57 protein-coding genes and 1 tRNA gene are annotated in these 55,765 nt (G+C 63.4%); 25 read left to right on the forward strand and 33 right to left on the reverse strand.

The window, feature by feature from the left end; translation table 11 throughout:
* Positions 1-114: 114 nt before the first annotated feature.
* Complete coding sequence (locus AC0L3P_RS32135) at positions 115-624, reverse strand: MarR family winged helix-turn-helix transcriptional regulator (protein WP_275172791.1); 510 nt, start codon at positions 622-624, stop codon at positions 115-117.
* Entirely contained in the window at positions 614-1,246 is a 633-nt protein-coding gene (gene maiA / locus AC0L3P_RS32140) for a maleylacetoacetate isomerase (protein WP_354207536.1), read from the reverse strand. Before maiA ends, AC0L3P_RS32135 begins: the two co-directional genes overlap by 11 nt.
* Positions 1,247-1,425: 179 nt before the next feature.
* Here maiA and gtdA point away from each other — a divergent pair, with 179 nt between their 5' ends.
* Complete coding sequence (gtdA, locus tag AC0L3P_RS32145; RefSeq protein ID WP_473308230.1) at positions 1,426-2,466, forward strand: gentisate 1,2-dioxygenase; 1,041 nt, start codon at positions 1,426-1,428, stop codon at positions 2,464-2,466.
* 199 nt (positions 2,467-2,665) lie between these two features.
* On the opposite strand, the gene AC0L3P_RS32150 is transcribed toward gtdA, so the two are convergent.
* The 4 genes from AC0L3P_RS32150 to AC0L3P_RS32165 form a co-directional block, all read right to left on the reverse strand.
* The gene (locus AC0L3P_RS32150; protein WP_473308232.1) at positions 2,666-3,490 is read right to left on the reverse strand and encodes an ABC transporter permease; all 825 of its coding nucleotides are present in this window, start codon (positions 3,488-3,490) and stop codon (positions 2,666-2,668) included.
* A complete protein-coding gene (locus AC0L3P_RS32155; protein WP_473308234.1) occupies positions 3,483-4,256 on the reverse strand; it encodes an ABC transporter ATP-binding protein in 774 nt (257 codons plus the stop codon). Before AC0L3P_RS32155 ends, AC0L3P_RS32150 begins: the two co-directional genes overlap by 8 nt.
* A gap of 129 nt (positions 4,257-4,385) precedes the next feature.
* On the reverse strand, positions 4,386-5,390 hold the full coding sequence (locus AC0L3P_RS32160; RefSeq protein WP_473308236.1) for an ABC transporter substrate-binding protein: 1,005 nt from the start codon (positions 5,388-5,390) through the stop codon (positions 4,386-4,388).
* A 33-nt stretch (positions 5,391-5,423) separates the two neighbouring features.
* Positions 5,424-6,788 (reverse strand): FAD-dependent oxidoreductase, encoded by a 1,365-nt coding sequence (locus AC0L3P_RS32165; protein WP_473308238.1) that lies wholly within the window; start codon positions 6,786-6,788, stop codon positions 5,424-5,426.
* 111 nt (positions 6,789-6,899) lie between these two features.
* Here AC0L3P_RS32165 and AC0L3P_RS32170 point away from each other — a divergent pair, with 111 nt between their 5' ends.
* A complete protein-coding gene (locus AC0L3P_RS32170) occupies positions 6,900-7,784 on the forward strand; it encodes a LysR family transcriptional regulator (RefSeq protein ID WP_473308240.1) in 885 nt (294 codons plus the stop codon).
* A gap of 117 nt (positions 7,785-7,901) precedes the next feature.
* On the opposite strand, the gene AC0L3P_RS32175 is transcribed toward AC0L3P_RS32170, so the two are convergent.
* Positions 7,902-8,705 (reverse strand): enoyl-CoA hydratase-related protein, encoded by an 804-nt coding sequence (locus AC0L3P_RS32175; RefSeq protein ID WP_473308242.1) that lies wholly within the window; start codon positions 8,703-8,705, stop codon positions 7,902-7,904.
* A gap of 154 nt (positions 8,706-8,859) precedes the next feature.
* Between AC0L3P_RS32175 and AC0L3P_RS32180 the strand changes: the two genes are divergently transcribed.
* A complete protein-coding gene (locus tag AC0L3P_RS32180; RefSeq protein WP_354207523.1) occupies positions 8,860-9,834 on the forward strand; it encodes a ketopantoate reductase family protein in 975 nt (324 codons plus the stop codon).
* Between the two features lie 4 nt (positions 9,835-9,838).
* Here AC0L3P_RS32180 and AC0L3P_RS32185 read toward each other — a convergent pair whose 3' ends face one another.
* Positions 9,839-10,516 carry an alpha/beta hydrolase family protein gene (locus tag AC0L3P_RS32185; RefSeq protein WP_275172781.1) on the reverse strand — a complete coding sequence of 226 codons (678 nt, stop codon included), beginning with the start codon at positions 10,514-10,516 and terminating at the stop codon, positions 9,839-9,841.
* A gap of 126 nt (positions 10,517-10,642) precedes the next feature.
* Here AC0L3P_RS32185 and AC0L3P_RS32190 point away from each other — a divergent pair, with 126 nt between their 5' ends.
* Positions 10,643-11,788 carry an acyl-CoA dehydrogenase family protein gene (locus tag AC0L3P_RS32190; RefSeq protein WP_354207520.1) on the forward strand — a complete coding sequence of 382 codons (1,146 nt, stop codon included), beginning with the start codon at positions 10,643-10,645 and terminating at the stop codon, positions 11,786-11,788.
* Positions 11,789-11,828: 40 nt separating this feature from the next.
* Here AC0L3P_RS32190 and AC0L3P_RS32195 read toward each other — a convergent pair whose 3' ends face one another.
* The 9 genes from AC0L3P_RS32195 to AC0L3P_RS32235 all read right to left on the reverse strand — a co-directional run bounded on the left by AC0L3P_RS32195 (position 11,829) and on the right by AC0L3P_RS32235 (position 18,882).
* On the reverse strand, positions 11,829-12,968 hold the full coding sequence (locus AC0L3P_RS32195; protein ID WP_473308246.1) for an amidohydrolase/deacetylase family metallohydrolase: 1,140 nt from the start codon (positions 12,966-12,968) through the stop codon (positions 11,829-11,831).
* 108 nt (positions 12,969-13,076) lie between these two features.
* Complete coding sequence (locus AC0L3P_RS32200) at positions 13,077-13,208, reverse strand: hypothetical protein (protein ID WP_473308248.1); 132 nt, start codon at positions 13,206-13,208, stop codon at positions 13,077-13,079.
* Between the two features lie 9 nt (positions 13,209-13,217).
* Positions 13,218-13,940: a DUF2569 family protein gene (locus tag AC0L3P_RS32205; protein ID WP_473308250.1), complete on the reverse strand. Its 723-nt coding sequence runs from the start codon at positions 13,938-13,940 to the stop codon at positions 13,218-13,220.
* A 118-nt stretch (positions 13,941-14,058) separates the two neighbouring features.
* Positions 14,059-14,135 (reverse strand) — tRNA-Arg (locus AC0L3P_RS32210).
* A gap of 97 nt (positions 14,136-14,232) precedes the next feature.
* Positions 14,233-15,189, reverse strand: a complete 957-nt coding sequence (locus AC0L3P_RS32215) for a tripartite tricarboxylate transporter substrate-binding protein (protein WP_275172778.1) — start codon at positions 15,187-15,189, stop codon at positions 14,233-14,235.
* Between the two features lie 46 nt (positions 15,190-15,235).
* Positions 15,236-15,607: a cupin domain-containing protein gene (locus AC0L3P_RS32220; RefSeq protein WP_473308253.1), complete on the reverse strand. Its 372-nt coding sequence runs from the start codon at positions 15,605-15,607 to the stop codon at positions 15,236-15,238.
* A gap of 19 nt (positions 15,608-15,626) precedes the next feature.
* Positions 15,627-16,544: a hypothetical protein gene (locus AC0L3P_RS32225; protein ID WP_473308255.1), complete on the reverse strand. Its 918-nt coding sequence runs from the start codon at positions 16,542-16,544 to the stop codon at positions 15,627-15,629.
* Between the two features lie 137 nt (positions 16,545-16,681).
* Positions 16,682-17,320 (reverse strand): RraA family protein, encoded by a 639-nt coding sequence (locus tag AC0L3P_RS32230; RefSeq protein WP_473308257.1) that lies wholly within the window; start codon positions 17,318-17,320, stop codon positions 16,682-16,684.
* 44 nt (positions 17,321-17,364) lie between these two features.
* A complete protein-coding gene (locus tag AC0L3P_RS32235) occupies positions 17,365-18,882 on the reverse strand; it encodes an AMP-binding protein (protein WP_473308259.1) in 1,518 nt (505 codons plus the stop codon).
* A gap of 208 nt (positions 18,883-19,090) precedes the next feature.
* On the opposite strand from AC0L3P_RS32235, the gene AC0L3P_RS32240 reads away from it, so the two are divergent.
* The gene (locus tag AC0L3P_RS32240) at positions 19,091-19,723 is read left to right on the forward strand and encodes a hypothetical protein (RefSeq protein ID WP_473308262.1); all 633 of its coding nucleotides are present in this window, start codon (positions 19,091-19,093) and stop codon (positions 19,721-19,723) included.
* A 209-nt stretch (positions 19,724-19,932) separates the two neighbouring features.
* Here the strand turns inward: AC0L3P_RS32240 and AC0L3P_RS32245 are convergent, their stop codons facing one another.
* Together AC0L3P_RS32245 and AC0L3P_RS32250 are read right to left on the reverse strand one after the other, a co-directional pair.
* Positions 19,933-20,148 (reverse strand): hypothetical protein, encoded by a 216-nt coding sequence (locus AC0L3P_RS32245; RefSeq protein WP_354063486.1) that lies wholly within the window; start codon positions 20,146-20,148, stop codon positions 19,933-19,935.
* Between the two features lie 36 nt (positions 20,149-20,184).
* Positions 20,185-21,186, reverse strand: a complete 1,002-nt coding sequence (locus tag AC0L3P_RS32250) for a 2-dehydropantoate 2-reductase (protein ID WP_354063484.1) — start codon at positions 21,184-21,186, stop codon at positions 20,185-20,187.
* A 157-nt stretch (positions 21,187-21,343) separates the two neighbouring features.
* Between AC0L3P_RS32250 and AC0L3P_RS32255 the strand changes: the two genes are divergently transcribed.
* Entirely contained in the window at positions 21,344-21,925 is a 582-nt protein-coding gene (locus AC0L3P_RS32255; RefSeq protein WP_354063482.1) for a YidB family protein, read from the forward strand.
* A gap of 31 nt (positions 21,926-21,956) precedes the next feature.
* Positions 21,957-22,229 carry a GlsB/YeaQ/YmgE family stress response membrane protein gene (locus AC0L3P_RS32260; RefSeq protein WP_196236584.1) on the forward strand — a complete coding sequence of 91 codons (273 nt, stop codon included), beginning with the start codon at positions 21,957-21,959 and terminating at the stop codon, positions 22,227-22,229.
* 56 nt (positions 22,230-22,285) lie between these two features.
* On the opposite strand, the gene AC0L3P_RS32265 is transcribed toward AC0L3P_RS32260, so the two are convergent.
* A complete protein-coding gene (locus tag AC0L3P_RS32265) occupies positions 22,286-23,071 on the reverse strand; it encodes an SDR family NAD(P)-dependent oxidoreductase (protein WP_473308266.1) in 786 nt (261 codons plus the stop codon).
* Between the two features lie 236 nt (positions 23,072-23,307).
* Here AC0L3P_RS32265 and AC0L3P_RS32270 point away from each other — a divergent pair, with 236 nt between their 5' ends.
* The 3 genes from AC0L3P_RS32270 to AC0L3P_RS32280 are packed head-to-tail and all read left to right on the forward strand — an operon-like array spanning position 23,308 to position 26,384.
* A complete protein-coding gene (locus AC0L3P_RS32270; protein ID WP_275172767.1) occupies positions 23,308-24,372 on the forward strand; it encodes an acyl-CoA dehydrogenase family protein in 1,065 nt (354 codons plus the stop codon).
* Between the two features lie 17 nt (positions 24,373-24,389).
* Entirely contained in the window at positions 24,390-25,550 is a 1,161-nt protein-coding gene (locus tag AC0L3P_RS32275; protein WP_008133127.1) for an acyl-CoA dehydrogenase family protein, read from the forward strand.
* Between the two features lie 15 nt (positions 25,551-25,565).
* Positions 25,566-26,384, forward strand: coding sequence for an enoyl-CoA hydratase/isomerase family protein (locus AC0L3P_RS32280; protein ID WP_018452966.1), 819 nt, complete (start codon positions 25,566-25,568; stop codon positions 26,382-26,384).
* Between the two features lie 174 nt (positions 26,385-26,558).
* On the opposite strand, the gene AC0L3P_RS32285 is transcribed toward AC0L3P_RS32280, so the two are convergent.
* The 3 genes from AC0L3P_RS32285 to AC0L3P_RS32295 all read right to left on the reverse strand — a co-directional run bounded on the left by AC0L3P_RS32285 (position 26,559) and on the right by AC0L3P_RS32295 (position 29,437).
* Positions 26,559-27,311: a VOC family protein gene (locus AC0L3P_RS32285; protein WP_275172764.1), complete on the reverse strand. Its 753-nt coding sequence runs from the start codon at positions 27,309-27,311 to the stop codon at positions 26,559-26,561.
* Positions 27,312-27,313: 2 nt separating this feature from the next.
* Positions 27,314-28,105, reverse strand: a complete 792-nt coding sequence (locus tag AC0L3P_RS32290; protein WP_354063474.1) for an enoyl-CoA hydratase — start codon at positions 28,103-28,105, stop codon at positions 27,314-27,316.
* A 126-nt stretch (positions 28,106-28,231) separates the two neighbouring features.
* Positions 28,232-29,437 (reverse strand): ABC transporter substrate-binding protein, encoded by a 1,206-nt coding sequence (locus AC0L3P_RS32295; protein ID WP_275172762.1) that lies wholly within the window; start codon positions 29,435-29,437, stop codon positions 28,232-28,234.
* A 207-nt stretch (positions 29,438-29,644) separates the two neighbouring features.
* Here AC0L3P_RS32295 and AC0L3P_RS32300 point away from each other — a divergent pair, with 207 nt between their 5' ends.
* Both AC0L3P_RS32300 and AC0L3P_RS32305 read left to right on the forward strand, forming a co-directional pair.
* Positions 29,645-30,490: a thermonuclease family protein gene (locus tag AC0L3P_RS32300; protein WP_473308297.1), complete on the forward strand. Its 846-nt coding sequence runs from the start codon at positions 29,645-29,647 to the stop codon at positions 30,488-30,490.
* A gap of 134 nt (positions 30,491-30,624) precedes the next feature.
* Entirely contained in the window at positions 30,625-32,016 is a 1,392-nt protein-coding gene (locus AC0L3P_RS32305; protein WP_354207923.1) for a M48 family metalloprotease, read from the forward strand.
* Between the two features lie 122 nt (positions 32,017-32,138).
* On the opposite strand, the gene AC0L3P_RS32310 is transcribed toward AC0L3P_RS32305, so the two are convergent.
* On the reverse strand, positions 32,139-33,464 hold the full coding sequence (locus AC0L3P_RS32310; RefSeq protein WP_275172760.1) for an MFS transporter: 1,326 nt from the start codon (positions 33,462-33,464) through the stop codon (positions 32,139-32,141).
* Between the two features lie 182 nt (positions 33,465-33,646).
* Between AC0L3P_RS32310 and cyoA the strand changes: the two genes are divergently transcribed.
* Genes cyoA through AC0L3P_RS32345 form a run of 7 tightly spaced genes read left to right on the forward strand, consistent with a single transcriptional unit; the run spans position 33,647 to position 40,554 of the window.
* On the forward strand, positions 33,647-34,807 hold the full coding sequence (gene cyoA, locus AC0L3P_RS32315) for a ubiquinol oxidase subunit II (RefSeq protein ID WP_473308270.1): 1,161 nt from the start codon (positions 33,647-33,649) through the stop codon (positions 34,805-34,807).
* An 11-nt stretch (positions 34,808-34,818) separates the two neighbouring features.
* On the forward strand, positions 34,819-36,816 hold the full coding sequence (gene cyoB, locus AC0L3P_RS32320; RefSeq protein ID WP_473308273.1) for a cytochrome o ubiquinol oxidase subunit I: 1,998 nt from the start codon (positions 34,819-34,821) through the stop codon (positions 36,814-36,816).
* A complete protein-coding gene (cyoC, locus tag AC0L3P_RS32325; RefSeq protein ID WP_007604612.1) occupies positions 36,817-37,446 on the forward strand; it encodes a cytochrome o ubiquinol oxidase subunit III in 630 nt (209 codons plus the stop codon).
* Positions 37,443-37,823, forward strand: coding sequence for a cytochrome o ubiquinol oxidase subunit IV (gene cyoD, locus AC0L3P_RS32330; protein ID WP_275172757.1), 381 nt, complete (start codon positions 37,443-37,445; stop codon positions 37,821-37,823). Before cyoC ends, cyoD begins: the two co-directional genes overlap by 4 nt.
* Positions 37,820-38,680, forward strand: coding sequence for an SURF1 family protein (locus AC0L3P_RS32335; RefSeq protein ID WP_354063460.1), 861 nt, complete (start codon positions 37,820-37,822; stop codon positions 38,678-38,680). The genes cyoD and AC0L3P_RS32335 overlap by 4 nt, the downstream gene beginning before the upstream one ends.
* Positions 38,652-40,031, forward strand: coding sequence for an ATP-binding protein (locus tag AC0L3P_RS32340; protein ID WP_354063458.1), 1,380 nt, complete (start codon positions 38,652-38,654; stop codon positions 40,029-40,031). Before AC0L3P_RS32335 ends, AC0L3P_RS32340 begins: the two co-directional genes overlap by 29 nt.
* On the forward strand, positions 40,021-40,554 hold the full coding sequence (locus tag AC0L3P_RS32345; RefSeq protein ID WP_007599266.1) for a response regulator transcription factor: 534 nt from the start codon (positions 40,021-40,023) through the stop codon (positions 40,552-40,554). Before AC0L3P_RS32340 ends, AC0L3P_RS32345 begins: the two co-directional genes overlap by 11 nt.
* A gap of 182 nt (positions 40,555-40,736) precedes the next feature.
* Here the strand turns inward: AC0L3P_RS32345 and AC0L3P_RS32350 are convergent, their stop codons facing one another.
* The 5 genes from AC0L3P_RS32350 to AC0L3P_RS32370 form a co-directional block, all read right to left on the reverse strand.
* The gene (locus AC0L3P_RS32350; RefSeq protein ID WP_354063456.1) at positions 40,737-41,579 is read right to left on the reverse strand and encodes a CarD family transcriptional regulator; all 843 of its coding nucleotides are present in this window, start codon (positions 41,577-41,579) and stop codon (positions 40,737-40,739) included.
* Positions 41,580-41,923: 344 nt separating this feature from the next.
* Positions 41,924-42,262, reverse strand: coding sequence for a ferredoxin FdxA (gene fdxA / locus AC0L3P_RS32355; RefSeq protein WP_275172752.1), 339 nt, complete (start codon positions 42,260-42,262; stop codon positions 41,924-41,926).
* A gap of 132 nt (positions 42,263-42,394) precedes the next feature.
* Entirely contained in the window at positions 42,395-42,664 is a 270-nt protein-coding gene (locus AC0L3P_RS32360; RefSeq protein WP_081747864.1) for an RNA-binding S4 domain-containing protein, read from the reverse strand.
* A 22-nt stretch (positions 42,665-42,686) separates the two neighbouring features.
* Positions 42,687-46,097: a helicase-related protein gene (locus tag AC0L3P_RS32365; RefSeq protein WP_473308278.1), complete on the reverse strand. Its 3,411-nt coding sequence runs from the start codon at positions 46,095-46,097 to the stop codon at positions 42,687-42,689.
* 675 nt (positions 46,098-46,772) lie between these two features.
* A complete protein-coding gene (locus tag AC0L3P_RS32370; protein WP_473308280.1) occupies positions 46,773-47,582 on the reverse strand; it encodes a DUF3108 domain-containing protein in 810 nt (269 codons plus the stop codon).
* A gap of 606 nt (positions 47,583-48,188) precedes the next feature.
* On the opposite strand from AC0L3P_RS32370, the gene rpmB reads away from it, so the two are divergent.
* Positions 48,189-48,500 carry a 50S ribosomal protein L28 gene (rpmB, locus tag AC0L3P_RS32375; RefSeq protein ID WP_026232426.1) on the forward strand — a complete coding sequence of 104 codons (312 nt, stop codon included), beginning with the start codon at positions 48,189-48,191 and terminating at the stop codon, positions 48,498-48,500.
* Positions 48,501-48,559: 59 nt separating this feature from the next.
* Here rpmB and AC0L3P_RS32380 read toward each other — a convergent pair whose 3' ends face one another.
* Positions 48,560-49,018, reverse strand: a complete 459-nt coding sequence (locus AC0L3P_RS32380) for a very short patch repair endonuclease (protein WP_473308282.1) — start codon at positions 49,016-49,018, stop codon at positions 48,560-48,562.
* A 161-nt stretch (positions 49,019-49,179) separates the two neighbouring features.
* On the opposite strand from AC0L3P_RS32380, the gene AC0L3P_RS32385 reads away from it, so the two are divergent.
* From AC0L3P_RS32385 to AC0L3P_RS32400, 4 genes are all read left to right on the forward strand, one after another.
* Positions 49,180-50,211: a DNA cytosine methyltransferase gene (locus tag AC0L3P_RS32385; RefSeq protein WP_473308284.1), complete on the forward strand. Its 1,032-nt coding sequence runs from the start codon at positions 49,180-49,182 to the stop codon at positions 50,209-50,211.
* 1 nt (position 50,212) lies between these two features.
* Complete coding sequence (locus AC0L3P_RS32390; protein WP_473308286.1) at positions 50,213-52,066, forward strand: ATP-binding protein; 1,854 nt, start codon at positions 50,213-50,215, stop codon at positions 52,064-52,066.
* Positions 52,067-52,175: 109 nt separating this feature from the next.
* A complete protein-coding gene (locus tag AC0L3P_RS32395) occupies positions 52,176-53,345 on the forward strand; it encodes a PP_RS20740 family protein (protein ID WP_473308288.1) in 1,170 nt (389 codons plus the stop codon).
* Positions 53,346-53,370: 25 nt separating this feature from the next.
* On the forward strand, positions 53,371-53,925 hold the full coding sequence (locus AC0L3P_RS32400) for a hypothetical protein (protein WP_473308290.1): 555 nt from the start codon (positions 53,371-53,373) through the stop codon (positions 53,923-53,925).
* A gap of 185 nt (positions 53,926-54,110) precedes the next feature.
* On the opposite strand, the gene AC0L3P_RS32405 is transcribed toward AC0L3P_RS32400, so the two are convergent.
* From AC0L3P_RS32405 to AC0L3P_RS32415, 3 genes are all read right to left on the reverse strand, one after another.
* A complete protein-coding gene (locus tag AC0L3P_RS32405) occupies positions 54,111-54,389 on the reverse strand; it encodes a DUF1488 family protein (RefSeq protein ID WP_007604598.1) in 279 nt (92 codons plus the stop codon).
* A 197-nt stretch (positions 54,390-54,586) separates the two neighbouring features.
* The gene (locus AC0L3P_RS32410) at positions 54,587-54,883 is read right to left on the reverse strand and encodes a hypothetical protein (protein WP_018452940.1); all 297 of its coding nucleotides are present in this window, start codon (positions 54,881-54,883) and stop codon (positions 54,587-54,589) included.
* Between the two features lies 1 nt (position 54,884).
* Positions 54,885-55,142 carry a hypothetical protein gene (locus AC0L3P_RS32415; protein ID WP_007604597.1) on the reverse strand — a complete coding sequence of 86 codons (258 nt, stop codon included), beginning with the start codon at positions 55,140-55,142 and terminating at the stop codon, positions 54,885-54,887.
* Between the two features lie 358 nt (positions 55,143-55,500).
* Here AC0L3P_RS32415 and AC0L3P_RS32420 point away from each other — a divergent pair, with 358 nt between their 5' ends.
* Positions 55,501-55,632 carry a hypothetical protein gene (locus tag AC0L3P_RS32420; RefSeq protein ID WP_007599247.1) on the forward strand — a complete coding sequence of 44 codons (132 nt, stop codon included), beginning with the start codon at positions 55,501-55,503 and terminating at the stop codon, positions 55,630-55,632.
* Positions 55,633-55,765 lie beyond the last annotated feature (133 nt).

Genomic DNA, 55,765 nt, shown 5'->3' on the forward strand with positions numbered 1-55,765 from the left:
TAGCGCGAGAAGGTCATTGCCTATCTTCGCCAAACCAAACTCGGTGGTTATGGGTCCCGGCCTTCGCCGGGACGACACCGAGGATGAGGCGCCGCTATCGTCACAAACTCGCGCTCACCCCGCCTTCCCCATATGCTCCAGCGCGTCCTCCGCCCGGAGCGGCACCCGCGACGCCTCGTTGTTGAGATCGACGAGCTGCACCAGGAGCCCCATCAGCGCCTTGCGATCCGCCGGCTTGAGCGGCTCCAGCATCCGCGCCTGGGCGCGTTCGACGGCGGGAATGATGTCACGCAGGATCGCCGCGCCTGATTTTGTCAAATAGAGCAGCTTGATCCGCTTGTCTTCCGGCGCCGGCCTGCGCTCGACGAAATCCTTGGCCTGAAGCCGCTCGATTACGCTGCCGAGCGTGGAGCGGTCGAAGGCGATCACCGCGGACAGCCGCGTCGCGTCGATGCCGGGATGGGTGTGGATCGCGATCAGAGCCGCGTATTGCACCGGCGTGAGGTCGAACGCCTTGCATTCCTCCATGAAGATCGAGACCGCGATCTGCTGCATGCGCCGGAACAGATAGCCCGGCGCGGCATAGACCGCGTTGATCGTGATCGGAGGCGGCTTACTCGGCATCGGGCTGCTTCTCCGGCGCGGCGTCGACGAACCCCGGCAACGCCTTGGCCGCAGCTTCCGCCCCGAGCAGACGCGGATAGGCGGAGACATCGACGCCGAAGCGGCGGGCATTGGCGAGTTGCGGCACCAGGCAGAGATCGGCAAGCGTCGGTGCTTCACCGAAGCAGAACGGGCCCGGCTCGTCCCTGATCAGCGTCTCGCAGGCCGCGAGCCCCTCGCGGTTGACCCAGGCCGCCCAGTCCTGAACCTTGTCCTCGGCAAGGCCAAGCTCGCGCAGCCGCGCCAGCACCTTCAGATTCTGCACGGGGTGAGTGTCGCAGGCGATCGCCAGCGCGAACGCCCTCACCTTGGCGCGCTGCAAACTATCCTTCGGCAGCAGCGGCGGGTTGGGATGGGTTTCGTCGAGCCATTCGATGATGGCGACCGATTGGGTCAGCACTGCGCCCGCATCGTCCTCCAGCGCGGGCACCAGGCCCTGCGGATTGATGGCAAGATAGGCGGGCGCGCATTGCTCGCCTTTGCGAAGGTGATGCGGCAGGTGCTCGGCACCGAGGCCCTTGAGGTTCAGCGCGATCCGTACCCGGTAGGCGGCGCTGGAGCGGAAATAACCGTGCAGCTTCATCGGAACCCTCCCTTTTGTCTGTCATTCCGGGGCGCGCGAAGGGCGAACCGGAATCTCGAGATTCCGGGTTCGATGCTAACGCATCGCCCCGGAAAGACGACCTGGACTGTCATTCGCCACGTTGACGCTACCTAGATCGTAAGTATACTGTCAATCAACAAAACGACGGGAGCCGCACCATGGAAGCCGTGACCAAGACGCCGGAACGCGAGGCGTTCTACAAGAAGATCGACGGCGAGAATCTCACCGCGCTGTGGACGGTCATGAGCGATTTGATCACGCCGGAGCCGAAGAGCGCCTGCCGGCCGCATCTGTGGAAGTTCGACATCATCCGCGACTACATGACCGAAGCCGGCAAGCTGATCACGGCGAAAGAGGCCGAGCGGCGCGTGCTGGTGCTGGAAAATCCCGGCCTGCGCGGGCAGTCGAAAATCACCACGTCGCTCTATGCCGGCGTGCAGATGGTGGTGCCCGGCGACGTCGCGCCCGCCCACCGGCACAGCCAATCGGCGCTGCGCTTCGTGCTCGAAGGCAAGGGCGCCCACACCGCGGTCGACGGCGAGCGCACCGCGATGGAGCCCGGCGACTTCATCATCACGCCGTCGATGACCTGGCACGATCATTCCAACGAGACCGACCAGCCGATGTTCTGGCTCGACGGTCTCGACATTCCGCTGGTGCAGTTCTTCGACTGCTCCTTCGCGGAAGGCTCCAACGAGGACCAGCAGAAGATTACAAGGCCCGCCGGCGACAGCTTCGCGCGCTACGGCCACAATCTGCTACCGGTCGACGTGAAGCGGAGCTCGAAGACGTCGCCGATCTTCAGCTACCCCTATGCCTACACGCGCGAGGCACTGGAGAAAGCCCGCGCGAGCCAGGAGTGGGACGCCTGTCACGGGCTGAAGCTGAAATTCAGCAACCCCGAGACCGGCGACTTTGCGATGCCGACCATCGGCACGTTCATCCAGTTGCTGCCGAAGGGCTTCAAGACCGCACGCTATCGCGCGACGGACGCGACGGTGTTCTGCCCGATCGAAGGCCACGGCCGTACCCGCATCGGGGAAGCGACCTTCGAATGGGGCCCGCGCGATTTGTTCGTGGTGCCGAGCTGGCAATGGGTCACGCACGAGGCTGACATGGATGCGGTGCTGTTCAGCTTCTCGGATCGCCCCGTGCAGCAGAAGCTGGATCTGTTCCGGGAAGATCGTGGGAATGCGTGAGGCCAGACTATTGGCGCACTCTCCGCCGTCGTCCCGGCGAAGGCCGGGACCCATACCGCGTGATCTATCGAGACGAACGGGATTCGTACCGGCGAAGGAATAACGACGAGTCTCCGCCAAACTACTGCCTGGGGTTATGGATCCCGGCCTTCGCCGGGATGACGACGGAGGTGGTGGCGCGCACCTACACCCACAGCCCTCACCGCCAGTGCAACAGCCGTATCTCCAGCCAGTTGATCACCTTCCCCACGATCAACCCGAACACCGACAGAATTACCACGCCCGCGAGCAGTTGATCCGTCTGCATCAAATTGCCGGCCTGCAACACGAACGCGCCGATACCGTACTGCGCACCGATCATCTCGGCGCTGACGACGAGCAACAGCGCCACCGACGACGTGATGCGGAAGCCGGCGAGGATCGCGGGCAGCGCGCCCGGCCACACCACCTTGCGGACGATGGTCGCGAACGGCACATTGAAGCTCTGCGCCATGCGGATGAGATTGCGCGGCACCGCGTCGACGCCGCTATAGACCGAGATCGCGGTCGAGAAGAACACGCCGAGCGCGATGGTCGCGATCTTCGGCTCTTCACCGATGCCGAGCCAGAGGATCAACAGCGGCAGCAGCGCGATCTTCGGAATCGGGAACAGCGCCGAGATGAAGGTGATGCCGACGCTGCGCGCCAGCCGCGACAGGCCGATGGCAAAGCCAACCGCGACACCGGCCGCCGTGCCGAGCAGCCAGCCGACACCGATGCGCAGGAGCGACGCGGAAAGGTGCTGCCACAGCGCGCCCGAGATCGCGAGCTGGTAGATCGCCCGTGCGATCGCCGAGGGCGGCGGCAGGAACAGCGGATTGACCAGGCCGGTGCTGCCGGCCGCCTGCCAGATCGCAATGACCAGCGCGAGTGCGATCCAGCCGCCGAAACGGCTGCTCGCCGGCACGAAGCCGGCGCCACGAAAGCGGACGCGCCGGACCGCTTCATCCTTCGCAGATGCTCCCGCCGGAGCGCGATCAAGCATGCTGAACCTCGCGCTCGGCATCGATCGCCTCGTTGCGGATCAGCGACCAGATCTGGTTCTGGAGCGCGAGCAGCTTTTCACGGGCTGCAATGTCACCGCGCTCAGCGCGCGTCATCGGCACGCTCACGACTTCGCGAATGCGGCCCGGACGCCGCGACAGCACCACGATGCGATCGGCAAGCCGCGCCGCCTCTTCGAGATTATGCGTGACATAGACCGCGCCCATGCCGCCATCGGCGAGCAGCCGGACGAAATCTTCCATCAGCAGTTCACGGGTCTGCGAATCCAGCGCCGACAATGGCTCGTCCATCAGGAGAATGGCTGGCCTGACCGCGAGCGCGCGCGAAATGCCAACGCGCTGGCGCATGCCGCCGGAAAGCTGCTTTGGATAGGTCTTGCGAAAATCGGTCAGGCCGGTGCGGCGCAAGGCATCGTCGACCAGCGCGCGGCGCTGCACGGCCGAGAGCTGGGTGTGCAGCAGCGGGAATTCGACGTTCTCCTCCACATTGGCCCAGGGCAGCAGCGCGAAGTCTTGGAACACGAAGGTGAGCGGATTGAGACTGTCCGCCGGCGGCGATCCACGCAGCTCGGGCGCGCCGGAGGTCGGCAGCAACAGCCCACCGAGGATCGACAGCAGCGTGCTCTTGCCGCATCCCGAAGGCCCCACGATCGCCACCACCTCGCCGGCGCCGACGGTGAACGAGACATCGTCGAGCACGGCGAGTTCGCCGAAGCGATGGGTAATGTGGTTGGCGATCAGGTCCATTCTGTCTCGTCTATCCTGTTCTCCGTCGTTCCGGGATGGTCCGAAGGACCAGACCCGGAACCTCGAGATTCTCAGGTGCACAAGTGCGCACCGTAGTTCTCGCTTCGCGAGCCCCGGAATGACGAAGGATCAATCCGCCTTCACAAATTCCTTTGCGATGATCGCGTTCGCGTCAAATCCCTTGTCGGCAAAACCCTGCTCCTGGAGCCATTTGATCTGGTTGTCGACGTTCTTCACATCCAGCTTGCCGTCGGGATCGATATAGGCGCAATTGCCCACCACCTGCTCGACCGGGAGGTTCGTATATTTTGCGATGATCTCCAGCAGCGGCTTTGTCTTGTCGTTGATCGGCGCGACGCCGTCCTTCATCGCGGCAAGGATGATGTCGTGATATTCGCGGTCGGCCTTTGCCAAAGCGCCGAGCAGTTTCGTCACCAGCACCTTGTTGGTCAGCGTCTTCGGCGAGGCGAACACCGCGCCCAGTTGCCAGGGTGTCTCGTCGCCGACCCAGCCGAGAAACTTCGCACCGCCGTCGTCCATCAGCTTTCGCGCGGTGGAGATCGGCAGCAGCGCCGCATCCACGGTTTCACCCTTCAGCGCGGCCGCCGCATTCGACAGCGATTGCAGCGGCACGATCTTCGCGTCGGCGAGCTTGAAGCCGTATTTGTCGGCAAGCAGGCCGAGCGAATAGTGAAAGGAGGAGCCGACCTGCGTCATCGCCACGCGCTTGCCCGCGAGATCCTTCGGCGTCTTCAGACCGCTTGCATAGGCGTTGTTGCTGGCGAAATAGCCGATCAGGGGATAGCCGGCCTTCTCGCGGCTCATGCCGCCGATCACCTTGAGCACCCCCTTGCCGGCAAGATTGTAAAGACCGGCGGTGAAGGCGGTGACGCCGAAATCGACGTCGCCGGAGGTGGTGGCCACCGCGATCGGCTGCGCTGCATCGAAGAATTTCAGCTCGACATCGAGACCGGCTTCGCGGAAATAGCCCTTGTCCTGCGCGATGAAGACGGGCGCGGAGGAGGATAGCCTGAGCACGCCGATCCTGGCCTTCAGCGCGTCCTCGGCTCGGGCCGAGCCCATCGCTGTGATCGTCATCAGGCCAGCTAGCGCGAGCCGCACAATCCCGATCATTTCGTTTCCTCCGCCGTCGTTATCATGCAGTCGTTACAGGCCCTCGGGCACGGGCTGGTCCCGGCCGATGAAGGCGCCCTGTTGTTTCAACGTTTCCTGCAATTTTTCAATGGGGATGTCGCGTGGAATGCGGTTTCCGGAGAGCGCCAGCGCGGCGGCGGAACCTGCCGCCTCCCCCATCACGAAACAGGCACCGGAGACCCGCGCCGCCGACTGGCCCTCATGGGTCATCGAGGCGCAGCGGCCGGCGACCAGCAGATTGTCGACGCCTTCGGGCACCAGCATGCGGTAAGGCAGCTCGTTATAGCCGCGCGATTCCGGGATCGGCGGGAAGGTGAAGACGACGTCGCCGGGGACATGGGCCTCGATCGGCCAGCCATTGACCCCGATGGAATCCTCGAACGAGGCGCAGCCGAGCACGTCCTCGCCGCTGAGCTGGTAGCCGCCCGTGATGCGGCGGGTCTCGCGGATGCCGAGCTGCGGCGGCAGGTCGACGATGTAGGATTTTTCAAAGCCCGGCACGGTGCGCAGGAATTCGAACGCGGCGAGCGCCTGCTTGCGGCCCTCGATCTCGCCCCGGGTGAGATCATCAGGCTCGATGCCGTTGATGGCATGTCCGTCCGCGCGTGCCACCTGCGTAAAGTTCACCCGCCATTCGATGCCGGATTTTTGCGGCCGTACGATCGCGCTCTTGCGTGGGAATGTGTGGGTGCCGGCGGCGATGGCCTGCTCCATCAATTGCGGGATGGTGCGCCAGGCCTCGCCGGCCTTCGCGGGATCGATGCCGTTGAGACGGAGCATCATCGAGGGATACATCGGATGGCCGTGCTCGTCGCCGAATTCGAACGGCGCGCCGGCCCAGACCGCGAGATCGCCGTCGCCGGAGCAATCGATGAAAATCTCCGCTCGCACCGCCTGCCGGCCGGCCTTGGTTTCGACCATCAGCGCATCGATGCGCCGATCGTTGCCCATCGCGACGCCGGCGCCGAGCGCGTGGAAAAGGATGTGCACCTTGTGACTGGCGAGCAGTTGGTCGGCCGCGATCTTGTAGGCGGCGGTGTCGTAGGCCTGGGCAAAGACCTTGCCGAGAATGAGATGCGGCGCGTTGAGGCCGTTCAAATGATCGATCCGAGCCAGCAGCTCGGACGCCATGCCCTGCACCAGCCGGTGGGCCTCGCCGTACACATTCCCGTGCAGGCCGCAGAAATTGGTGACGCCGGCAGCGGTCCCCATGCCGCCGAGGAAACCGTAGCGCTCGATCAGCAGCGTCTTCCGCCCAGTGCGTGCGCTTGAGGCCGCCGCGACGATGCCGGCCGGACCGCCGCCGAGCACGACGACTTCATATTCGCCGTAGAGCGGCACTTGGCGCGCCGGTTCTTCGATCGTGGTGGCCTGCATGGCGCGTCCTGCTCCCAAATCTCTTGCTTGGACCGGACTATGAATTAACGCGCGCCGAGCTACAATCCACCAAAATATGCGATCAGCTTTCACGAATCGAGAAAGGTCGACATGGACGTCCTCGTGAACCTCCAGGCCTTCCTCGCCACCGCGGATGCGGCGGGCTTCTCCGCCGCTGCGCGAAAACTCAATGTCTCGACCTCGGTCGTGGCCAAGCGCGTGACGCAATTGGAGGCACGCATCGGCACGCCGCTGTTTCACCGCTCGACGCGGCAATTGCGGCTGACGGAAGCCGGCCAGCGCTACGTGCATCGCGCCCGCGGCGTCGTCACCGATGCCACCGACCTGCTCTCGCGCATGGGCGAGAAAGGCCATGATCTCGTCGATCACCTGCGCATCAAGGCACCGACCTCGCTGACGGTGGCGCGGCTGGCCGACGCGTTCAGCGCATTCCAGACCCAGAACCCGCGGCTCAAGCTCGAGATCGTGCTGATCGACCGCCCCGTCGATCCGGTGACCGAAGGCTTTGACATCGCCATCGGCGCCTTCCCGCATTCCTTCGGCGGCGTGGTCGACGAGCCGCTCTGCGCGTTGAAGCGATTGCTCTGCGCTTCACCCGCTTATCTGAGGAAGCACGGCACGCCAAAACATCCGCGCGACCTCGTCGAGCATCGCTGCCTCAGCTTCCTGCCGACGGGACCGGAATGGATCTTTGACGGCCCGCGCGGCCGCATCAGCATCCAGGTCAGCCCGCTGCTCTCGTCCAACGAGGGACATGTGCTGGCGCGCAGCGCCATCGCGGGCAACGGCATTGCGCTGATCTCGCATTATCTCGTCGCGGACGCGTTGCGCGACGGCTCGCTCAAGCCGGTGCTGCGCGACTTTCCGATTCCGGAATTGTGGGTGAAGGCCGCGATCCCCGAGCGGCGACGCAATGCGGCCGCGGTGCAGGCGCTGCTCACACTGCTGAAAACGTCGCTCGCGACGTCGCTGTAAAGGCCCGTAGCCCGGATGGAGCGCAAGCGTCATCCGGGTTCGTGCCACGCGGCGCAATCGGGAGGTTCGGTTGGTCCGTTCCCGGATTGCGCTTCGCTCCATCCGGGCTACTCGCGTTCAGCTTTTAGCACCTGCCCAAATGGCCCCGCGCTTCTCCGCGAACGACGCCAGCCCCTCCGCGGCTTCCGCGCTTTGGCGCTTGACCGAATGCAGGCGGACGAGCCGCGTGTAGGCAGCGTCATCGACGCCCATTCCGCCGAACGAGCTCTCCAGCGCCAGTCGCTTGGTCTCGGCCATCGCTTCAGGTCCGTTGGCGAGCAACTGCTCGACCACCCTGCTGCCTGCGACGTCGAGATCGGCGAACGGCACCACCTCGTGGACGAGGCCGATGCGACGGGCGTCCTCGGCGCCGAAACGTTCACCTGTCAGCGCGTAGCGGCGGACTTGCCGTACACCGATGGCATCGCAGAGCTGCGGGATGATGATCGCCGCCGTCAGGCCCCAGCGCACTTCGGTAATCGAGAACAGGGCATTGTCAGCCGCGATCACGACGTCGCAGGCCGCGATCACGCCGGTGCCGCCGCCAAAGCAGCCGCCCTGCACCAGCGCGACCGTCGGGATCGGCAGCGTGTTGAGCCGCTGCACGGCCTCGAACGTCGCACGCGACGCCGCCTCGTTCGCCTCGGTCGATTGCGGCCGCACGCCATTAATCCATTTGAGATCGGCGCCGGCCTGGAAATGCTTGCCGTTGCCCTTGAGCACGACGACGCGAAGGTTGGGCTTGCTGCCGAGATCGTCCATGGCCGCGAGCACGCCCGCGATCAATGCGCCGTCATAGGCGTTGTTGACCTCCGGCCGGTTCAACGTGACGGTCGCAACCCCACGCGCATCCAGGGTCCACAGGACGGGGCTGTCGGTCATCGGTGTTCCTCCGCTCGCTTGTTTGGCGCGCACTATGACCGAGGCTCCGCGCCTTGATCCATATCTTTCGAGCGTAGGGCGGCCGCGTCCATCGCATGGCGGCTTGTGTCATGCTGTCGCGGGGCGGCATCAAGGGATCAGGGACGGACATCACATGCGCATCTGCATTTTCGGCGCGGGCGCCGTCGGCAGCCATCTTGCGGTTCGGCTGGCGCGCGCCGGCCATGAGGTCTCGTGCGTGATGCGCGGCGCGCATCTGGAGGCGGTCCGCGCCAACGGCCTCAAGCTGCGCGTCGGCGATTCCGAGGTCTCCGCCAAGGTGAACGCCTCCGGCGATCCGGCCCAGCTCGGCCCCCAGGACGTCGTGATCTCCACGCTCAAGGCCACCGCGCTCCAGGGGCTGGTCTCCAGCATCAAGCCGCTACTGCAAGATGGCACCGCGATCGTCTTTGCGCAGAACGGCATTCCCTGGTGGTACGGGATCGGCCTGCCGCCGCGACACCCGACCCCGCCCGACATCTCCTTCCTCGACCCGGGTGGCCGCTTGCGCGCCTGCATCCCGAAGGAGCGGATCGTCGGCGGCGTGGTCTTCTCCTCCAACGAGGTGATCGCGCCCGGCGTGGTGCAGAACCTGACGCCCGACCGCAACCGCCTGCTGATCGGCGAATGCGACGATCGCAATTGCGAGCGCATCACGACGCTGCGCGGTGTTTTCACCGACGCGCGGCTGGAATCGCCGCCGGTCGCCGAGATCCGCGAGGCGATCTGGTCAAAGCTGCTGACCAACATGTCATTGTCGGTGCTGTGCCTGCTCACCGGCCAGACCGCGCGCGGCGTGCGCGATGACCCCGCCTTTGCGGACGTCATTCCGCGGATGCTGAACGAGGCCAACGAGATCGCCCAGCATTTCATCCCCGAGGTCAAACGCGTGAGCCGCAGTGGTCCCGCCCCCAATCACAAGCCGTCGCTGCTGCAGGATTACGAGCTCGGCCGCGCCATGGAGATCGACGTCCTGGTGAAGGCGCCCCAAGCCTTCGCGCGCACCGCCGGCCTGTCGACGCCGACCCTCGATCTCATTGCCGCCCTCGCGATCCAGAAGGCGCGCGACAAAGGGCTATATTCGGCGTGAGGTTTCAGGCGAGTTTGTCGATCCAGGCCGCGAGCACATCAAGTACCTCCGCAAGCGCCTCTTCATTGCTGCGACCGGACTTCTTCAGCACCGCGAAGGAGTGATCGCCGCCTTCGACCTCGTGCAGCGTCGCCTTCGGGCCAAGAGCGGCGATGACCGGCTTGAGGAGGCCGAGATCGGCGAGCCCGTCGCGGGTACCTTGCAGGAACAGCATCGGGATCTCGACATGGGCCAGGTGCTCGGCGCGCTCCGTCGACGGCTTCTTGTCGGCGTGCAGGGGAAAACCGAGGAACGCGAGCCCTTTGACATCAGGCAGCGGAGTCTTCGACTGCGCCTGCGACGTCATGCGCCCGCCGAAGGATTTTCCGCCCGCAACGAGCATCACACCGGGGCAGAGCCGCGCGGCTTCCTCGACTGCCGCGCGGATCGTGGCGTGGGCGACCGCCGGCGGGTCGGGACGGCCCTGCTTGTTTTCCATGTAGGGAAAATTGAAGCGGAAGGTGGCGATGCCGCGAGCAGCGAGCCCCTCCGCAATCTTGTCCATCGATGCGTGCCGCATCCCTGCACCGGCACCATGGGCCAGAACGTAGCAGGCGCGCGCATTGCCCGGCTGCGTCAGGATCGCCGAGACCGTGCCGATGCGCGCGATGTCGAGCTTGAGCTCTTGAGTTTTGACAGCCACAATCAACGATCCCGATAGACGCTGCTCCGGCCGCCTTGGTAGCGTCACCGGCGCAGCCTGAAAACACAATAATTGCCGCCAAACCCTGGCCTACCAAGCCGGAACGCCGCATTGACCGAGGTGACCATGTCCTACCGTTCCTCCTGGATGACCGAAGAGCTCGAAATCTTCCGCGACCAGTTCCGGAAGTATCTTGCCAAGGATCTGGCCCCGCATGCCGAAAAATGGCGCGAGCAGAAGATGGTCGACCGCTTTGCCTGGCGCGGGCTCGGCGAGATGGGCGCGCTGCTGGCAAGCGTGCCGGAGGAATATGGCGGGCTGGGCGCGACCTTCGCCTATGATGCCGCCGTGCTCGACGACCTCGAAAGCACGGTGCCGGAGCTGACGACCGGCGTCTCCGTGCACAGCGCCATCGTCGCGCACTACATCCTCAATTACGGCTCGGAGGAGCAGAAGAAGCGCTGGCTGCCGAAGATGGCCTCGGGCGAGATGGTCGGCGCCATCGCCATGACCGAGCCCGGCACCGGCTCGGATTTGCAGGCCGTCAAGACCACCGCCAGGAAGCAGGGTAATTCCTACGTCATCAACGGACAGAAGACCTTCATCACCAACGGCCAGGCCGCCGATCTCGTCATCGTGGTCGCGCGCACCGGAGATGTCGGCGCCAAGGGCATTTCGCTGATCGTGGTCGAAACCGCAGGCGCGGATGGATACAAGCGCGGGCGCAACCTCGACAAGATCGGCCTGCATGCCTCCGACACGTCCGAGCTGTTCTTCGACAACGTCACGGTTCCGCCGGACAATTTGCTCGGCGGCGAGGAAGGCCAGGGCTTCGTGCAGCTGATGCAGCAACTGCCGCAGGAGCGCCTCGCGCTCGCGGTCGGCGCGGTCGCCGCGATGGAGCGCGCGATAAAGCTCACCACCGACTACACCAAGGAGCGGAAAGCGTTCGGCAAGCCGCTGATGGATTTTCAGAACACCGCCTTCAAGCTCGCCGAGCGCAAGACCGAAGCGATGATCGCGCGCGTGTTCGTCGACTGGTGCATCGAGCGGCTGGTCGCCAAGGACCTCGACACCGTCACGGCATCGATGGCGAAATACTGGTGCTCGGAGAAGCAGGTCGAGACCGCCGACGAATGCCTTCAGCTGTTCGGCGGCTACGGCTACATGCAGGAATATCCGATCTCGCGCATCTTCATCGATTCCCGCATCCAGAAGATCTATGGCGGGACGAACGAGATCATGAAGCTGTTGATCGCCAGGTCGTTATAATCAAGTCGCTGTAATCAGGTCGGCGTGAGCGGCCTGCCGCTCAATTCGGATGCCACCAGCGGCCGCCGATGACGACACCCTCGGAGATGATCTTGCGGTCACCGATCAGGTGCTCGCCGACGACGTCCTCATAGTCGAACTGGCCTTCCCTCACCGAGATCAGCGTGGCGTCGCCGACGCTGCCCGGCTTGAGGCTGCCGAGCTCGGGCCGGCGCAGCGCCATCGCGGCGTTGACGGTCGAAGTTGCGATGACGTCGGACAGCGGCATGCCCATGCACAGGAATTTCGACAGGGTCGTCACCTGGTCGAAGGCCGGGCCGTCGATGCAGAGCTGATGAATGTCGGACGAGATGGTGTCCGGATAGAAGCCGTTGGCGAGCATGGCACGTGCGGTCTTGAACGCGAACGAGCCCTTGCCGTGGCCGATGTCGAACAGCACGCCGCGCTCGCGGGCGTCGAGCACCGCCCGCTTCACCGTGCCCTGCGCGGTCGCGGGCGTGTTGGGGAAGGGCCGGAACGCATGGGTGAGCACGTCGCCGGGGCGCAGGCGCGCCAGCACCTCCTCGTAGCTCGGCGGCGGATGGTCGATATGCGCCATCAGGGGCATGCCGACCTCGTTCGCGACTTCGAGCGCGATGTCGAGCGGCACGACGCCTGACGTGCCCGACGAGTGCAGCCCCACGCGTACCTTGATGCCAACGATAAGATCGCGGTTGGCGTCGGCCACCTTGGCCGCCTCGATCGGGTTCATCAGCCGCAGCTCCTCGCTCTCGCCGACCATGATCCGGTGCGAGAAGCCGAAGATGCCGGCATGCGAGACGTGCAGATAAGCGAGAATGCGGACCTGGCTCGGCTCGATCACATGCTTGCGGAAGCCCGCGAAATTGCCCGGCCCCGCGCTGCCGGTATCGACCGCGGTGGTGACGCCGGAGAGACGACAGAATTCCTCGGCATCGATGCCGAGAGAAGTGCCGCCCCAATAGGCATGGGTGTGGAGATCGATCAATCCCGGCGTCACGATGAAATGCGAGACGTCGCGCACGTCAGTGCCCGGATCAGCCTTGAGCCCGGCGCCGATCGCAGCGACCTTGCCGCCCGCAAAGGCGACATCGGTCACGGCATCGAGCTTCTGGGCCGGGTCGACCACACGGCCGCCGCGCAGGATCAAGTCGAAAGGCATTGTCGTCTCCGGATGGGATAGTGGGGCGTGGCCGCCATGTGGACCGGGCCAGGAAGGAAGCTTCACGCTTCTAGCAATTTTCGCGCCGCCGAAGCAAATCGGCCGCGGTCAGTGCCCGTTGGACTTGCGATCCGCGCGCGGCGCCTGGTCCTTCAGCAGCTCCAGTGCATCCGGCATCATGCGGCCGAACGTCGAGCTCAGCATCGCGGTCGGGATCAGGCCCGACGCAAAGCGGACCACAAACGCGGCTTATTTCGTGAACGTATTCGCGACTCTGCGGGAGCGAAGCACGTACGTTATCCAAACCGCGGCACTCATCACACCGACAACCGTTAGTCCGATCTGTCGCATTTCAATGATGAAAAAATCGCTGAAAGGTCGGTTCAGCGCGGCGGAAAAAACCGATGCGACGCAGAAGAGATCGACGAGCGGCATCAGCACAGCGCAGATCATTTGCACGATGAAAAAGGCGGGAAATCTGTGGGAGTGTCTGAACAGGAGCACCGTTGTCCAGATCGAGAAGCCTATCATGGCGGCATTTATCAGCATTTCGCTCCAGATCACCGTCGGAAAGTAAGTCCAGATTTCGTCGGTGATCGACTGCACGTATTGTCCGACGTTGAAGATCAGGCGCAGAATGCCCATCACTTGGCCGAACGCGAGTAGCGCGAGCCAACCGCTGATACCGGTCATCTCGGGTTGGACGTCCTTGAAGGCAGCAGCGTCTTCTGCGGGAACGGACGGCTCCCGCGTGGCGTCGACCGGCGGCAGTGCCGGCATCGACGACTGCGTTCGAAAGAGGTGCTCCGTGATCTCACGCACCTCCGCGACCGGCTTCCAGCTCTCCCAGCCCTCCCGCCGGACCAGCACGCGCGGTGAATCTGCGATGCGAGCCAGTAGCGGAAGGAGCTCCGATATCGGCATCGGACCGCGTTTCTGCCCACCTTCCGCGTAGAACCACGAATCCGCCATGCGAACGCCCCCTGCACCCGCCGTATACTAGCCGGCGATCGGCACACGTCACGATAGAAAGCAATTGGAGGGGCTACCAGCACCGCTGGCCGTCGCGGCGCTTAGCTCACTGAAAAACTGGCGATCCCGGGAAGACTCGAACTTCCGACCTACGGTTTAGGAAACCGTCGCTCTATCCGGCTGAGCTACGGGACCGCGGAACCCGCAGAGCGGGTTACCGGGGCTTCATATCAAAGCGGAGGCGGGATCGGAAGCCCTCCGCATTGCTCAATGCGGAGGGCTGCCGGTCATCTCACGCCCGGATATTGTTGTCCTTCACCACCTTGCCCCAAGTGGCGACCTGCTTGTCGAAGAAGGTCTTGAAGGCGGGAGCGTCCTCGAGCAGCAGCGTCATCTGCTGCGTCTCCTTGAGCTGGGCGGCGGTGGCGGGCTCGCTCAGGATCTCCTTGGACGCCGTCGCGAGGCCTGCGACGATGTCCGGCGGCGTGCCCGTGGGCGCGAAGATGCCCCACCAGGCCAGCGTCTCGAAATCCGGGAAGCCCGCCTCGATCGCGGTCGGCGTATCCGGCAGGCCGGGCAGCCGCTCGCGGCCGAGCTGCAGGATCGGACGCAGCATGTTGGTGCCGAGCTGGGCTGCGACCAGGGCCGCCGATCCCGCGATCAGATCGACATGGCCGCCGAGCACGTCGTTCATCGCGGGGCCGCCGCCGCGATAGGGCACGTGCATGATCTCGACGCCCGCCTTGTTGCCGAGCACGGTCATGGCGAGATGGCCGAGCGTGCCGATGCCGACGGAGGCATATTTCACCGCGCCGGGCGTCACCTTGCAGGCCGCCACCACGTCGGCGAAGCTCTTGTAGGGACGGCCCGCACCGGCCGCGATCACATATGGCGCGGTGCCGACCAGCAACACCGGCATCAGCTCGCGCTCGACATCGACGGGCGGCTTGTCGAGGATGGAGGGGATCACCGCGTGGGAATCGAAGGTGACCAGGAACGTCGAGCCATCAGGCGGGCTCTTGGCGACCTGCGCCGCGCCCAGCGCGCCGGCGGCGCCCGACTTGTTCTCGACAATGACGATGCGGTTGAGCTTGGCCTGCAGATGGCTCTGGAGCAGCCGCGCCATCGCATCGGTCGATCCGCCCGGCGGAAATGGCACCACCAGCGTGATTTTTGAAGCCTGCGCCAACGCCGGCGTCATTGCGAGAATAGCCGGCGCTGCCAGCAGCGTGCGTCGTGTGATCGTCATGTTATCCCTCCCTGTTTTCTCGCGCTCTGCTTTTGCTCTTGGCGCTTTAAGTCGTTCCGAAACCGGATCCCGCTTTTCTGTATTCTGGCCGCGGCGGACTGAAGATGTCCAGCACGCGGGCGCCGTCGGGCCCGGCGCGCACGGTGTGCGGCACATTACCCGGCGTCCGCCAGAAGTCGCCCTTCTTCACCGCAATCTCCTCATCGCCCTGGACGCGGATGGCGGAGCCGTCGAGCAACACGCCCCATTGCTCCTCGGGATGATGATGCAGCGTGCCCTGCGCATGCGGCGCCAGCGTCACCACCGACAGCATGGCGTGCTCGCCGGAGAAGATGCGCGTGGTCACTCCTGCCGCGAGCTCGCGAAACAGCCCGTCGGCGGTATCGTCGAGATTATGGAATTCGTCCTTCTGGCTCACGCCATCCTCCCTTTACGCTTTATTTTGCAGCAGACTGGCTCACGGCGGCCAGAAGGCGGTCCTTGAACTCACCCTTCACGGTAACATACACGCTCGACCAATGCCGGCTCTTGAACTCGCAGCTGCCTCGTGGGCAATATTCTTTGTCGTGATAGTCTCCATTGAGGACGCCGAACAGAGTCGTTCGACCGTCCAACAGACGAAACAAAGCGCTACCTGATGCCCCTACTGTGAACTCGCAGCTCGTTTCGAATATCGACCAGTCCCTTACGTCGCGTATCTGGCACTCCTGAATCGTCTTGTTGAAGGGGCCGTACCTGTCCCTTTTTCCAGTGGCTTCGATGTCGTAACCGACAACCGCCAGGACACGCTCCAGCTCGACCACACTTTCAGTTCGTTCATTGATCTCGTAAGGCGTCACTTCCGCGGCAGACACGAGCTTTGCGACTGCCCAGTCGCTGACAATCGCCTTGGGCGCACTCTCAACGCATGTGCCCATCCATAGGGTCGCTGACAAAGGAATGGCACGCCTCTCGGCTCCGAGATAGTACTCGAATATACATTTGTCAGGTGACGTATGGGGTTTGCAAAGGTCCCGAAATGCGTGAGCCGCCGTGGTAATCACGTCGCGCGCACCAGTCACTTGAGCGCTGCTATCTCCACCAGGACATCGCAGGACTCCACTTGCCGCAAAGCGCTTTTCCACCTCACCTGGAGGAAGACCGTTGGCTTTTGCGTAAACCCCTTCAGTTAGTCGTCGCTCTGTATCGGTCGAAGCGACTGCCAGATGACTATCAGTGACGCGATCGCGATTGAAAATGGGCGCTGCCCCGCGGCCGGAGCCAAAAGGCGGCATGTTCTGCGAACCAACCTCGTTGCTTCCAGAGACCAACAGAACGAAGAAGCTAGGCAGGACGATCGCGTAATTCCTCGTCACTCGAAGTATCCCCAGCAGCAAAAAGCACGAAGGAAGTCTGACCGAAACAAAGTTGTGAAATCACTTTCGAAAGAGGCAATGGCCAACGTCGACGTGCGATCGATTCGACCATTGCTTTGACCTAAGCCTCGCGCTGATCAGGATTTGCCATAGGAGCCTTGATAACGGCCCTCGCGGATCGCCTTCAGCGTCTCCTCCTCGCGCGTGACCTGGGCGCGCACGGCGTCCAGCAGCGCCGCGGCACCGGCGGCGGCAAAGGACACCACGCCATCCTCGTCGCCGACGACGATGTCGCCGGGCGAAATCACGCTGCCGCCGATCGAAACAGGCACGTTGATCTCGCCGGGGCCGTTCTTGTAGGGGCCGCGGTGGATCACGGCGCGGGCGTAGCAGGGAAAGTCATCGGCCGCGAACGCCGCGACGTCGCGGATCGCGCCGTCGATGACGTAGCCTTCGGCTTTGCGCCACTGCGCGATGTTCTTCATGATCTCGCCGACCAGCGCGCGGGTCTCATCGCCGCCGCCGTCGACCACGATGACGTCGCCGGGGCCTACCAGCTCGAGCGCGCGGTGGATGGCGAGATTGTCGCCGGGACGGGTGCGGACCGTGAAAGCCGTGCCCACCAGCTTGGCGCCGCGATGATAAGGCTTGAGCCCCACTGCACCCGGCAGCCGGCCGAGATTGTCCGAAATGACCGAGGTCGGCGCACCGCGAAAGCCCTCGATGATCTCGGCCGGCGGCTTCGGCACGGCGTTCGCAGCGATGGTAATGGTCATAATCTCAGTCCTTCCCGTGAATTCTCTTGATCGACGTGCGCCCTTTACTCTGCGTCCGCCCTTGCCTTCGCCGGCCAAATCCGGAAGGCGCGCCCCTCCTTCATCCATGTTGCGCGCTCATCGCGCAACAGCGTGCGACGAACTTTTCCGGAATCGTCGCGTGGCGGAGCGGCGACGATCTCGAAGCTCTCGGGGTGCTTGTAGCGGCTGAGCCTCTCTTTCAGGAAATCCGCCATCCCGTTGGCGATGGCCTGACCGTCCGTATCGCCCTCCGGCTCGATGATGGCGTGGACGCGCTGGCCCAGCTCCGGATCGGGCAATCCCACCACCACGCAGGAGCGCACGCCCGGACAGGCGGAGACGGCGGCTTCGACCTCGGCGGGATAGATGTTGGCACCGCCGCGCAGCACCATGTCGGCGAGGCGGTCGCCGAGATAGAGGTAGCCGTCCGCATCCAGCCTGCCGATATCGCCGAGCGATTCCCAGCCGTCGGCGCGGCGCTTCGGCTCGGCGCCGAGATAGTGATAGGTAGCATCCTTGCCGTCATTGTTGAGGAAATAGATCTCGCCGGTGTGGCCCGGGGCGACGTCGTTGCCGTCCTCGCCGATGATGCGCAAGCGCGCCATCTCGCCGATCCTGCCGACGGAGCCCTTGTGCGTCAGCCATTCCGTGCCGGAGATGATGCAGGAGCCCTGTCGCTCGGTGCCGCCATAGAGCTCCCAGATCCGCTCAGGCCCGAGCCAGGCGATCCAGTTCTCCTTCAGCCAGGGTGGCATCGGAGCGGCCATGTGGAAGACGGTCTGCAGGCTCGACACGTCATAGGCGTTGCGCACGTGCTCCGGAAGCGCCCAGATCCGGTGCATCATGGTGGGCACGAAATTGACCCATTGCACGCGCTCGCGCGCGATCTGCCGCAGCGCCTCCTCGGCGTCGAACTTGACGAGGCCGGTGAGCTGGCCGCCGGTGAACAGCGCGTAGTGCGACACGATGAACGGCGCGTTGTGATAGAGCGGCCCGGGATTGAGCAGCGAGACCCCGAAGGGGATATTGAGCGGCGGCGTGGCGACCGTGTCGATCACTGCCGGCTGGTGATCGAGGATCACCTTCGGGCGGCCGGTCGAACCGCCGCTGGTCATCGCCTTCCAATAACGCGCTACCGGTGCGGTGAGCGGCTCGTCCGAAAACCCTTCCGGCACGAAATCCGCGGGCAGACGGTTCGGCGCGTTCCAATCGGCTTCGCCGCCGACCACCAGCGCCGGCTTCAGGATGTCGAGCACCGCGGCGGCTTCGCCGCGCGGCAGCCGCCATGACAGCGAGGTCGGCGTCGCCCCGCATTTCCACACCGCAAAGGAAGTCTCGAAGAACGCATTGCCGTTGGGCAAACCGATCGCGACGAAGTCGCCGGGCTTGACGCCCTTGGCCACGAACGCCCGCGCTCGCCGATTGGCGCCGCGTTCGAGCGCGTCCCATGTCAGCGTATCCTGCCCGTGACGGACGGCGATCGTGCCTTGCGGTTTGCGCTCGGCGTACCAGCGCGGCACGTCGGACAGGGGCAGCAGCATCAGGCGTTTCCACTTCGTTTTCTTGGCGTCGCCGACGAGGCGAGCGCAGGATGAAGTGACGCTGTGACTCCTGCGCCACGTCAAGCAAAAAATGTCAGCATCGCAGCCATGAATTTCCCGAGTTCCATGGGTGACAAGCCGGCCATAAAGGGGCAAAAATCAGCCCGACTCAGTTCGGGTTGAGTTTTGCAAGGAATGCTCTCGTAGAATGTCGAACGTAGTTGCATGGCGTCGTGCGGCGCTTGTCGTAGCCGCAGCAGGATTTTTCCTGCTGGCGCCGTCGCATGTCCAGGCACAATGGTGGAAGCGCGCCCCTGTTGACTTCGAGGCCTGCGCCGATGCCGCCGAGAAAGCCACGACCAAGTCCGAGAAGACGGCTGCGCTTGCCGACTGCAACGCCAAATTCGCCGGCCGGCGCAAGGCAGGCGGCGGCTATTCCTATTACGACTTCCTCCAGGACCGCACCTTCGACATCGCCGGCCCCAATCCGACGCCGGAGGAGCAGAAGAAGATCGACGAAGCCTACACCGCTTATCTCGCCAATCAGCGCCGCAGCAATGAAGCCGCGCAGGCCACCGCGCGCCAGCAGCGCGAACAGCAGGAACAACAGGTGCAGCAGCTTCAGCGGGTCGCGTTGCGAACCGAGGTCGAGCGCGTGCCGGTGCCGGTCGAGCGGCCCAAGGTCCAACAGGCCGCCATCGGCGACGCGCGGCCGCGGCCGAAGGGCGCGCCCTGCACCAAGGGCTCGTTCTCCTGCGAATGGCCGCGGCTGTCGGATGGATTGAACGATATCAAGAAGCTGTTCAGCCCTACGCCGAGCAAGCCGGCGAAGAAGGGCTGAGCTTCTTTGGTGTCATTCCGGCAGAGCTACACCCTCCGCCGTCGTCCCGGCGAAGGCCGGGACCCATAACCACAGGAAGTAGTTTGGCACGAGACTCGTAACCGCGAGTCTTCGCACAACAACTCCCTGTGGTTATGGGTCCCGGATCGGCGCGCGCTTCGGGCGCGCTTGTCCGGGACGACGGCGGAGGATGTGGCGCCGCCTGCACCTCAGTTCGGAGGCTTCTTCTTGCTGCGCTTCGGTTGAGCTACCGGCGCGGTCGCCGGGGCCGTTGTTGTCGGTGAACTACCTAATTGCGACCTGCTCTCCTGCAATCGCCTGTCATAGCCGGGAGAGTTCATGACCGTCGGCGGCCGGGCCTCCGCGACCGAGGACGCAACGCAGAGCAAAGACAGCGCGAACCCGATCATCAGACGACGCTTCATCGTTGCTCCTCGCTTCGCCCAGCCTGAACTCATGCGTTACCCGCGAACCTGCTGCGGCGTCAGCCGCGGTGGACCTTTGCCCGCGGCCTCAGCCTCCTTGATCAGCGCAACAATGCGGCGCGACAGCGGCACGTCGACATTGTTTTGTTCGGCGAGCGCGATGATCGCGCCCTGGAGATAATCGATCTCGGTCTTGCGGCCCTGCTTCAAATCCTGCCACATCGAGGAACGCGCCTCGGGATCGATCTTCATGGTCCTTCCCAGGATCAGCTTGAAAATCGGATCAGGCAGCCTCAGCAAGGTGGGCGTCCAGGACGACGGGATCGGCGTCGCCGAAACCGGCGTGATGCCGGCGGCCCTCATCGCCGCCAGCCCCTCCGCCATCTGGTCGGCGAACAGCCTTCGCCAGTCGCGGTTCGCCAATTGCGCGGCGAGCGGCATGTCGGACAAGGCGCTGAGCGCGTTATTCAAATTGATGATCAGCTTGCCCCATTGCACGCCGGTGATGTCGCCGCTCGCGCGCATAGTGAGCCCCGGCACCGACAGCGCTGCGGCCGTGTTCGCATCGTCTTCGCCAACATGAATGTCGCCGGAGGTCGAGCGGTGAAAGCGGCCCTCGCCCATCCCGACCACGTTGAAAGGCACCATGCCGGCGAGCACACGGCGGTCGCCGAGGCGCTCGCGCAGCACCGCGACATTGCCGACGCCGTTTTGCAGCGAGACGATGACGGCGTCCTGCGGCGCATGCTGCGCGATCTGATCGGCGACAGCGGCCGTGTCGGCGCTCTTCACTGTGACCAGCACGATGCCGGCGCTGTGGAAGATCGCGGGATCGTCCGACAGCGCGAGTTGGCCCGCGCTGAGCTTCTTCTCCGAGCCGTCGAAATCGGTCAGAAGCAGGTCGAACCGCTCGATCTCGGACTTCACCCGCGGCCGCACCAGGAGCGCGACGCGGCGGCCGGCAGCGGCCAGGGTGCCGCCGACGAAACATCCGATGGCGCCTGCGCCGGCCACCACGATCGGTCGATCCGTAACCACCTTGGCTTGCCCCCTCAACGATCTGCCCTCGATAGCAGAGGCTGTGCCTGCTGCCCATTCCCGCAGTTGCGGCGCAATCGCCTTGTAACCATCATGACAGCCTCATATGTTTTCGAGCGGGGCTTGTTACGGCAAGAAAGCGCCAAAGGAGAACGCCATGGGTCTGCTCGACGTCCTCAACGGCATGCAGAACGGCCCGCGCGGCCCAAGCACGCCGAGTTCACAATCCTCATCCAGCGGCGGCATGTCGCCCATGACCATGGCGCTCCTTGGCCTGCTCGCCTGGAAGGCATTCAAGCATTTGAGCGGCAACCAGACCGGCAGCGCGCCGCAGCCGTCCCCGGCACCGACGCCGACGCATCTCCCCCCACCGGTGAATGCGGGCGCTGGCGGCGGCCTCGGTGACCTGTTGAAGGGTGGCCTTGGCGGCCTGCTCGCGGGCGGCGCGGCCGGCAGCGTGCTCAGCGGCGGGCTCGGCGATCTCCTCAACCAGCTCCAGCAGAGCGGCCATGGCGACGCCGCCAATACCTGGGTCGGCAAGGGCGAGAACAAGGCGATCGCACCAGGCGATCTCGCCAATGCGCTCGGCGCCGACCAGATCGAGAGCCTGTCCGCCCAGAGCGGCCTGTCGCGTGACGAGCTGCTCTCGGGCCTCAGCCAGTATCTGCCGCAGGTGGTTGACCATCTGACGCCGGACGGACGGCTGCCGACCGAGCAAGAGATCGCGGGCAGAGTCTGATTCAGTTAGTCAAAGCGAGGGAAGCACGGACATGAGCATGGGCGGTTTGTTGTGGATCATCGTCGTCGGCTTCGTCGCCGGCCTCATCGCGCGTTGGCTGGCGCCGGGACCGAACAATCCGAGCGGCTTCATCCTCACCACCATCCTCGGCATCGCCGGCGCATTTCTCGCGACCTTCATCGGCCAGGCCATCGGGCACTACAGTCCCGACCAGGGCGCGGGATTCATCATGGCCACGATCGGCGCCGTGGTGGTGCTGTTCATCTGGCACCGTCTGGTGGCGAGCGGCGTGATCAAGGGGTGAACACATTCGGTGTCGTCCCGGCGAAGCCCGGGACGACAGTTGTATTTGCCGCGCGATCACGTCACCAAATGCATCCCGGCATCCATGCGCACGACCTCGCCGGTCATGTTGCTGGAGGCCGGCATCGCCAGGAAGCAGACGAGCTGCGCGATGTCTTCCGCCGATGATGCGACCTTCAGCGGCACCTTCGCCACGACGCTGTCGCGCACCTGCTTGGCGCCGGCCTCGCCGCGGCCCTTGGTGAACCAGGGCGTATCGATATAGCCGGGACACACCGTGTTGACGCGGATCAGCGGCGCCAGCGCGCGCGACAGCGACAGCGTCATGGTGTTGAGCGCGCCCTTGCTCGCGGCGTACGCAATCGACGATCCGACGCCGCTGATGCCGGCGACCGAGGAGATGTTGACCACGGCGGACGGCCGCCCAGAGGCCTTGGCGCCGGCCTCCAGCAGGCTGCGCGCCGCGCGCACCATCTGGAACGGGCCGATGGTGTTGACGCCGTACAGGCGCTGGAAATCTTCCGCCGACAATCCGTCGAGATCGGCATGGGCGACATGCTTGGTGGTGCCGGCATTGTTGACGAGCATGTCGAGCCGGCCCCAGCCACCAGCTGCCGCAACGATCTTGCGGCAATCGTCATCTTTCGAGACGTCGCCCTGCGCGACCAGAACTTCCGGTGAGCCCGCCTTGCGGCAAAGCTCCGCCGTCGCCTCGGCTTCCTTCTGGCTCGAGGAATAGTTGATGACGAGCCGCGCCCCGCTCCGTGCGAGAATTTCCGCGGTCGCAGCACCCAAGCCGGAAGCGGACCCCGTCACGATTGCGCACAAACTGTCCTTTGCCATCCGGATTTCCTTCCCCTTGATTGACTATCGACGTTCTGTTTAGCGAGTTTGCCGCGCCCTGCAAATCGAGCAAACTCCGCTAAGCGGAATTAGCTCATTGCCCATGCCCGCGCCGCAGGTTGACCTGCGATCAGCGCTTGTCAGGGGCATGGCTTTTTTGGATCATCGGGCGCAAGAAGAACCTGCGCGCCCGCCCACGGGGCCGGACGCGCCAATGGCAAAACACGGGGAACGCTGTGGCGGAGAGTGACAATATCGTCGTCGAGACCGCGGAGAAAATCTTCGCCGATCTCGCCGATCCGCAGACCGTCAACAACGACAAGAAGGATACGTGGCAGGCGCCGCTATGGCAGGCGCTGAGCGAGGCCGGCTTGCCGTTGTCGTGGGTGCCCGACGATCTCGGCGGCTCCGGCGCGAGCCTCGCCGACGGCTTTGCGCTGCTGAACGCCGCCGGCCGTTTCGCAGTCGCGGTCCCCCTGGCCGAAACCATGCTGGCAGGCTGGCTGCTGGCGCAGGCGAAGATCGCATCCCCCGAGGGCGAGATGACGGTGCTGCCGGCTTCGCCCAAGGATCGCATCACCCGCGACGCCGACGGCGCGCTCTCCGGCCGCGCCCGCGGCGTGCCCTTTGCGAAGGCCGCAAAGCACTTTGCAGTGCTGGCCCACGGCAAGGACGGCGCCTCGATCGCGCTGGTCGATGCGAGCAAGGGTCGGATCGAAACCGGGCTCAATGTCGGCTACGACCACAGCGACACCGTCACGCTCGACAAGGTCCAGCCCCTCACCATCAGGTCCGCCCCGAGTGGCTTTGACCAGACCACAATGATGCTGATGGGCGGTGTCGCGCGCAGCCTTCAGATCGCGGGCGCGCTGGAATCGATGCTCGACATCTCCGTGCGCTATTCCAACGAGCGCGTCGCCTTCGAGAAGAAGATCTCCAAATTCCAGGCCGTGCAGCACAATCTCGCTCGCCTCGCCGGCGAGTCGGCTGCTGCGCTTGCCGCGGCTACCTCTGCGGCCGATGCCATCGCCAACGCAAAGTCGTTCAATGACGAGGTCTATCTCGAAGCCGCCTCCGCAAAGATCCGCTGCGCGGAAGCCGCGGAAAAGGGCGGCGCCATCGCGCACCAGGTCCATGGCGCGATCGGCTTCACCCTGGAGCACATCCTGCACCGCTATTCGCTGCGGGCGCTGGCCTGGCGCGACGATTTCGGTTCGGAAAGCCACTGGGCCGTCGAGCTCGGCAAGCTGGTTGCAAACCGCGGCGCCGACGAATTGTGGCCGCTCGTGGCTTCGCGCTGATCAGGGACGAGACAACAATGACCGCTGCCCTCCGTTTCGATCCGATCCGCCTGCCCGAGAAATGCGAGCAACTGCGCAAGGAAGTGCGCGCCTTCCTCGCGGAGGAAATCGCCGCCGGCACCTTCGATCCGCACAAGCCCAACCGCGAAGACACCGACGCGCCGGAATTTTCCCGCCGGGTCGGCGCCAAGGGTTGGCTCGGCATGACATGGCCGAAGAAATATGGCGGCCAGGAGCGCTCGTTCCTCGAACGTTACGTGGTGACGGAGGAGATGCGCGTCGCCAACGCGCCGACGCGGCGGTTCTTCGTCGCCGACCGCCAGAGCGGACCGGTGCTGATCAAGTACGCGCCCGAGCACATCAAGATGGACATCCTACCGCGTATCTGCCGCGGCGAGATATGCTTCGCGATCGGCATGAGCGAGCCGAACTCCGGCTCGGACCTGTTCGCCGCGAAGACCCGCGCGACCAAGACCGACGGCGGCTATCTCATCAACGGCACCAAGATCTGGACCTCGTCAGCGCATATCGCCGACTACATGATCGCGATCTTTCGGACGTCGCAGCCGACCAAGGAGAACCGCCGTCACGGCCTGACGCAGTTCCTAGTCAAGATGAAGCAGCCGGGCATCCAGGTGAACCCGATCGGCCAGATCACCGGCCAGTACGAGTTCAACGAGGTCGTCTTCACCGATTTCTTCGTGCCCGACGATCACGTGCTCGGCGAAGTCGACGGCGCCTGGAAGCAGGCGACCAGCGAGCTCGCTTATGAACGTTCGGGCCCCGAGCGCTTTCTGGAGACCTATTACGTGCTGACCGAGCTGGTTCGCGCGGTTGGTCCCAATCCTGATACCCGCAGTGCCGAAGGGATCGGCCGGCTGGTGGCGCAGCTTCACACCATGCGGCGCATGTCGGTCTCGGTCGCGGGCATGCTGCAGGCGGGCAAGGAGCCGGTCGTCGAAGCGTCCATCGTCAAGGACATCGGCACGGTGTGGGAGCAGCAGCTGCCGCACCGCGTGCGCGATCTCGCCGCCTTCGTCGAGGAGACTGCGACCAATCGCGAGACGCTGGAGCGGCAGCTCGACTTCGCCATCAAGACCGCGCCGAAACTCACCATCCAGGGCGGCACCACCGAGGTGCTGCGCGGCATCATCGCCCGCGGCCTTGGTTTGCGCTAATCATTCGAGGACATCATGAGCACTTATAAAGATATCGGCGTCGAAAAAGTTGGTCACGTCGGCACCATCGAGATCCGCCGCCCGCCGCTCAACTTCTTCGACATTTCGCTGATCAACCAGATCGCGGATGCGCTCGACGAGTTCGACCGCGACATCGAGATTCGCGCCTCGGTGCTGTCGGCGCAGGGCAAGGCATTCTGCGCCGGCGCGAATTTCCAGGACCCGGCCCGCCAGGCCCAAGAGGCGCGCGAAGCCGACAAGACGGCCAAGGGCGATCCGGCCGACAGTCTCGGGGCGATCAATCACCTCTACATTCAGGCCGTGCGCATCTTCCGCGCCAAGAAGCCGATCGTCGCGGCCGTGCAGGGCGCTGCCATCGGCGGCGGATTGGGCCTCGCGGTCTCGGCGGACTTCCGGGTCACCTGCCCCGAAGCGCGCTTCTCCGCGAACTTTACCAAGCTCGGCTTCCATCCCGGCTTCGGCCTGACCGTGACGCTGCCCGAGCTGATCGGAAAAAACAACGCCGAGCTGATGTTCTACACCAGCCGCCGCGTCACCGGCGAAGAGGCCTTCAAATGGGGCCTCGCTAACGAGTTGGTGCCGCAGGATCAGGTCAAGGCGGCCGCACTGAAGCTCGCCGGCGAAATCGCCGAATGCTCCCCGCTCGGCCTCGTCTCCACCCGCGCCACGATGCGCGCCGGGTTGGCCGACCGCGTGATGGCCGCGACCAATCACGAACTCGAGGAGCAGACCCGGCTGCGCGCGACGGAAGATTTCAAGGAAGGCGTGAAGGCCACGGAAGAACGGCGGGTGGCGAATTTCAGGGGGCGGTAGCTTTCAACTTTGGCCGGAGGGAGAGTTTGGCGAAGACTCTTAGTCGTTCTTCGGTATGAACACTGTGCTCCCTCGATAGATCACGCGGTATGGGTCCCGGCCCCCGTGCGCAATTGCGCACTAGGCCGGGACGACGGCGTTGATTGTGACAACTACTTCCGCCCCACCAAGCGATCAAGCAACAAGCCGGAACGTCACCCCGCCCAGCAGGAACTCATCGCCCGCGACCGCAAGACCCTTTGCCCTGGCGGCGTGCAACACGCGCGCCGTATCCGCCACCCGAAACTCCAGCGCGCTCATGATTTCGCTGGCGCCCTTCACGAAACGGAAGGTCGCGTTGGGCAGCGCCAGTTCAGCATCGCCACTCGGCGCAACGCCGATGAGCTTGCCCCAATGCTCGGCCAGCCCTTTCGGGTCCGGGCTCTGCATTTCCACGCTCGTCAACGCCTGCGTCACGTCCTTGCGGATGAATTTCTGCCAGTCCGGCCCCGCCGGCGGATAAGGCCCTAAAATGTCGTCGCTGCCTTCGGTGTGGTTGAACTCGATGAAGGCGCCGCGGCAGTCGCGGGGATGGAGCTGCACGCCGTGATAGGGCGCGTGGTCGATGACGTTGGCGGTGCGCACGCCGAGCGCGTTGGCATTGCGACCGCGCTCGTCGGGATCGTTGCAGCAGAAGATCGCCATGTAGCCGCCGCGCCCGCCGCTCTTCTCGATGAAGCGGCCGGCGGTGGTGCCGTCCTTGAACGGCGCAACCACCTCCAGCATGATCGTGTCGACCGGCAGCAGCGCGTTCTCCAGGCCGTATTTCGCGACGTTGCCGTCGCGGTAGCAGACAGCGAGGCCCATGATATCAGCGATGTCAGTGATCACGGGCGCGAGCTGCGGCGCGACCAGGCAGATCTGTCGCAACCGCATATAGGGCGCCATCGTCATGCGCCCTTGAAGGTCGGCTTGCGCTTCTCGACGAACGCCTTTGCGGCCTCCTTGTGATCCTCGGTATCGCTGCAGCGGGTATGGTGGATCGCCTCGCCATCGAAGCAATCCTCCAGCGCCAGATGCTCGGCATTGTTGATGTTGCGCTTGATGAAGCCGAGCGCGATCGACGGCCCCTGCGCCAGCGACAGCGCGAGCTCGTGCGCGGCCGCATCGATCTCGGCGTCGGGGACGACCTTCGTCACCATGCCGATCGCATGCGCTTCCTTCGCGGAAAGCACCGGCGAGGTCAGATAGAGCTCGCGCGCCCGCGCGCTACCGAGGAGTTGGGTGAGAAAATAGGTGCCGCCGTAATCGCCGGAGAAGCCGACTTTTGCGAAGGCGGTGGTGATCTTGCAGGATTCGGAGGCGACGCGGAGGTCACACGACAGCGCCATCGACAGACCCGCGCCGGCGGCCGCGCCGTCGAGCTGTGCCACCACAGGCTTTGGCATCTGGTGCAGGATGCGCGACACCTCCATGCCGCGGCGCAGGTTCGCCATCTTCACTTCGAACGGCAGCGGCGCCCGGCCCTCCGCCATCGACTTGACGTCGCCGCCGACGCAGAAGCTGCCACCCGCGCCCTTGAACAACACCGCGCGCACCTCCGGATCATCCGCCGCGCGCCGCGCCGCCACGACCAGCCCGGCGACCATGTCCGGGTTGAGCGCGTTCTTCCGCTCGGGCCGGTTCATGGTGATGGTGAGCAGCCCGCCTTCGAGCTTTTGCAGGACCATGTCGTTACTCACGGGGCGTCTCCCTTGTTGTTGTTTTGTATCTCCGTCGTTCCGGGGCTCGCGAAGCGAGAACCCGGAACCTCGAGATCCCGGGTTCGCTTCGCGCCCCGGGATGACGTCGTGACTGACGTCACGCCGTCACTTCTTCACCAGCGGACAGCGCGACTGCTCGAGCGACTGGAACGCCTCGCTGCCGGGCACGGTGGCGAGCAGCTTGTAGTCGTCCCAGCGGCCCTTGGATTCCGACGGCTTCTTGACCTCGAACAGGTACATGTCGTGCAGCATGCGGCCGTCCTCGCGGATCTTGCCGTTCTTGGCGAAGAAGTCGTTGATCGGCGTCTCCTTCATCACTTTCATCACCGTCGCAGCGTCGGTCGTGCCGGCCGCCTTCACCGCTTTCAGGTAGTGAGTCACGGACGAATAGACGCCAGCCTGCGCCGAGGTCGGCGGCCGCTTCATGCGTTCCTGGAAGCGCTTCGAGAACGCGCGGGTGTCGTCGTTGAGATCCCAGTAGAAGGCCTCCGCAAGCAACAGGCCCTGCGCGGTCTCGAGCCCGATCGAGTCGATGTCAGTCACGAAGGCGAGCAGCGGCGAGACCTTCTGGCCGCCCTTGGTGATGCCGAACTCGGCCGCCTGCTTGATGGCGTTGACGGTATCGCCGCCGGCGTTCGCAAGCCCGATCACCTTTGCTTTCGAGGCCTGGGCCTGGAGCAGGAACGACGAGAAATCCGACGTGTTGAGCGGATGGCGCACGCTGCCGAGCACCTTGCCGCCAGTCTTGGTCACGACGGCGCTGGTGTCCTTCTCCAGATCCTGGCCGAAGGCGTAGTCGGCAGTGAGAAAGTACCAGGTGTCGAGGCCCGACTTCACGGCCGCAAGGCCGGTCACATTGGCTTGGCCGTAGGTGTCGAACACGTAGTGAATGGTATAGGGACCGCAGGCCTCGTTGGTGAGACGGATCGAGCCCGGGCCGTTGAACATGATGATCTTGTTGCGCGCTTTCGCGATCTCTCCGGCGGCGAGCGCGGTCGCGGAGGCCGCGACGTCGTAGATCATCTCGACGCCCTGATTGTCGAGCATGTCGCGGGCGATGTTGGCGGAGAGATCGGCCTTGTTCTGATGGTCGGCGGCCAGCACCTGGATCTTGCGGCCGAGCACCTCACCGCCAAAGTCCTCCACGGCCATCTTGGCCGCGGTCTCGCTGCCGGGGCCGGTGATGTCGGCATACAGGCTCGACATGTCGAGGATGCCGCCGATCTTCAGTGGCGGTTTATCCTGGGCCTGCGCGGCGCTTGCACTCAGCGCCAACGCAGCAGCAAAAATGCCCGACAAAACATGCTTCATCGAAAAGACCTCCCTTATCGCGCCGTACTCTGATGGCGGCTTGGTTGTTGCTCTTGGTTAAAGCTGTTGCCGCAATCATGCCGCATGCACAAGAGCGCATCAAGCGAAGCTGCGCTACGAGAACAGGATTGGCGCGCATGTTTTCCGCAAAGCGGAATGGCGAAGTATGGACAACTGCTTCCACGTCGTTGCTTTGCTGCGCTCGCAATGACGGAGTGTGAGGAAGGCTCTTCGCGCCACGCCGCGCTTGAGTTAAGACTGGCGTGCAACGCAACCTCACCGGGCAACGTGACGCACCGGCTTCAGCTGATCGCAATCCTTCTCGTCGCGGGGCAGAGCGCATTCGCGAGCCCGTGCCAGTTCGAGTCCCAGGGCGAAGGCCGCGTCACCGCGATCGATGCGCGCAGTCTGCGGCTCGACGACGGCCGGGAAATCCGTTTGACCGGCATCGAGCCGACCGCGACCACGAAACAGGCGCTGACTTCGCTGCTCGTGGGGCGCGACGTGATCCTGCGCAGCGCCGACGACACGCCCGATCGCTATGGCCGCCAGGGCGCGCTGGTCTTTGTCGGCGAGAGCGACATCTCCGTGCAGGCGACGCTCCTCGCCCAGGGTGACGCCATCGTCTCCGCCGAGATCGCCGATAAGGACTGCGCAGCCGCCTTAATGGCGTCGGAGGCCGAGGCGAGGCGCCAAAAAAAGGGCAACTGGGCTGACCCGTTGGCCTTAAAAAACGCGGAAAGTCCGGACGATATTTTGGCGGGGATCGGGCGTTTTGTGGTGGTCGAGGGCAAAGTCCTGTCGGTCCGGCAAGCTGGGGCAATGACCTACCTCAACTTCGGACGAAACTGGACACGCGGCTTCGCCGTGACTATTTCAAAGCGCATGGTACCCGCGTTCGAAAGCGCCGGGATCGCTCTTAAGTCTCTGGAAAATAAACGTATTCGTGTCCGGGGCTGGGCTGAGGGGAATACGGGGCCGCGTATCGATGTACGCCTCGTGGGACAAATCGAGTTGCTGGGCGCAAACGAGCCGACAGGGGTAAGGCCCTAAAAGGGGCCAGGCACGGGTTAAGCGACGTGAATGGGGTGCTAGGACGGCACGGACAAGGTGAACGCCGCCGCCTGCGGGCAGCGTCGGCTGCGCTATGCCTCGTGCTGGGTTCAGCCCTTGCCGGTTGCGGCGATATGGGCCGCTTCCAGACCGCGGCGGCGCCGCCGACCGTCGCGATGCCCAAGCCGAAGCCCGCCGTCGCGCAGACCCCCGCCACCGAGAAGGAGCACGAGCGCATCCTGGCGAGCTATGGCGGCACCTATGACGACCCAAGGCTCGAATCGCTCGTCAGCAAGACCGTCGACCGGCTGGTCGCGGCGTCCGACCGCCCCGACCAGGGTTACAGGGTCACGATTCTCAATTCCGGCGCGGTGAACGCCTTCGCGCTGCCGAACGGCCAGCTCTATGTCACGCGCGGTCTGCTTGCGCTCGCGAGCGACACGTCGGAATTGTCCTCCGTGCTCAGCCACGAGATGGCGCATGTGCTGTCCAAGCACGCCGCGATGCGTGAGGACCAGGCCCGCCAGGCCGCGATCGTCACCCGCGTCGTCACCGACATGAGCAACGATCCCGATCTCACCGCGCTCGCGCTCGCCAAGACCAAGCTCACCATGGCGAGCTTTTCGCGCAATCAGGAGTTCGAGGCCGACGGTGTCGGCGTCGGGATTTCCGCCAAGGCCCGTTTCGACCCTTATGGTGCCGCACGCTTTCTCTCGGCGATGGAGCGCAATGCCGAGCTGAAGGTCGGCAAGACCTCGCTCGATCCGCGCGCGCAGGATTTCACCTCGTCGCATCCGGCAACGCCCGAGCGCGTGCAGAACGCGCAGACCATCGCGCGGCAATACGCAGCGCCAGAGGGCGGCGAGCGCGACCGCGAGACCTATCTCGCCGCGATCGACAACCTCGTCTACGGCGAAGATCCCAGCGAAGGTTTTGTCCGCGGCCGGCGCTTCCTGCATCCGAAGCTCGGCTTCACCTTCCAGGCGCCGGACAATTTTACGCTCGACAATACCGCGCAAGCCGTGATCGGCGTGCGCGACGGCGGCTCGCAGGCGATGCGTTTCGACGTCGTGCGGGTGCCGGCCGAACAGTCGCTCGGCGATTACCTGAATTCCGGCTGGATGGAGGGTGTCGAGAAGGCCTCCACCGAGGACATCACCATCAACGGTTTTCCGGCTGCGTCCGCCACCGCCAAGGGCGATCAGTGGCAGTTCAAGGTCTATGCCCTGCGCTTCGGCAGCGACGTCTACCGCTTCATCTTCGCGGCACGGCAGAAGTCGACCGAGAGCGAGCGCAATGCGCGCGAGACCGTCGGTTCATTCCGCCGCCTGACGCTCGAGGAAATCCAGGCCGCGCGCCCGCTGCGCATCAAGGTCATCACCGTGCAGCCCGGCGACACCGTGGAATCGCTCTCCCACCGCATGGCGGGCGTCGATCACCCGGCCGAGCGTTTTCGCGTCCTCAACGGCCTCGATCGCAACGCGCAGGTGAAGGTGCGCGATCGCGTGAAGGTCGTGGCGGATTGACGTACGCTAAACTGCCGTAGGGTGGGCAAAGCGAAGCGTGCCCACCATTCCCGATCAGGATTGTTGAAAGATGGTGGGCACGGCGCTTACGCGCGTTTGCCCACCCTACAAGCTCCGCCCGATCAGCGCCCCGCGTCCATATCGCCGGCCTCGCGCTGGCCGCTGAGCCAGAGCGCGAGCAAGGTCCAGAACGCGCCCGACAGCAGGTACGCACCCGAGGCGATGACGCCGAGATTGGTCGCAAGCAACAGGGCGACGAGCGGTGCAAAGCCGGCGCCGAACAGCCAGGCCATGTCGGAGGTCAGCGCCGAGGCCGTGTAGCGATACGTCTGCTTGAAGTTCGAGGCGATCGCACCCGACGACTGGCCAAACGACAGACCGAGCAGGATAAACCCGATCACCATGTAGATGGTCTCGCCGAACGCGCCGGCATCGAGCAGCTGCGGGGCAAAGCCGCTGTAGATCGCGATCGCGATCGCCGATCCCATCAGCAGCGACTTGCGGCCGACGCGATCGGCGATGACGCCGGAGAGCACGATCGCGCCGACGCCGAACACGGCGGCGACGATCTCGATGATCAGGAAGCGCACCGGGCTTTCGCGGGTGAACAGGAACACCCAGGACAGCGGAAACACCGTGACCATGTGGAACAGAGCGAAGCTTGCCAGCGGCGCAAACGCACCGAGCATGATGTTCTGGCCTTCGCGCGCCACGGTCTCGGAGATGCGCGAGGGCTGCAATTCGCGGGTCTCGAACAGCGAGGCATATTCTTCCGTCGTCACCATGCGCAGCCGCGCGAACAGCGCCACGACGTTGATGGCAAAGGCGACGAAGAACGGATAGCGCCAGCCCCAATCGAAGAAATCGTCGGCCGAGAGATTCCCGGCGAAATAGGCGAACAGCCCGCTCGCCACGATCAGACCGAGCGGCGCGCCAAGCTGCGGCACCATCGCGTACCAGCCGCGCTTCGAAGGCGGCGCGTTCAGCGCCAGCAGCGAGGCCATGCCGTCCCAGGCGCCGCCCCAGGCCAGACCCTGTGCGATGCGCGCCAGCGCCAGCAGCCAGATCGCGGCAACGCCGATCTCGTGATAGCCGGGCAGGAACGCGATCGCGACGGTGGCGGTGCCGAGCAGGAACAGCGCCGAGATCAGCTTGGCCGTCTTGCCGTATTCGCGGTCGACCGTCATGAAAATGACGGTGCCGATCGGCCGCGCCATGAAGGCCAGCGCGAAGATCATGAAGGAATAGAGGGTGCCGGTCAGTTCGCTCGTGAACGGAAATACCAGGCGCGGGAAGACGATCACCGAGGCGATCGCGAAGACGAAGAAGTCGAAGAATTCCGAGGTGCGGCCGATGATGACGCCGATAGCGATCTCGCCGGGACTGGCCTGGTCGTGGCCGTGCTCGCCCGAGTGGTCTGCCATTGCGGGGGTCTGTGCCATCGCCATTCGTGCGCCCTTAACGTCCTGAAAACCAAAGCCGACCGCCCGGCAAGGCGCCAGGCAATCCAAGCCTGTCTGGCGCAACATCCCGCACTGCAACATTGGACAAATTGTCCAATGTCCCGATTGCTGCGCCGCAGCTACCCCTTGGGCCCGCAAAGGAAACTCATTCTCATAAGGCTCGGCCCGTGTCCCGTTTCAAGATTCTGGCGCTGCTACCCCTGGCGGTTGCGCTCAGCGGCTGCAACTACGTCGTGCTGGCGCCGGCCGGCGATATCGCGGCGCAACAGCGCGACCTCGTCATCATTTCCACCGTCCTGATGCTCTTGATTGTCGTGCCCGTGATGGCGCTGACGGTGCTGTTCGCCTGGCGCTACCGCCAGTCCAACACCGACGCCCGGTACGAGCCGGAATGGGACCACTCGACCAGCCTCGAGCTGGTGATCTGGTCGGCGCCGCTTCTGATTATCGTTTGCCTGGGCGCGCTGACCTGGATGGGTACGCATCTGCTGGACCCCTATCGCACGCTCGGCCGCATCCATGCCGACCGCGCCGTGGACCAGTCAAAGGCCCCGCTCGAGGTCGACGTCGTCGCGCTCGACTGGAAGTGGCTCTTTATCTATCCGGACTACGGCATCGCCACCGTCAACGATCTGGCAGCTCCGGTCGATCGTCCCATCAACTTCCGCATCACAGCGTCCTCGGTGATGAATTCGTTCTACATCCCCGCGCTGGCCGGCCAGATCTACGCGATGCCGGGCATGGAGACCAAGCTCCACGCCGTCGTGAACCACGCCGGCACCTACCGGGGCTTTTCGGCGAACTACAGCGGCGCCGGCTTCTCCGGCATGCACTTCAACTTCCAGGGTCTCGACGACAAGGACTTTGACGCCTGGATCGCCAGCGCCAAGTCCGGCGGCGGCTCGCTCGGGCGTGCCGAATATCTCCAACTCGAAAAGCCCAGCCAGAACGAGCCGGTGCGGCGCTACGGCACGATCGATTCCGATCTCTACCGCCTGATCCTCAACATGTGCGTCGAGACCGGAAAGATGTGCCAGAGCGAGATGATGGCGATCGACGCCAAGGGCGGCCTCGGCCACGAGGGCCTGAACAACACCCTGCCGCTGGCCTACGACAAATACGCCCGCCGCGGCACGGCGCTTGGGCCGGAGCCGACCTTCGTCGCCGGCACCTGCACGCCCGAGGCGCCGCAGGGCAGGACCACCGCCTCCATCACGGCACCTCTCGACACCGCGCCGCTGCTCGGCGCCGGCCTGAAGCGGCCGACTTTCACGCCGCTGAAGTCCTCGTCCTTCTTCCTCGGACAACGTCCGAAGTCAGATTCGTAAAGAGATCCCGCATGTCTCCTGATCTTCTCAAGCTCATCTTCGGCCGGCTCACCTTCGAATCGCTGCCGCTGCACGAGCCGATCGTCGTCGGCACCTTTGCCGTGGTTGCAACCGGCGGCCTCATCATGGTCGCCGGCCTGACCTATTTCCGCGTCTGGGGTTATCTCTGGAGCGAGTGGTTCACCAGCGTCGACCACAAGCGCATCGGCATCATGTACATGATCCTCGGCATCGTGATGCTGCTGCGCGGCTTCGCCGACGCGCTGATGATGCGGTTGCAGCAGGCGCTCGCCTTCGGCGGCTCGGAGGGCTATCTCAACTCGCATCACTACGACCAGGTCTTCACCGCCCACGGCGTGATCATGATCTTCTTCGTGGCGATGCCGCTGGTCACCGGCCTGATGAACTTCGTCGTGCCGCTCCAGATCGGTGCGCGCGACGTGTCGTTCCCATTCCTGAACAATTTCAGCTTCTGGATGACGGTCGGCGGCGCGGTGCTGGTGATGGCCTCGCTGTTCATCGGCGAATTCGCCCGTACCGGCTGGCTGGCTTATCCGCCACTATCGAACATCGGCTACAGTCCGGATGTCGGTGTCGACTATTACATATGGGGATTGCAGGTCGCGGGCGTCGGAACGACGCTGTCCGGCATCAACCTGATCTGCACCATCGTCAAGCTGCGGTGCCCCGGCATGACCATGATGCGGATGCCGGTGTTCACCTGGACCGCGCTCTGCACCAACGTGCTGATCGTCGCCTCCTTCCCGGTTCTGACCGTCGTGCTCGCGCTGCTCTCGCTCGACCGCTACGTCGGCACCAACTTCTTCACGAACGATTTCGGCGGCAGCCCGATGATGTACGTGAACCTGATCTGGATCTGGGGTCATCCCGAGGTCTACATCCTGGTTCTCCCCGCCTTCGGCATCTTCTCGGAAGTGACCTCGACCTTCTCGGGCAAGCGGCTGTTCGGCTACACCTCGATGGTCTACGCCACGGTGGTCATCACCATCCTGTCGTACCTGGTCTGGCTGCACCACTTCTTCACGATGGGGTCGGGCGCCAGCGTCAACTCCTTCTTCGGCATCACCACGATGATCATCTCGATCCCGACGGGCGCGAAGATGTTCAACTGGCTGTTCACGATGTATCGCGGCCGCATCCGCTTCGAGCTGCCGATGATGTGGACGATCGCGTTCATGCTGACCTTCGTGCTCGGCGGCATGACCGGCGTGTTGCTCGCGGTGCCGCCGGCCGACTTCGTCCTGCACAACAGCCTGTTTCTGATCGCTCACTTCCACAACGTGATCATCGGCGGCGTCGTTTTCGGCGCGTTCGCCGGCATCGGCTACTGGTTCCCGAAGGCGTTCGGCTTCAAGCTCGACCCGTTCTGGGGCAAGCTGTCGTTCTGGTTCTGGGTCACGGGCTTCTACCTCGCCTTCATGCCGCTCTATGTGCTCGGCCTGATGGGCGTGACCCGCCGGCTCCGTGTGTTCGACGACCCGAGCCTGCAGATCTGGTTCATCGTCGCCGGCATTGGCGCCTTCCTGGTCTTCCTCGGCATCCTCTCGATGCTGATGCAGTTCGCCGTCAGCTTCCTCAGGCGCGAGCAGCTCAAGGACGTCACCGGCGATCCCTGGGATGCGCGCACGCTGGAATGGGCGACCTCCTCGCCGCCGCCGGCCTACAACTTCGCTTTCACGCCCGTCGTTCACGACAATGACGCGTGGTGGGACATGAAGAAGCGCGGCTATCAGCGCCCGCTCCTTGGATTCAAGCCGATCCACATGCCCAGCAGCACCGGCACCGGCATCATCCTCGCCGGCCTTGCCACCGCGATGGGCTTCGGTCTGATCTGGTACATCTGGTGGCTGGCGGCCGCGAGCTTCATCGCGATGCTCGCCGTCGGCATCGGTCACACCTTCAACTATCACCGCGATTTCGACATTCCGGCCGACGACGTCATCCGGGCCGAAGACGCGCGCACCAAACTGCTCGCCGGAGCCAAGTAAATGACTGTCGCTGTCAATCCCACGCAAACCGGCGAACCGGTGTTCTACCTCGCCGACGAACACCCGCATCCGGAAGGCTACAGCACCTCGCTGGGCTTCTGGATCTATCTGATGAGCGACTGTCTCATCTTCGCGATCCTGTTCGCCACCTTCGGCGTGCTCGGCGGCAATTACGCCGCCGGGCCGGCGCCGAAGGATCTGTTCGAGCTGCCGCTGGTCGCGGTGAACACCTCGATGCTGCTGCTGTCGTCGATCACGTATGGCTTTGCGATGCTGACGATGCAGCAGAACAAGATCGCGCAGACCCAGATGTGGCTGGCGATCACCGGGCTGTTCGGCGCCGCCTTCATCGGCATCGAACTGTCGGAGTTCGCCCACATGATCCATGAAGGCGCGACGCCGCAGCGCAGCGCCTTCCTGTCCGCCTTCTTCACCCTGGTCGGCACCCACGGCCTGCACGTCTCCTGCGGCCTGATCTGGCTGGTGACCCTGATGGTGCAGGTCTGGAAGTTCGGCCTGATCGAGGCCAACCGCCGCCGCCTGATGTGCCTGTCGATGTTCTGGCACTTCCTGGACGTGGTCTGGATCGGCGTCTTCACCTTCGTCTATCTCCTGGGAGTTCTGCGATGAACACCGATACTCACGCCGCCCACGCGGACGATCACCACCATGGCGATGGCCACGCTCACGGCTCGTTCTCGACCTACATGCTCGGCTTCGTGCTCTCGGTCGTGCTCACCGCGATCCCGTTCTGGCTGGTGATGAGCGGCGCGCTTCCGAGCAAGCAGATCACCGCGCTCGTCATCATGGCCTTCGCGGTGGTGCAGATCGTCGTGCACATGATCTACTTCCTGCACATGAACACGACGTCCGAAAACGGCTGGAGCATGATGGCGCTGATCTTCACCATCGTCATGGTGGTGATCGCGCTGTCCGGTTCGCTGTGGGTGATGAACCACCTCAACAGCAACATGATGCCGATCCACCAGATGACCGGGATGAAATGAACGAGACTAGGGCCGTGGCAAGCAAGACAGACGGGGCTCGCGGAAAGGCCGCGCGCCCGTCCTGGTGGCTCGCGGTCCTCTCGCTCGCGGCTATTGCGCTTCTGATCGCGCTCGGCGTCTGGCAGATCGAGCGCCGAGCCTGGAAGCTGGCGCTGATCGATCGCGTCGAGCAGCGCGTTCATGCTCAGGCCCAGCCGATCCCCTCGCCGGCGGCATGGCCGACCGTCTCCGCCGCAAGCGACGAATACAGGCACGTCAGCGTCAGCGGCCGTTTCCTGCATGACCGCGAGACGCTGGTTCAGGCCGTCACCGAAGAAGGCCCGGGCTATTGGGTGTTGACACCGCTCAGGCGCGACGACGGCACGCTGATCCTGGTCAACCGCGGCTTCGTGCCCTCCGACCGGCGCGACGCCTCGACGCGCCGGGACGGCAATCCGCAAGGCCCGGTCGAGATCACCGGCCTCTTTCGCGTGACGGAGCCAAAGGGCGGATTCCTCAGAACCAACGTGCCTGAACACAATCGGTGGTACTCGCGGGATGTCGCCGCGATTGCGGCGGCACGCGGCCTCGACCATTTCGCGCCCTTTTTCATCGATGCCGACGCTCGATCACAATCCGGCAGCGGCCCAATCGGCGGATTGACCGTGATCAGCTTTCCCAATAACCACCTGATCTACGCGGTGACGTGGTTTGCCCTGGCTTTCATGCTGGCCGGCAGACTTATCGTCACGTTCGGCGGCGGGCTGTTCCGCCGCAAGAAGCCCTGGAGCGGCTTCGTCCACGAAGCGGCCCGCGGCTCCGATGCTGTCGCCCGCAGGACGGGATCAGATGCTGGAACGATCGTCGAGCCCACCTGACGACGGAAGAACGCATGGCGCCGTCACGCTGCAATCGCAGGCGGACGCGCGCAGCGAGCTGATCGGCGCTGCGCCGACCGACGACGAGACCAACCGCAAGAACATGGCGCTGCTGATCCAGCTGCGCTGGACTGCAGTGGTCGGCCAGATCGTGACCATCGGCGGCGTGCATGTCTGGCTCGGCATTCCCCTGCCCCTCACCCGCATGGGCGCGGTGATCGGCGCACTGATATTTCTCAACATCTCCAGCCTCGTCTGGGTGCGCCATCGCGCCGCGATCACCAACAACGAGCTGCTGGTCGCCCTGATGCTGGACGTCGCCGCGCTGACCGCGCAGCTTTACCTCAGCGGCGGCGCTACCAATCCTTTCACCTCGCTGTTCCTGCTCCAGGTGACGCTGGGCGCGGTGCTGCTCGATGGCCGCTCGACCTGGTCGCTGGTCGCGTTGACCTGCGCGAGCTTCGTCTGGCTGACCGTCGCCTACCGGCCGCTCGATCTGCCGCCGAACCCGCTGAGCGAGACCTACACGCTCACGGTGGCCGGCATGCTGCTGGGTTTCGTGCTCAATGCCGTGCTGCTGGTGGTGTTCGTCACCCGCATCAACAGGAATTTGCGCGAGCGCGACGCGCATCTGGCGGCGCTGCGCCAGCATGCCGCCGAGCAGGATCATATCGTGCGCATGGGTCTGCTCGCCTCCGGCGCGGCTCACGAGCTCGGCACGCCGCTCGCCTCGCTCTCGGTCATCCTCGGCGACTGGCGCCGCATGCCCGACCTCGCCGCCGATCAGGAGCTGGCTGAGGACCTGGCGGAGATGGAGACCTCGCTGCAACGTTGCAAGTCGATCGTGACAGGCATCCTGGTGTCGGCGGGCGAAGCCCGCGGCGAAGGATCGTCGCCGACGACGGTGGCGGCTTTCGTCACCGCGCTGGTGGAAGAGTGGCGCGACGCGCGCTCGGCGCGCACGCTATATTTCGTCAACACCTTCGGCGAGGACGTAGCGATCGTCTCGGACGTCGCGCTGAAGCAGGTGATCTTCAACGTGCTCGACAACGCCTACGAGGTCTCGCGCGACTGGGTCGAGCTCGTTGCCGGGCGCGAGGGCGATCATCTCGTGCTGTCGATCAGCGATCGCGGCCCCGGCTTTGCGCCGGAGATGCTGGCACAGATCGGAAAGCCCTATCAGTCGAGCAAGGGCCGCGCCGGCGGCGGGCTCGGCCTGTTCCTGGTGGTAAACGTCGTGCGCAAGTTAGGGGGCAGCGTGACCGCCGAGAACCACAGGAAACGCGGCGCCACGGTCCGCCTTACGCTGCCGCTCGCCACGCTCGCGATCGGAGGCAGTTTTGACGCCTGACCGTTCGCTCATCGTCGTCGAGGACGATGCCGGCTTCGCCCGCACCCTGAAGCGTTCGTTCGAGCGCCGCGACTACGAGGTCGTGCTCGCCGCCTCGATCGAGGACGTGCGGAAGGTCCTGGAGGAGCGATCGTTCGGCTATGCCGTCGTCGACCTCAAGCTCGGCGGCGCCTCGGGGCTGGCCTGCGTCGAGCTGTTGCACACGCACGATCCGGAGATGCTGATCGTGGTGCTGACGGGCTTTGCCAGCATCTCCACCGCCGTCGAGGCCATCAAGCTCGGCGCATGCCACTATCTGGCAAAGCCGTCGAACACCGACGACATCGAGGCCGCCTTCAACAAGGCTGCAGGCAATGCCGAGGTCGCGCTCGACGCCCGGCCGACATCGATCAAAACGCTGGAATGGGAACGCATCCACCAGACCCTGATCGAGACCGATTTCAACATCTCGGAAGCGGCAAGACGGCTCGGGATGCACCGTCGGACGCTGGCGCGGAAGCTCGAGAAGCGGCCGGTGAAGTGAGGTTGGTCAACTTTGTAGGGTGGGTTAGCGAAGCGTAACCCACCACTTCTTTGCGGCAGCATGGTGGGTTACGCCTTCGGCTAGCCCACCCTACGGACCGAGCAAGATCATCCGGCGCCCAAAACAAAAAGCCCGGCCAAGCGGCCGGGCTTTTGCTTGGTTGTGATGAACGCGCGAGACGCTTACGCGGCCTCGTCGGCGACCGTGGCGCCGCCATCGGTCTCGTCGCTATCGCCCTCGGCGTCCGCATCGGCCTCGCCTTCGGCGGCTTCAGACTTGGCGCCGGTGCGGCGCGGGCTCTTGGCGAGCTGGGCCTCGATCTCCTTGACCGCTTCGGTCTCGGTCGAGTGCTGCACCACCGCGATCTCGCGGGAGAGACGGTCGAGCGCGGCTTCATAGAGCTGGCGTTCGCTGTAGGACTGCTCGGGCTGCGACTCGGAGCGATAGAGGTCGCGCACGACTTCCGCGATCGCGACGATGTCGCCCGAATTGATCTTCGCTTCGTATTCCTGGGCGCGGCGCGACCACATGGTGCGCTTGACGCGGGCACGGCCCTTCAGTGTCTCGAGCGCACGCTTCACCAGCGCGGGCTCCGACAGCTTGCGCATGCCGACATTGGCGACCTTGGCGGTCGGCACGCGCAGCGTCATCTTGTCCTTGATGAAGTTGATGACGAACAGCTCGAGCTTCGCACCGGCGATCTCCTGCTCCTCGATGGCCAGAATCTGGCCGACGCCGTGAGCGGGATAGACGACGAATTCGTTGGCCTTGAAGCCCTGGCGCTGGGTCACGACCTTCTTTTCCTCGACCTTCGGCGCAGCAGCCGCGGGCTTCACGGCCGGCTTGGCGACAGCGACAGGAGCCTTGGCAGGAGCAGCCGCAACAGGAGCCTTCGGCGCGGCGGGCTTGGCAGCGGGAGCCTTGGCAGCGGGTGCCTTGGTTACAGCGGGCTTGGCGGCAGGCTTGGCGGCAACAGGCTTGGCAACGGTCGCTTTCGCGGCCGGCTTGGCAGTCTTGTGAGGCATTGCGCTTCTTTTGTTCTTCGAGGACTTTGCAGCCGGCGCCTTCGTCGCGGTCCGACCCTTGGATGCGCCACGGCTGGCCGCGGCGACTTTCTTGGCGTCCTTATGGGAAGCCTTCGCTGAAGTACTCTTTTTACGCGTTTTCTGTGACACAGCCTGCGCGCGGAAACTGCCACGCCCCTGTTCGACATTTGGTTTCACGGGAACCCAACGGGGCCGACGGGGCTAACCAGGGTTCGGCTCAATGTGCCCAATATAGCACATTTCCCGCAAAAATCAATGATTTAGGGGTCTTAAGGGCTGGTTTTCAGCGGTTACGCCGCTAATAGGGTTAAGTTTGACCCGAATTAGTCGCCGGAGCCGGGGTTCGGCGAGAAATACTTGTCGAACTTGCCCTCCATGCCGTCGAAATCCTTGGCGTCGGCGGGTGATTCTTTCTTCTGGGTGATGTTCGGCCAGCTCTTGGCATAATCGGCGTTGACGGTGAGCCACTTTTCCAGGCCCGGTTCCGTGTCCGGCTTGATGGCATCGGCGGGGCATTCCGGCTCGCACACGCCGCAGTCGATGCACTCGTCAGGATGGATGACGAGCATGTTCTCGCCCTCGTAGAAACAATCGACCGGGCAGACCTCGACGCAGTCGGTGTACTTGCACTTGATGCACGCTTCAGTGACGACGTAAGTCATCCAACGCTCCGAAAAGCTCTTTTAAAAGTCGCGGCTTGCGTAGCGCGGATGGCCCGGCGCCGCAAGCTCAGGAACGGCCGATCATGACGGCTTTATGCGCTTGATCGACCAAGAAATGAATTCAAAGCGCAATTAATTGCGCTGAGAATTCGGATGGCCTTCGCTCAGCTCTTCGTAGAGCACACGGGCCGAGGCGGCATCGCCGCGGCGCTCGTTGAAGGCGATGACTTTCAAGACGCGCACGGTGCGATCGAGTGCAACGGTGAGCACGTCGCCGATCTTGATCGCATGCCCCGGCGATTTCTCGCGTGCGCCGTTGACGCGAACATGGCCGGACTCGACAAGCTCGGCAGCGGAGGTGCGCGCCTTCACCACCCGCGCGTGCCACAGCCATTTGTCGATGCGCTGCCGCTCGGTCGTGGGATCACTCCTTGCGCCCGGACAGCTGCTCCTTTAGCGCAGCGAGCTTCGCGAAGGGCGAGTTCGGATCGACCGGACGATCGCGTTCGCGCGGGGTGGCGCTCGATGCGTAGGGGCGCAGCGACGGTCCGCCCTGGCGGTCGCGGCCCTTGTCGCGTTCGCGGCCGCGGTTGTCGCGGCCCTTGTCGCGATCGCCGCCGAACTTGCCCTTGTTGCGATCCTTGTTGTCGCGGTCCTTGTTGCCGCCATTCTTGCCTTCGAAGCGACGGTTCTTGTCGTCGCGCCCCTCGGGACGTGGCGCGCCTTCGGCGCCGCCTTCGCGCGGCTTGCGGAAGTCTCTGCCACCATCGCGACGATGACCGCCGCCATGGCGATGACGCTCACCGCGCTTCTCGCCGTCGGCGGCCGGCGCGGCTTCGCCTTCGGCAGGAGCAGTGCCGGCTTCCGCAGTCGCCTGCGGACGCGGCTGGTGATGGCGCTGGTTGCGATGGCGCTCGTGGCGCGGCTTGCGATCGTCGTGACGGCCGGCGGGACGCCAGACCTCGATGAGCTCGGGCTCGGCGGGCGTGGCCGCGGCCTCCACGGGTGCTGCCGCATCGGCCGACGCCGCGGCTTCGGCTGCAGCAGTCTCGGCAGATGCGGTTTCGGCGGGAGCGGCTTCAGCAGGAGCGGCAGCCTCAGCGGAGACTGCAGCTTCTTCCTCCGGTGGCGCGATGCCGGGAGCGTCTTCCGGCGTGACGGAAGCTTCGAGCGCCGGCTCGTCTTGCGCTGGCTCGTCGTGCTGCTCCATCCCTGGCGCGTCCTCGACGGTGACAGGCTCGGCGGCGGCTTCGATCGCGGTGTCCGCAGGCGCTGCGGCGTCCTCGACCGGCGTTTCGGTTGCGGGCGTCTCTTCGCTGGAGGCGTCAGCAACAGGCGCCTCGGCAACAGCCGCAGCGGGCTTCGCCGGCAGCGGCGGACGCTTGTCCATGCGATAGCCGAGCGCACGCAGCACCGACGCAAAATCTTCGCCCGCAGAACCGGTGAGCGAGGTCATCGCCTGCGTCACGACAAAGCTGCGGCCGTCGAACGCACCCGCGGGCTTTTCGCCGGACGCGTTCTCGCGCCAGGCCAGCGCCGGACGGATCAGATCGGCCAGGCGCTCCAGAATGTCGACACGCACGGCGCGCTCGCCGGCCTGCTTGTAGCCGAGCACGCGATAGGCATCGCGCGGCAGCTGCTTGTCGACCGGGAACGAGGTGCGGCCGGAGCTCGCCAGATGCTGCGCGCCCGACAGCGCGGAGGGATCGACATTGTCCTGCTTCAGCGCCCAGAGCAGCGCGGCCAGCGCACGCCCGGCCGGCTTGAGCAGGCCGGGGAAATAGAGGTGATAGGCGCCGAAGCGGACGCCGTATTTGCGCAAGGTCGCGCGCGAGGGCTGGTCGAGGTCCTTCAGCTCGTTGGCGATCTTCGGGCGCTCCAGCACGCCGAGCGCCTCGACTAGCTGATAGGCGATGCCGCGGGCGATGCCGGTGACGTCCTCGGCCTTACTGAGCTCGAACAGCGGCCCGAGCAGCTTTTCGATATGCGTCTTGAGCCAGAGGTCGAGCCGGGCCTGCACCTTGTCGCGGGGGGCGCCCGTGAGGCGTTCGTCGGAGATGATGCGGATGCGCGGATGCAGCGCGTCCTCTGCGGCAGACAGCCGCGCCACGGCGTCGCCGGTCCAGCGGATGATGCCTTCCGAGGTCAGCACGAACTGCTCGTCCGGCGCATTGCCCAGTTTTTCGGCGCGCGCGTTGATCTCGCCGGCGAGCACGGCCTGCGCTGCAGCCTGCAACGCTTTCGCATCGGAGCCGGCTTCCGCCGCATCCGGTGCAAAGGTGAAGCCATCGAGGCGGCCGATGACATGGCCTTCGACGATGACTTCGCCGGTCTTGCCGATTTCCGTATTCAAGCTCGTGTTCTCCCGCAGGCGGCGCATCAATACACTGGTCCGGCGATCAACGAAACGCTCAGTCAAGCGTTCATGGAGCGCATCCGATAATTTATTTTCGACCTCGCGGGCGATCCCCTGCCAGCGTTCCGGGTCTTTCAGCCAGTCGGGACGGTTGGCGACGAAGGTCCAGGTGCGAATCTGCGCGATCCGGGCCGACAGCGTGTCGATATCGCCGTCGACGCGGTCGGCCTGGTCGATCTGGGTCCTGAACCAGGCGTCGGGGATGCATCCCTTCCGCATCAGGAAGCCGTACAGCGTCGTCACCAGCTCGGCATGGGCGGCCGGCGACAGTTTTCGATAATCCGGGACCTGGCAGGCCTCCCACAGCCGTTCCACGGCGTCCTTGCCATGCGCGACATCGCGCACCTCGGCGTCGCGGGCGGCGTGGTCGAGCACGCGCATGTCCTCGGCGATGGGCGCGCGCGTCAGCGCCTCGTGACCGGGGGCCAGGTTCAGCGAGACCTGGAGCGCGCCGAGGGAGGCAAAATCCAGCTTCGAATTGCGCCATTGCAAAACCTTCACGGGATCGAAGGTGTGGTTCTGCAGCGCATTGACGAGTTCGGGCTCGAACGGCGCGCAGCGGCCGGTGGTGCCGAAGGTGCCGTTGCGGGTGGCGCGGCCGGCGCGGCCGGCGATCTGGCCGAATTCGGACGGCGTCAGGCGGCGGAACTGGTAGCCGTCGAACTTGCGGTCGGAGGCAAAGGCGACGTGGTCGACGTCGAGATTGAGGCCCATGCCGACGGCGTCGGTGGCGACGAGGTAATCGACCTCGCCGTTCTGGAACATCGCGACCTGCGCGTTGCGGGTGCGCGGCGAGAGCGAGCCCAGCACCACGGCGGCGCCGCCATGCTGGCGGCGGATCAGCTCGGCGATGGCGTAGACCTCGTCGGCCGAGAAGGCGACGATGGCGGTGCGGCGCGGCTGCCGCGTGATCTTGCGGTCGCCGGCGAATTCCAGCTGCGACAGGCGCGGCCGCGTGATCATGGAGACGCCGGGCAGCAGCCGCTCGATGATCGGGCGCATCGTGGCGGCACCCAGGAGCAGCGTCTCGTCGCGGCCGCGGCGGTTGAGGATGCGATCGGTGAAGACGTGGCCGCGTTCCAGATCAGACGCGATCTGCACCTCGTCGACGGCGAGGAACGAGACGTCGAGATCCCGCGGCATCGCCTCGACGGTCGAGACCCAGTAGCGCGGCGATTTCGGCTTGATCTTCTCCTCGCCGGTCACGAGCGCGACGGCATCGGGGCCGACCCGCGCGGCGATCTTGTTGTAGACCTCGCGCGCCAGCAGGCGCAGCGGCAGCCCGATCATGCCGGAGGGATGCGCGAGCATCCGCTCGATGGCGAGATGGGTCTTGCCGGTGTTGGTGGGACCAAGCACCGCAGTGACGCCGGCGCCGGGAAGCCGATCGGAAGCGAAGGGGGAGGAGGAAAAAGGCATCTGGGGGATTAGGTAATGGCGATTGGGGCGAATGTCAGTGCTGTTTTGGGGCGGTGGCGCGAAGGGCTGGCCTCACACACTGCTGTCATCGCCCGGCTCGACCGGGCGATCCAGTATTCCAGAGGCGGCGCAGATCAAACCGAGAGGGCGCGGCGTACTGGATGCCCCGGTCAAGCCGGGGCATGACAGCGGAGAATGCGGCGCCCCTCCCCGAACCTCGCGCAACTGTCTCACTTTGCGACGCTTTTCCCGTTGGCTTTAAGCTTCGGAACGAGTTGAGAACGAATCGCGGCCGAATCGCTGACTCCCCCTTGAGTCCTGTTCCGTTCACGCAAGATGTCGCGGGAGGCCTATTGGTTCGCACTAGATGGAGTTTTGGCCCGCCGCACAAGCGACGTTTCGGTGGCGGATTCGTTAAAGCTGGGGACGGCGCGGAGTCGAATCAGAATCGGGGAGGAGTCAAATGGATTCCCGCTCCCCGACCCCTCCAAAACAAAAGCGCGAAAACAACCCCATGCACAGTAGGCATGTTGTTGAAATTGCTTGTGTTTATTTTCGGCCAAAAGGTGAGGTCCGTAGCCCGCATGGAGCGGAGCGCAATGCGGGGGCCGAAGCAAAGAACCCCGGATTACGCTGCGCTCCATCCGGGCTACGGCAGCGGGGGCTACGCCAAGCCTACTGCGTCTTTGCGACCCTGGGCGGCTGGGCGCTGGTGACGAAGCTGGTCGCTTCCAGCATGGCCGGCCCGAGCGGGGTCGGCACTTTCAGCCAGAATGGGACCAGGATGCGCGTGCCGGCGATCGGCGCGAACGCGACCTCGATGTTGCGCTGGGCAGCGAGATATTTGATCACGGGACGATCGGGGATGTAGCCGGCGATGGGCACGAAATACAGCGAGCAGACCACGACCTGGCCGTGATAGCCCTTCTCCGCCTTGACGTTTTCCATGCGCTTGAAATCGAGCTTGAGCTCGTAGCGCATGCGGCCGTCGAACACGGCGGCGCTGCCGTGGCAGGCGTCCGCCGACAGCACGTCGCCGGTGCCGGATACGCGCACCAGCGAGGCCGTCATCGGGTCCCAGACGCCGCGGCGATGCGCGTCGGTGACGACGATGCGGTCGGGATCGAGCGGCGGCTCCGGCAGGATGGCAAAATCCTTCACATTGCCCTTGTCGAGCGTGATGCGGATCTCTTCGGTTTTCTTCGAGGTGGTGGTGGAGGCCTGATAGCCGGTCGCGACCAGCGCGCCGTTGACCACGCGGCCCTGCGAGGCACCGGTGCCCGACCCGCCCGCAAAGGATTTCAGCAGCCCCGAGGTGCCGCCGGAGGCCGCGGCCGCGAACACGTCGTCCTGGATGTCGATGTTCCAGGCGCCTCGGCCTACGGGAATGCCCGCCAGCGTCGCCTCGTATTGCGCCTCGAGCTTGCCTTGCGCCGCCGCGGGCTCCGCCGCCCACGCCAAAACCAGCCCGAAAAGGGCCGCCATGACCCACCGGCCGGCAGAGCGCGGATGACTTGCGCGCCGCTCCGCTGAGCGCAGCTCATTTGGGCGCAGCTCATTTGGACGCAGACTTGGCGCAAGATGAGGCGTTGTGAGCACGAAACAATCCAATCGGGGCGCGAACGGTCGTTACTTAAGCCAAAACCCGCGCCAAGCAATGTGTCCGGGCCAATCCGCGTCCGGAACTCCACTGCACTCTTCGGGCGCGAATACGCCCTTTATGTGATGGTAAGGCGCGATAATCATTGCCGTTTTGGTGATCGGGGCGGGTCAGAAGCGCGCACATCACCCCGCCACCTCCACCGCTGTCATGCCTTGCTGTCATGCCCCGCGAAGGCGGGGCATCCAGTACGCCGCGGCCCCTCGACTCTAGCCGCGCTTTCTCGGAATACTGGATCGCCCGCCTTCGCGGGCGATGACACCAACTGCCGGGCGATGACAGCTACCTTGGAGCATGAAACACGCCCCAAAACCTTGACGTCCCGCCGCTTCCCCCCTATACGTCCGCCCGCTCCCTGCAAGGACAGAGAATTTGCCCGTGGCGCCCCGAATGGCGGCCGCACATCGTTGGGAAAGATTGAGGATTTTGCCATGTCTCGCCGCTGCGAATTGACGGCCAAGGGCCCCCAGGTCGGCCACACGGTCAGCCACTCCAACATCAAGACCAAGCGCCGCTTCCTGCCGAACCTGGTCAACGTGACCTTCATCAGCGAAGCGCTGGGCCGCAACGTGCGCCTGCGCGTCTCCACCAACGCGATCAAGAGCGTCGACCACAATGGCGGCCTCGATCCCTTCCTGCTCAAGGCCAAGGCCGCCGTGCTGTCGCCGCGCGCCCTCGAGCTGAAGCGCGCCATCCAGAAGAAGGTCGGCCCGACCCCGGCGCCGGAGAAGAAGGCGAGCTAAGAATTTTCGGATTGGGTGAGGGCTTGCGTCGCGAGGCGTAGGCTTAGCTGGATCAAGTTTTACGTGACGGCCGGATCGAGAGATCCGGCCGTTTTTTGCTTGCGCGTTGGATGAGAGGCGACGGCATCAAGAAGTCGGCGTAGCTTATGCAGCTTCGACACTTCACATTCCCAGACGGTCAGACATTTCCATCCGGCAGCACGTAGCGCCCTCTTGTGCCTAGCGTCGCGCGATCGGTTTCCGCGAACCTTTTCAATCCAATATTTCGAATTTGACTTCACCCTACGCTTTCCGTCCACGCACTTCGTGCAGCCGTGCCAAAAGCAGCCGTGAACAAAGATTACCACCCGGCGCGATGGGAAAATGATGTCCGGCTTTCCTGGAAGGGTCTTCGCATGCAGCCGAAACCGCAGCCCAGCGGCGAACAGGAAGCGGCGAACGGCAATCTCTGGACGTGTATTTTTCGAGCGGATTGCAGCCATATTCGCGCTTCGCTGAATCGCCGTTACCGTATCCATCTTTGCCGTCCGCGCTGTTCGCTGGCGTCAACCCGCTGAAATTTAACGGGTTTTTTACTATACTTAGTAACAATTGGACGCAACGACCCTCTATCTATACCCTCGGTTGCAGCGACGATGCGCGAGCACTCGTAAGCAACCATACCGGCTGATGAAAAGTGATGACGAAGGCGCAGCAACAGCGATCCAATTCCAAACGCACCACGAACAACCTTCCGAAGATTGTAAGCGTCTTTTCCGGCGCCGGTGGTCTCGATCATGGATTCAAATCGGCCGGATTCGAACTCAGCTCAGCCTTCGACATCTCTCCTGCAGCGATCGAGACGCATAAGCGGAACTTTCCCGGCGCAGCCGCTACAGCTGGTGATCTGATTACGCTCGGCCCTAAAGGCGTTGCTTCAATTGTCAAAGAGACTGTGAAGATCGGTTCCCGGATTGGCATCATTGGTGGTCCGCCTTGTCAGGGATTCTCCAGAGCCAACACAACTGCCACCGCATCAGATCCCCGCAATCAGCTGCCAAAGTTGTACATCGAAATCGTGCGGGAGCTTCAAAAGCATTTTGAAGTTGATTTTGTGGTGTTCGAGAATGTTCTCGGGATGCGCGACAAGAAGCACTCAGCCGCCTATCAAAGCCTTCTGTCAGGATTGCGCGCGCTCGGTTTTGACATAACAGCGAAGGAGCTTTGCGCTCTCGACTTTGGGGTCCCACAAACGCGGCGCAGAATAGTGCTGTCGGCCATTAGAAGCAAAGTTGCTATGAATCCTGTTCGTCCGAGACGAAGGAAGGGACTTGCAACGGTACGAGAAGCTATAGGCAACCTTCCCGAACCAAAGTTCTTTTCACGAAATTTGGCCGCAGACGACATCCCGCATCATCCCAATCATTGGACAATGAATCCGGTGTCGCCAAGATTTAAAATGAAAGTAGCAACTCATAGTGGCCGCTGCTTCAAACAACTCAGTTGGCAGAAGCCGAGTCCAACAATCGCGTTTGGTCATCGAGAGATTTATGTTCATCCTAGTGGAACGCGCCGCTTGAGCATATTTGAAGCGATGCTCCTGCAAGGTTTCCCGGAAACGTTTGTACTGAAGGGGAATCTATCCGAGCAGGTAGAGCAGATCTCGAATGCGGTCCCGCCACCCCTAGCCAAGAGTGTCGCTGCGGCAATTCGGCGATCATTGAGAGAGTAAGTTGGCTATCAGGATCATCGAGCAGAAAAACGCGAACGAACATGAACTCGCAAAGAATATCATTCAGAGCGAGGAGCGAGATGTCGTTGTCCAGACTACACTTCAAACAAACGAACAGGTCATTGCGCGCGTAACAGACGGAATCTACCGACAGCCTGCATCCTCTCTTCGAGAGCTTATCTCAAACGCCTACGATGCAGACGCCACTCGCGTAACAATTAAGACCGACGTTCCACGATTCGAACGCATCACTATCGAGGACAATGGCTCGGGCATGTCGCCGGCAGTTCTTGCGCACCTCCTCTTCAATATCGGGGGCAGCGCTAAACGAAATGCGGAGGGCGAGGGGCTAGGGATTACATCCCCAACTGATCCAACGCGAAGTCCCAGTGGCCGAAGACTTATTGGCAAGATCGGTATCGGCCTTTTCTCCGTCTCCCAACTAACTCACTCATTCCAAATCATTACAAAGACCCAAGGCGACAATCATCGCACTGTAGCGACAGTGTCGCTTCGACAATTCTCGGATTCGGAAGTTGCACCCTCGCACGGTGAAAAGAAATTTGAATCAGGAAAGGTCGTGATATGGCGCGAAAAGGCTACGGACATAGAAAAGCAGGGCACCACCATCGTCCTCAATTCAATACGCCCCCAAGCTCGCGATACGCTTCGCAGTCGTGAAATCTGGGGAGCGATTGAGCAAAACGAACAGACTGCAACCGACGAAGAAAAGCAATCAATCGAGCCGCCAAAGTTTCATGTTGGCAGAGTCGACCAGACCGGAAGACTTCTCCGACCCGTTGGCGATCGATATACATCGCTGCCTTGGGAGAAGACTGACAACCCATCCAAGGCATTCAAAAAGCTTGTCGATGCGGTATGGGACCAAACTCAAGCAGGTAATCCCAACCCAAAGCTCGAGAGCATTTTTGATTACTATCTACGAATGGTCTGGCTGCTTGGACTGTCCGTGCCATTACCTTACGTTGAAGGACATTTATTCGACCAGCCCTCGTCGGGCTGGGCCGAGACATTCGTACTCTCGAACAAGCCAAAGGGTGCTGCACAACCAGTCACCGAAGTAGGATCAATTCGGGACGCGGTTGACCTAGATGACCCGAAAGAGTCGGCCGGCAAGTTTGACGTTTTCGTGGACGACCTTAAACTCTTCCGCCCGATCAAGTTTAGAGACCTGCCCGCTCCCACTACCCATTCGCTCAAACACCCTCTGGTATTTGTCGGGAAGTGTGACGAGACCTTTCCGAAACTGCCGCCAGAGTTAAGCGGGGGCAGACTTCAATTTGAAGCTTATCTCTTTTGGTACCCAAAGATATCGCCTACCGAGCATCAAGGATCACTCATTCGTATTCACGGCGCGAGCGGGACATTGTTCGATCCCACGTTTATGAGATACCAGATTTCGGAGCAAACTCGACTAAGACAAATCACATGCGAAATCTTCGTCAACGAAGGACTTGATAGCGCACTCAACATTGACCGAGAATCCTTCAATAACGCCCATCCTCATGCCGTCTACATAACAAGATGGCTCCACGCTGCTCTGCGACAACTGGCAACCGTACAAAAGAAAGCGGCGAGCCAAGTGAGACGCTACGAGCGCGAAGGGACGAAGGACGCCCACTTAGTCTCATTCAGAAGGTTGCTTCTCAAGTTTGGACCGAGCAATCAGACGATCCAGCTTCGGCTCCGCCGTCAATTGAACTTGTCGAAGGTGATCTCCCGAAGCGCACCAACTCAGATACCTACGTCTACCAGCGCTCGGCCGTGGCCGCCCGGGAAAAACCAAAGACCGCGAAAGAGAGAGCAAGAGCAACTATTGTCGACGAGAAACTGAAGGCGATTGCGCAAGTTCTTGCATCGTTTGGTCTCATCGATCAACTCACCAAAAAGAAGCAGGAAGCTCTTCTCAGAGCTATCCATCGGATTTTAGAAGAGCAAGAGGGATGAGCGATAAAGGGGCGAGCGACAATTCTGGAAGCTTTGCCGACAACATTTCCAGCGTGGGTGAATACAGATATTCATTTCCAAAGAAGAAGAACTTTCATCCTTGGCACAAGCCACGGAAGCAGTTCGTGAGGAAGGAGCAATGGTGCTACTTTATCGGACAGCTGCTCGATGAGCTTCCGAGGCTAGAGGACACCCTGACTTACTTTGGTCTTCCCGGCGACGATCTGCTTGATTTACGGTGCTTTGGCTCCACTGTGTGCGAGCCAAGAGATATCAAGCTTCGCTTTCTCGGCTTCAACAACAGCGCGGCCGCCGCAACCGAAGACCAGACAGAGTTGAACATATCATTGGATGAAATAAGCAAATCAGCTTCTTTCGATCCTCGGTCCGAAATTCTAGCTGACGATATGCGAGAGCTCGTCAACATGAGCTCGATTGCTTGGCACAAGACGGCTGCAATTGGACCGTACGACGTCATCAACTTGGATTTATGCGACGGTTTTGGTGCTCAATCGCCAGGCCATTTTGATGAGACCTACTACAATATGGTTCTGAGATTGTTGTCGGTTCAAGCACGTCGCAAGTCGCCGTGGCTGCTGCTCCTGACGACAAGAGTTGGCAAGGCCCATATACACGCTGAGACTTTGAAACGGCTTGCTGGGCTCTACAGTCTAAATCTTGCGGAATGCGCACCGTTTCAGACGGCCTCATCTAAAAAATTCAATATATCAGATGCTTCTTCGCTCGAAGAGGCAAAGAAATCGGAAGCTGGGATACAATCCGTGTTCTTAGTGGGACTTTGCAAATGGCTTCTGCATCTTGGAGCCGCGCATAGCCCTCCTTCAATCATGGAGGTGAAGAGCACCCTCGGCTACAGAGTCCATGGCAACGCCTCAGTTGAGGATATGGTCTCCATAGCAATTCGTTTTAACCCCACCTTCGACGTGACAGGGGATCCGGCCAATCTGGCAACGATTCAGCCGACGCCGATAGACGAGTGTGATCTAGCGACGAAAATCCTGAAGCGAGTTAGCAGCCTGCTCGATGTGGACGAATATTTGTCGTCCGAAAGCGACATACGCCAAGAGATGATTGATGAAATGTGCACGCTTTTGGAGGCAGCACGCTACGATATCGACGAGTATCGAAAGCAGCAGTCGGCTTAGGGCTTAAGGCGTAAATGGAATTTGCATGCACGAGTACCGTTTATTTGACGTGGAAATTGTGCGGCTTGTGAACGGCCAGCGCCTCTATTGGCCACGAGCGGCTGAGGTCAGATCAGAGGCAAATCCGGTATGCAATAGAGAGTATCAAGATTTACGCAAAATCTCATGGGATGAGGTCGAGACGATACGAGCCTTGGAATCCGAACTTGTCAGTCGGTTGGAAGCAGCCCCGGATCTCGAAGCAGAACACGAATTAATCTTGGATGAACTATACGACGATCCAGAGGGCATTCTCGGATTAGACATCGGCGTAGCCTCGACGGTCGCAGCTCTATCAGCAGCAGGGTGTGTTCCGATTAGTAGCTGCAACGGCGGGGCTTACGGCGGATACCATCATGAGAGATATCCACTCGTTGCATTCTTTGCAAAATTAGACCGACTAGAAATTCTACTGGATTGCGCCAAAGAAGCAGATGTGGGGTTAGAGAACGGAGAATCAGGTCTCTTGACGCTGTATTCAAACGATATCAGAAAAATGGGTGTCTTTGCGGATATCCTCTCCGTGCGCTGTCAGAGCTAAATCCCTACGCGCGGTGGCTTGCAGTATCGAAACAACGCACGACTTCGTGAATTTATTAGCTGTCCACTGTACGCGCTCGGGTAGCGGCGAACTGTGCAATACCGATAGGGCGTAGCCGCGGTACTTCGCGTTTCATCATAATATGAGAACGGAACCAACGGCAGCCCGCGCGTCTGTACCTCCCCCTACCCCCGAAAATCAATGCTCCGCAGCACGATTCCCGGCGGCGTGCCTTCGAACTCGGTCGCCTGATATTTGCGTCCGGTGCAGGCTTCGATGCGCTCGCGCAGGCGCGTGAACTGCTCTTCGCGCTCGCTGGGCCGGGCGCGCGGGCCGCGTTCGAGGTCGTCCATGGCGGAGGTTGAGATCGCGCAGGCGATCTCTTTGCTGCCGTCCTGCATCGAGAACTGGACGATGCCGCGGTCCTGGTCGTGGGCGATGAAGCGGCTGCTGGTGAGCGTCATGGGGTACTCCTTTGCGTCCGCGCGGCGTGCCGGGCTTGTGCGCGATTGCGCGCGGGGGACGCCGGTCGGCGTTGTCGAAGCAGGCTGTGGCACAAGCGTGCACAACAAGTCGCTTCGGTGGTTATGGGTCCCGGCCTTCGCCGGGACGACGGGTGTGTTTGCAAGCATGCGCGATGGCACCACGAGTTGGCTCGCCGTCAGCCGTCGCCGTTGAGCCTTGCGAAATCATCGAACAGGGCGGCCACCAGCGCGCGGTGGCGGGTGTCTTCAGTGGGCAGGCTCGCGGCATAGAGGTTGAGCAGATGGCGCGCCTTCACGGCGGCCTCCGGCCAGGACGTGGCGGGCACGGACATCATACGGTTTTCGAGCTCGGCCTCGCGCTCGCGCAGCTCCCTGACCTGGGCCTCGACATCGGCCAGCGCGCGGCGCAGATCGGTTGCCTTCTGGGCGGCCATGCCGCGGTGGCTGTCGAGATCGACCGGGATGTCAGTCATTTCAGGCACTCGCGTCGATACGTTGGGCATCCGCCAGGTCGACCGAGCCGATCGACAGCATCTCCGTCGCACCGCGCACGCCTTCGGAGGGCACCGTGATCATGGTGGCGACGCGGCGATAGGACGCGAACGACAGGCCCTCGATCATCTCCTCGTCGGTGACGACCTCATAGGCGCCGGCCGGCAATTCGCGCGCGAGGCCGCGGATGTGGAATGGATGCTTGAAGGTGATGGTTTCTCGCCGCGAGCGGATGGTCATGCGCGCCTGCCTTTCGCAAAGAAGGGGCCCCAACCGACGCCAGCCATGGCGAACCATGCGCTCCTTGCGCGGCAATAGCCAGCTTTATGTCAGCGGGAGCCGGGACTTAAGCGGCAAGCGCGGTGCTCGCGCGCGGCGTTTTAGTCCTCGCAATCGGCAGGGCGCGGGCGTACGCTCGACCACGTCAGCGCAGCTCACGCAATTGCCGCGCGTCGATGTTGCGCTGCATCTTTCGCGCCTCGTGTGCGCGGCGGCGATCTTCAATGGCTCGGGTGGATGCAGCGTGGCCTCGCCCAGCGACCATTGCAGCGCCGATCTCGCACGCGGACGAACTCGAAACCCAGGAGGAGACGACGTCATGGCCAAGGGACAGCAACGCAGCAATCGCGAGACCAAGAAGCCGAAGAAGGACAAGATCAAGACCAGCGCCGCAGCGCCCAGCCGCAAGGATGCGGCGTGGCAGCCGGAGATCGGGCAGAAGAAGAAGTAGCGGGGGCGGATAGAGGGCGGGCTCGACGTATCGCCGACCTCCGTCATGGCCGGGCTTGTCCCGGCCATCCACGTCTTTCGCGCGGAAGCAAGAACGTGGATGCCCGGGACAAGCCCGGGCATGACGAGTTTGT

It is taken from the genome of Bradyrhizobium sp. WSM4874, assembly GCF_055811835.1.

Coding starts and splice junctions, on each gene's coding strand:
- AC0L3P_RS32135 (WP_275172791.1), bottom strand. CDS start 624: ATGCCGAGTAAGCCGCCTCCGATCACGATCAACGCGGTCTATGCCGCG.
- maiA (WP_354207536.1), bottom strand. CDS start 1,246: ATGAAGCTGCACGGTTATTTCCGCTCCAGCGCCGCCTACCGGGTACGG.
- gtdA (WP_473308230.1), top strand. CDS start 1,426: ATGGAAGCCGTGACCAAGACGCCGGAACGCGAGGCGTTCTACAAGAAG.
- AC0L3P_RS32150 (WP_473308232.1), bottom strand. CDS start 3,490: ATGCTTGATCGCGCTCCGGCGGGAGCATCTGCGAAGGATGAAGCGGTC.
- AC0L3P_RS32155 (WP_473308234.1), bottom strand. CDS start 4,256: ATGGACCTGATCGCCAACCACATTACCCATCGCTTCGGCGAACTCGCC.
- AC0L3P_RS32160 (WP_473308236.1), bottom strand. CDS start 5,390: ATGATCGGGATTGTGCGGCTCGCGCTAGCTGGCCTGATGACGATCACA.
- AC0L3P_RS32165 (WP_473308238.1), bottom strand. CDS start 6,788: ATGCAGGCCACCACGATCGAAGAACCGGCGCGCCAAGTGCCGCTCTAC.
- AC0L3P_RS32170 (WP_473308240.1), top strand. CDS start 6,900: ATGGACGTCCTCGTGAACCTCCAGGCCTTCCTCGCCACCGCGGATGCG.
- AC0L3P_RS32175 (WP_473308242.1), bottom strand. CDS start 8,705: ATGACCGACAGCCCCGTCCTGTGGACCCTGGATGCGCGTGGGGTTGCG.
- AC0L3P_RS32180 (WP_354207523.1), top strand. CDS start 8,860: ATGCGCATCTGCATTTTCGGCGCGGGCGCCGTCGGCAGCCATCTTGCG.
- AC0L3P_RS32190 (WP_354207520.1), top strand. CDS start 10,643: ATGTCCTACCGTTCCTCCTGGATGACCGAAGAGCTCGAAATCTTCCGC.
- AC0L3P_RS32195 (WP_473308246.1), bottom strand. CDS start 12,968: ATGCCTTTCGACTTGATCCTGCGCGGCGGCCGTGTGGTCGACCCGGCC.
- AC0L3P_RS32205 (WP_473308250.1), bottom strand. CDS start 13,940: ATGGCGGATTCGTGGTTCTACGCGGAAGGTGGGCAGAAACGCGGTCCG.
- AC0L3P_RS32215 (WP_275172778.1), bottom strand. CDS start 15,189: ATGACGATCACACGACGCACGCTGCTGGCAGCGCCGGCTATTCTCGCA.
- AC0L3P_RS32230 (WP_473308257.1), bottom strand. CDS start 17,320: ATGACCATTACCATCGCTGCGAACGCCGTGCCGAAGCCGCCGGCCGAG.
- AC0L3P_RS32235 (WP_473308259.1), bottom strand. CDS start 18,882: ATGCTGCTGCCCCTGTCCGACGTGCCGCGCTGGTACGCCGAGCGCAAA.
- AC0L3P_RS32240 (WP_473308262.1), top strand. CDS start 19,091: ATGTCGAACGTAGTTGCATGGCGTCGTGCGGCGCTTGTCGTAGCCGCA.
- AC0L3P_RS32245 (WP_354063486.1), bottom strand. CDS start 20,148: ATGAAGCGTCGTCTGATGATCGGGTTCGCGCTGTCTTTGCTCTGCGTT.
- AC0L3P_RS32255 (WP_354063482.1), top strand. CDS start 21,344: ATGGGTCTGCTCGACGTCCTCAACGGCATGCAGAACGGCCCGCGCGGC.
- AC0L3P_RS32260 (WP_196236584.1), top strand. CDS start 21,957: ATGAGCATGGGCGGTTTGTTGTGGATCATCGTCGTCGGCTTCGTCGCC.
- AC0L3P_RS32265 (WP_473308266.1), bottom strand. CDS start 23,071: ATGGCAAAGGACAGTTTGTGCGCAATCGTGACGGGGTCCGCTTCCGGC.
- AC0L3P_RS32275 (WP_008133127.1), top strand. CDS start 24,390: ATGACCGCTGCCCTCCGTTTCGATCCGATCCGCCTGCCCGAGAAATGC.
- AC0L3P_RS32280 (WP_018452966.1), top strand. CDS start 25,566: ATGAGCACTTATAAAGATATCGGCGTCGAAAAAGTTGGTCACGTCGGC.
- AC0L3P_RS32285 (WP_275172764.1), bottom strand. CDS start 27,311: ATGGCGCCCTATATGCGGTTGCGACAGATCTGCCTGGTCGCGCCGCAG.
- AC0L3P_RS32295 (WP_275172762.1), bottom strand. CDS start 29,437: ATGAAGCATGTTTTGTCGGGCATTTTTGCTGCTGCGTTGGCGCTGAGT.
- AC0L3P_RS32300 (WP_473308297.1), top strand. CDS start 29,645: ATGACGGAGTGTGAGGAAGGCTCTTCGCGCCACGCCGCGCTTGAGTTA.
- AC0L3P_RS32305 (WP_354207923.1), top strand. CDS start 30,625: ATGGGCCGCTTCCAGACCGCGGCGGCGCCGCCGACCGTCGCGATGCCC.
- AC0L3P_RS32310 (WP_275172760.1), bottom strand. CDS start 33,464: ATGGCGATGGCACAGACCCCCGCAATGGCAGACCACTCGGGCGAGCAC.
- cyoB (WP_473308273.1), top strand. CDS start 34,819: ATGTCTCCTGATCTTCTCAAGCTCATCTTCGGCCGGCTCACCTTCGAA.
- cyoC (WP_007604612.1), top strand. CDS start 36,817: ATGACTGTCGCTGTCAATCCCACGCAAACCGGCGAACCGGTGTTCTAC.
- cyoD (WP_275172757.1), top strand. CDS start 37,443: ATGAACACCGATACTCACGCCGCCCACGCGGACGATCACCACCATGGC.
- AC0L3P_RS32335 (WP_354063460.1), top strand. CDS start 37,820: ATGAACGAGACTAGGGCCGTGGCAAGCAAGACAGACGGGGCTCGCGGA.
- AC0L3P_RS32340 (WP_354063458.1), top strand. CDS start 38,652: ATGCTGGAACGATCGTCGAGCCCACCTGACGACGGAAGAACGCATGGC.
- AC0L3P_RS32350 (WP_354063456.1), bottom strand. CDS start 41,579: ATGCCTCACAAGACTGCCAAGCCGGCCGCGAAAGCGACCGTTGCCAAG.
- fdxA (WP_275172752.1), bottom strand. CDS start 42,262: ATGACTTACGTCGTCACTGAAGCGTGCATCAAGTGCAAGTACACCGAC.
- AC0L3P_RS32365 (WP_473308278.1), bottom strand. CDS start 46,097: ATGCCTTTTTCCTCCTCCCCCTTCGCTTCCGATCGGCTTCCCGGCGCC.
- AC0L3P_RS32370 (WP_473308280.1), bottom strand. CDS start 47,582: ATGGCGGCCCTTTTCGGGCTGGTTTTGGCGTGGGCGGCGGAGCCCGCG.
- rpmB (WP_026232426.1), top strand. CDS start 48,189: ATGTCTCGCCGCTGCGAATTGACGGCCAAGGGCCCCCAGGTCGGCCAC.
- AC0L3P_RS32380 (WP_473308282.1), bottom strand. CDS start 49,018: ATGGATACGGTAACGGCGATTCAGCGAAGCGCGAATATGGCTGCAATC.
- AC0L3P_RS32385 (WP_473308284.1), top strand. CDS start 49,180: ATGACGAAGGCGCAGCAACAGCGATCCAATTCCAAACGCACCACGAAC.
- AC0L3P_RS32395 (WP_473308288.1), top strand. CDS start 52,176: ATGAGCGATAAAGGGGCGAGCGACAATTCTGGAAGCTTTGCCGACAAC.
- AC0L3P_RS32400 (WP_473308290.1), top strand. CDS start 53,371: ATGCACGAGTACCGTTTATTTGACGTGGAAATTGTGCGGCTTGTGAAC.
- AC0L3P_RS32405 (WP_007604598.1), bottom strand. CDS start 54,389: ATGACGCTCACCAGCAGCCGCTTCATCGCCCACGACCAGGACCGCGGC.
- AC0L3P_RS32410 (WP_018452940.1), bottom strand. CDS start 54,883: ATGACTGACATCCCGGTCGATCTCGACAGCCACCGCGGCATGGCCGCC.
- AC0L3P_RS32415 (WP_007604597.1), bottom strand. CDS start 55,142: ATGACCATCCGCTCGCGGCGAGAAACCATCACCTTCAAGCATCCATTC.
- AC0L3P_RS32420 (WP_007599247.1), top strand. CDS start 55,501: ATGGCCAAGGGACAGCAACGCAGCAATCGCGAGACCAAGAAGCCGAAG.